The organism is Streptomyces sp. 1114.5 (assembly GCF_003635085.1).
Lineage (GTDB): Bacteria > Actinomycetota > Actinomycetes > Streptomycetales > Streptomycetaceae > Kitasatospora.
Genome location: NZ_RBXE01000004.1, coordinates 227,000 through 282,624, shown reverse-complemented (window position 1 = coordinate 282,624; position 55,625 = coordinate 227,000). Strand labels below are relative to the sequence as shown.

Below are 55,625 nucleotides of genomic sequence, written 5' to 3'. Positions count from 1 at the left end.
GTCGGGCGCATGGACGAGAGAGCGGCCGAGCGGCCGGGGGCGGTGCCCGAGGGGTGGATGACGGAGCAGGACGCCGAGCGGTTCCGGCAGTTGCTGGCGGGGTTGGAGCAGTCGCTGGCGGCGGACCGGGAGGCGGCACGGCGTGATGCCTGAGGTCGCCGGGTGGCGCCCGGTGGCGGTCCTGCCGCTCTGGCGGCGCGGCGAGCACGAGGAGCGGGAGAACGCGGACCGACCCGGGGTGCTGCGGGGGCACTCCGGGCCGGCGGAGGTCGATCAGTGGCAGGAGGTCGCGGGACCGGCGCTGCCGCCGGAGCTGCCGATGGCCTGATGCCTGGTCAGCTGCAATCGCACCCGCAGTCACAGCAATCGCAGCCGTCACAGCAGTCACAGCAGTCGCCGCAGCCGTCGCAACCGCTGCAGCAGTCGCAGTCGCAGCAGTCGTGCCGGTCGCAGAAGCCCTTGCGGCGCTCGCGGCTGAACGGGTCGTTGTGCTCGCAGCAGAGCAGCTGGCAGGTGCAGGCCATCAGCGCCCACACCGCGCACCCGGCGAGCAGGTTGCGGGGGTGCGGCGGCTTCGAGCCTGGCGGGGTGAAGCCGGGCCCCTGCGGCACCCACGGCGGGGCGGGCGCGCCCGGGTCCTCACCGGGCGGCGCCTGGTGCGGCGGTGCCTGGTTCGGGTGCCCGGCCGAGACGCCCGCGGTCGCGCCGTGCCCCGCACCGCCCTTGGTGCGGCAGGTCGCCGCGTGCCGGGCCCCGAAGACCCGCTCGACAGCGCGCTCGGTCTCGTGCGCGAGCAGCACGTGGACGAGCGCGCGGTCGGTCAGCTCCACCTCGCGCAGCGCGAGCCGGATGCCGTGGACGGCGTCGCGGCAGAGCCGTTCGGCCTCGGCGCGGTCGGTGCCGGTGGCGGTCAGCGGGTTCCAGGCGCCCGAGGCGGCGTCGGCGGCCTGGTCCTCGGCGGCGTCGAGGAGGTGGGCGAGCCGGCCGAACAGCCGGCCGGCCTCGGCGAGCGGGGCGGCGTTGCCCGGGCGGCCGGCGATCACGGCGGTGTGCGCGAAGGCGGCCGAGGTGGCGGTCTCGGTGGGCTCGGTGACCAGCAGGACGGATCCGCCGGGCCGCAGCGAGCGCTCCAACTCGCCCTGCCGGGACGCTGCTTCGAGCAGCACGCCGGTGTCGAAGCCGACCGTCGAGGCGCTGCCGGCGCTCTGCCGGTCCCAGCGCCGGGTGACCGCCCGGGCCCCGACCGCGACCGGGCGGCGGGCGAAGACGCCGTCGCGGTCCTCGACGTGGTCGCGGATCTTCACCGAGGCGAGCGCGAGCGAGACGGCGGCGGCGAGCCGGGCGCCCTCACCCTTGGCGACGGACGCGGTGCGCATGCCGCGCAGTGGGCAGGGCCCGGCGGTGCGCCGCCAGGAGAAGTCCTCCCGGGCGGCCTGGGCCTCGACCAGGACGGAGATGATCAGACCGTCGTAGTTGGTGGCGGTCCGGGCGAGTTGCCCGTGGTCGTCGCGCAGCGCGAGGCAGAGCCCGCACAGGTGCGCCATCCACGAGCTCTGGAGCCGCTCCGACAGCCGGTGCCTGCACGGTCTGATGATGCCGAACACGATCGTCCCCCCCTCGCCGTTCGGGCCGCTGACCGGCCACGATTCGCCGCACATCATATGAGCGGCGGCGCCCTGGACCGAGTCCGCGACGGGCAGTGAAGCCACGCTCCCACCGCCCGGAGCGGTCCGGACCGGTGCCCGCGGAAACCCGGTGAGTGGATCTCATATCCGGGATAGCATCGCGAATATGGGAACCGAAGCGGCCGCCGACGAGCGGCTGGCACAGCGACTCGCCGAGCTGAGACTCGAACGCGGGTGGACCTTGGAGGAGTTGGCCCGGCTGGCGGACGTCAGCCGCTCGACGCTGTCGCGGGTGGAGCGGGCGGAGGTCAGCCCGACGGCCGCGCTGCTCGGGCGGCTGTGCGCCGTGTACGGGCGCACGATGTCGCGGCTGCTCGCCGAGGTGGAGGCGGGCCCGGCACGGCTGGTGCGGGCCGCGGAGCAGCAGGTGTGGCGGGACGGGACGACGGGCTTCGTGCGCCGGTCCGTCTCGCCGCCGCACGGCTCGCTGCGGGCGGAGATCATCGAGGGCCGGCTGCCGGCCGGCGCCGACATCGACTACGACCGCGCCTGCCTGCCCGGCCGGGAGCACCACCTCTGGCTGTTCGAGGGCCGGTTGGAGCTGACCGTGGACGGCGAGGCGCAGCTGCTCGCCCCCGGCGACTGTCTGCGCTACGTCTCCGGGAGCACCCGCTTCCGCAGCCTCGGCCCGGGCGAGGCCCGCTACGCGCTGGTGGTGGTCGACCAATGAGCGCCACCACCGGCCCGATAGCGAAGGAACGCTTCGACGCCGCCGGGCGCCGCGTCCTGCTGGTCTGCGTCGCGGGCGGGTTCACCACCCTGCTCGACCAGTCCGTGCTCAACACCTCCATCCCGGCCCTGCGCGAGACCCTGCACGCCGCCCCCGCCGACCTCCAGTGGATCGTGGCCGGCTACTCGCTCGCCTTCGGCCTCGCCCTGATCCCCGGCGGCCGGCTCGGCGACGTCAAGGGTCGCAAGTGGTTCTTCGTCGCCGGGCTCGCCCTGTTCACCCTGGTCAGCCTGGTCTCCGCGACCGCCACCGAGCCCTGGGTGCTGATCGCCGCCCGGCTGGTCCAGGGAGCGGGCGCGGGCCTGGTCAACTCCCAGATGATCGGCACCCTCCAGGACGTCTTCGACGGCCAACTGCGGGCCCGCGCCCTGGGGATGTACGCCGTCACCGGCGGCCTCGCCTTCGCTCTCGGCCCGCCCGTCGGCGGCGCGGTGCTCGCGGCGGCCGGCCCCGAGCACGGCTGGCGGATCACCTTCCTGCTCAACGTCCCCTTCGGCCTGGCCACCGTCGTCCTGGCCGCCCGCCACCTGCCCAGGCCCCGCCCCAGCGCCCGGCAGACCAACCTCGACCTGGTCGGCCTGCTGCTGGTCGGCGCGCTCACCCTCGTGCTGATGCTGCCCTTCGTCCGGCCGCCCGGCTGGACCGGCTGGCTCGCCTTCGCGGCCGCCGCCCTCCTGCTGCTCGGCGCACTCGCCTGGTGGCAGCGCCGCTACGCCCGCAGCGGCGGCAGGCCGCTGATCCACCCCGCACTCACCCGCTCCGCCCCGTACGCGCTCGGCACGGCGACGGCGATGGCCCAGTTCGGCTCCTCGCTCGCCGCCTCGCTGGTCCTGACCATGTTCCTCCAGGACGGCCTCGGGCTCTCCCCGATGGGCGCCGCGCTCGTCTCCCTGCCCTCGGCCGTCGCGATGGGCGTCGCCTCCGCACTGGCCTGGCGGGTGGTGCAGCGCTTCGGCCGGCGCACCGTCACCGTCGGCATGGTGGGTTCCGCCCTGACCATCCTCACCGGCGGACTCCTCGCGCACGGCACGCCCGCCGCCGTGCTGCCCTGGCTGCTGGCGGTGCTCCAACTCCTCGGCGGCGCCTCGATCGGCCTGATGGGCTCCACCAACCAGGCCTACGTGCTGCGCCACGCGCCCGCCGAGGCGGCCGGGGTGAGCGGGGCGATCCTGCAGATGGCCCAGCGGATCGCGGCCGCCGTCGCGATCTCGGCACTGTCCGGCGTCTACCTGCGGGAGACCGCCGCGGGCGGCGGCCACCGCTCCGCCTTCCTCGCCGCGAGCGTGGTCTGCGCGGCGGTGGCCGGGCTCGCGGTGCTGGCCTCGGTGTTGGCCGGCCGCGCCGCGGCCCGGGAGCAGCACGAGGCCGACTCGGTCGCGCTGAGCCGAGGGCGAACGCCCGTCCGATGACAGCGCCCGAGGCCGTACGGTGATCGCCATGATCACCGTACGAACCGTGGACCTGCCCGAGGTGACGCTCGCCTACCGCGAGAGCGGCCGCGCCGACGGCCCGCCGCTGGTGCTGCTGCACGCGCTCGGCGAGCGCGCCTCCGACTGGGACGTCGTGCTGCCCGACCTCGCCCCCGGCCACCACGTGTACGCCCTCGACCTGCGCGGCCACGGGGACAGCGGCCGAGCCGGGACCTACAGCCTGGAGGCGATGCGGGACGACGTGCTGGCCTTCCTGGACGCGCTCGGGCTGGACCGCGTCGACCTGGTCGGCCACTCGATGGGCGGCGCCGTCGCCCAGCTCCTCGCCCAGGCCGCGCCGCAGCGGATCGGCCGGCTGGTCCTGGAGGAGATCCCGGCGCTGTACCCGCGCCCCGCCGGCGCGGTGCCGGAGGACCCGGACCAGGACGTCCACTTCGACTGGGCGATGGTCCGAGCCGTCAAGGCCCAGCTGGACAGCCCCGACCCGGCCTGGCGGGAGGGGCTGGCGCGGATCACCGCCCCGACCCTGGCGGTCGCCGGTGGAGCGGCCAGTACCGTCCCCCAGGAGCGGATCGCCGAGCTCACCCGGCGGATCCCGGACTGCCGCCTGGTCACCGTCGAGGCCGGGCACCTGGTGCACGGTGCCCGGCCCGCGGAATTCGTCGCCGTGGTGGCGCCGTTCCTGGCCCTCTGATCCTGGCCCGATCCTGGCGCTCTGATCCTGTCCCGCTGAGGATCAGACGCCCTGCTCGGCGGGCAGCCGCCCGCTGCGCACGGCCGCCAGCAGATCGGCGTGGTCGGCCTCGGTGCGGTCCGCGTAGGAGACGGCGAAGGCCGCCACCGCCTCGTCCAGCGCCTCGCTCTTGCCGCAGTACCCGGCCAGCAGGCCCGGGTCGGCGGTGTGCGCGTGCGCCCGGGCCAGCAGCGCGCCGGTGATCCGGGCGTAGTCGTCCAACTGCGCCGGCAGCAGCGCCGCCGGGTCCACGCTGCCCTTGCGGTTGCGGAACTGCCGTACCTGGTAGGGGAGTCCGTCGACCGTCGTCCAGCCGAGCAGGGTGTCGCTGACCACCTGCATGTGCTTCTGGCCGAGGACCACCCGGCGGCCCTCGTGCCCGTCCTGCCCGCCCCGCGGGAGGTGGGGCAGCAGCGCGGACGGACGGGCCTCCTTCACCTGCAGCACCAGCGGCTGGTCCCGGTGGTCGGTGAGCAGCACCACGTACGAGCGGGTGCCCACACTGCCGGTGCCCACCACCCGGAACGCCACGTCCTGCACCCGGTACCGGGACAGCAGCGTGCGCACCTCGGCGGGCACCGTCTCCACGTACGGGCCCAGCGCGTGGGCGACGGCCCGGGCGGTCGCGTCGGTCACCTCGGTCAGCACCGGGGGAGCCGCGGTGAAACGCCAACCGCCGTCCGCCGTACGGGTGGTGCTGCGGGCGGCGAACTTCGCGCTGGTGTTGCCGAGCGCCTTGGCGCCGACCTTGCGCAACACGTCCGCGAGGTCGTGCGCGTCGGCGAAGGAGACCAACTGCTCGTCCGCGACGGCGTTCCAGGCGTCCAGCGCGGGCAGCTTGGCCAGCGTGCGCAGGGTCCGGCGGTAGGCGGCCGACACGTGTGCGGCGGCCTCCCGCGCGGTGCTCTCACTCGCCCCGGTCTCCCGGCCGGCCAGCACCAGGCTGGCGGCGAGCCGCTTGAGGTCCCACTCCCAGGGGCCCGGCACGGTCTCGTCGAAGTCGTTGATGTCCATGACCAGTTGGCCGCGCGCATCGCCGTACAGGCCGAAGTTGGCCGCGTGCGCGTCGCCGCACAGCTGCGCCTCGACCCCGGTCACGGGGGTGGACGCCAGGTCGGCGGCCATCAGCCCGGCCGAACCGCGCAGGAACGCGAACGGGCTCGCGGCCATCCGGCCCACCCGGATCGGCACCAGCTCGGCGATCCGGCCTGCGTTCGACGCCTCGATCGCCTCCACGGCCGTCGGCCGCCCGGCGGCCGGGGCGAACTCCGCGTGCCGCTCCCGGGGCACCCGCGCCCGCAGCTCCTTCCCCCGCTCCCGGGCCCGCCCGTCCTGCGCGGAGGCGAACCCGGCCACCGCGAACCCGCGCCGCGCCTGCGTGGGCGCGCCCTCCGCGCCGCGCTGCGCCACGACCGCCGTCCCGCCCCGGCCCTCCGCCGCTCTCGGCTCCGCCCCGTCCACTGCCTCGGTTCTCCGCGCCACCGCGCCCCGCCCGTCCCTTCCGGTCCTCACCCGCCCGCGACCTGCGCGGATGGTTCATCGGGGGGAGTGACGTACGGGGCCGCGCGGTGGTTCCTGAGCGGCGTGGGGTGCGTGGGAGGCGTGGGGTGCGTGGGAGGCGGAGAGCGGCGCGAGCCGGGGTCGCGTGAGCGTATTGCCTGACGAACCGTCAGAGCGGCAGCAGCTCCGGCCGCTTGGGCTCGACGTGGTCGCCCGAGGACTCGCCGCGCAGCCGCCGTCCGACCCAGGGCAGCAGGTGCTCGCGGGCCCACTGGATGTTCTCGCGCCGCTGGTCGGCGGGGGTGAGCACGCGGGCGTCCGGCCAGGGGGCCTCCGGGTCCTGCTCGGTGGCCAGGCCCAGCGAGCGGGCGGCCAGCAGGGCGACCCGCTGGTGGCCCTCGGGGGAGAGGTGCAGCCGGTCCTCGCTCCACGCGCGGCGGTCCTGCACCGAGCGCAGCGACCACAGGTCGGCGACCTTGCAGCCGTTGCGGTCGGCGACGGCCCGCATGTGGCCGTTGTAGGTGGCGATCTTGCCGCGCAGGTGCTTGAGCAGCGGCACGTCGCGGGTGTCGAAGCCGGTGCAGATCAGCACCGTCCCGGCGGATTCGGCGAGTCGGGCGACGGCCGCCTCGAAGCGCTCGGCCACCTCGTCCGGGTCGGCGCCCGGCCGCAGGATGTCGTTGCCGCCGGCGCAGAAGGTGACCAGGTCGGGCTGGAGCCGGCGGACCTCCGGCACCTGCTCGGCCGCGATCTGGTCGAGCAGACGGCCGCGCACCGCCAGGTTGGCGTAGCGGAAGGCGCCCGGCGGTCGGCCGTCGGCGAGCATCCCGGCGAGGCGGTCGGCCCACCCGGCGTACCTGCCGCCGACCCCGGGGTCGTTCAGGCCTTCGGTGAAGCTGTCCCCGAGGGCGACGTACGAACTGAGGTCAAGGGTCTCCTGGAGGTTCGGCATGAAAGAGATAGTTCACCCCATCAAGTGACCTACGCCACCGTAGGTGACCGTGGCGGCACGTGAGATGGACCACGTACCCTCTCGGACCCCGCTTGGACCCCTCCTCGATCCGTCGTCGGCCCGCCGCGCAGCCCAGAGCGCCCTGCGCCGGAAACCACAAGATCCGTCCCCCCTTCCGCTTTCGGGTCCGCCCGGCCGATGCTCGAAGGGAGCGGCCGCCCCGGCCGCCGTCCTCCCGGGGGAAGGCATCCATGGCCACGACCACGCGTTCCGACGGACCCGAGACCTGGTCCATCGACGACCGCTGCACCAACTGTGACGTCGCCCGGCAGCTCGCGCCGGGCCTGATCCGCGAGCAGGACGGCCGCTCCGCGCTGATCCGCCAGCCGCGCGACGGGGCCGAGCGCCGGCAGCTGCGGGCCGCCGCCCACGCCTGCCCGACCCGCTCCATCCGCCCCGACAGCGGCCCGCTCGACCCGGCCACCGACCCGTTCCCGCTCGCCCTCACCGAGGAGGTGCTGCTGCTCGGGCACAACTCCCGGATGACCGCGGGCGCCAACTCCTACCTCTGCCGCCGCCCCACCGGCTGGGTGATGATCGACACGCCCCGCTACAGCACGGCCCTCGCCGACCGCTACGCGGCGCTCGGCCCGGTCACCGACGTCCTGCTGACGCACCGTGACCACGCCCGGCACGGCCGGGATTACGCCGACCGGCTGGGCGCCCGGCTCTGGATCCACGAGGGCGACCTGGACGCCGCCCCCGACGCCGACCGGGTGCTGCGCGGCACCGAGCCCGTGGAGATCGCCCCCGGTCTGGTCGCCCACCCCTTCCCCGGCCACACCCTCGGCAGCGTGCTCTACGTCGCCGAGGAGCGGTACTGCTTCAGCGGCGACAGCCTGTACTGGTCCCGCACCACCGGGGACGTCGAGGTGCAGGAGGCCGTCACCTGGTACTCGATCGAGGAGCAGGCCGCCTCGCTGGCGCGCAGCCTGGGCGTGCTCCGCTTCGAATGGCTGCTGCCGGGCCACGGGGAGCGGCACCGGATGCCCGTCGAGGAGGCGGACCGCCGACTGCGTGCCCTCGCCGCCCGCTGCGCCCAACTGCGGCCCGGGCCGGTGGACTTCGGCGCGGTCCGTTGGTAGCGGGCCCAGCCTCGGGTGCCGACCCCGGGTAGGGAGGCAGCCGCCGAACGCATGTGCGCCGGGTGCGCGGGGGCGTGCGCCCAGCGGGGGCGCCCGCGCGGGTGTGCGAACGGTGGAGCCGGGGCAGCCGCCTGGGGGACGGAGCGGGGGCCGCAGCGACGGCACCCCGTAAGACCCGTAAGCCCCGTAGGACCGTAAGCCCCGTACGACCGGAAGACCGGGACGACGACCCGGATGACCCGGACGACCCCGAACTCCCCGCGATCCAAGGACGGACGAGCCATGCCCCCGCAGACCCCGGAGCGCACCGCCACGCCGCGGCGCTACCTGATGTGCCGGCCGACGCACTTCACGGTGGACTACGCGATCAACCCGTGGATGGACCCGGCCCAGCCCACCGACACCGCCCTGGCCCTGCGCCAGTGGGAGCGGCTCCACCGCACCTACCGCCGTCTCGGCCACACCGTCGAGCTGATCGACCCGGTGCCCGGCCTGCCCGACATGGTCTACGCCGCCAACGGCGCGACCGTGCTGGACGGCCGGGCCCTGGTGGCGACCTTCCGCTATCCGGAGCGGGCGGCCGAGTCGGATGCCTACCAGGCCTGGTTCCGCGAGCGCGGCTACCGGGAGGTGCGCCGTGCGGGCCACGTGAACGAGGGCGAGGGCGACCACCTGGTGGTGGGTCGCCGGGTGCTCGCCGGGACGGGCTTCCGCACCTCCCGCGCCGCGCACGCCGAGGCGGGCGAGCTGTTCGGTGTTCCGGTGGTCAGCCTGACCCTGGTCGACCCGCGCTTCTACCACCTGGACACTGCGCTGGCGGTCCTCGCCGACGACCACGTCATGTATTACCCGGAGGCCTTCGACGCCGACAGCCGGGCCCTGCTGCGGCGGCTCTACCCCGACGCGATCCTCGCCGACCGCGCCGACGCCGAGGTGTTCGGGCTCAACGCGGTCTCGGACGGCCGGCGGGTGCTGCTCCCGGAGACGGCCAAGAACCTGGCGGGCCGGCTGGTCGAGCACGGCTACCAGCCGATCCCGGTGGACGTCTCCGAGCTGCTGAAGGGCGGCGGCGGAGCCAAGTGCTGCACCCTGGAGCTCAGGCCTTCCTGAACTCCACTGTCACCGGCGGAAGTTCCACGGCGCGCGGGAGCCGGGCCGGGGCTGAGCTACGGGCGGATCCGCCGGGCGGCGCCGTCGGGCAGTTCGGTGCGAACGGAGCCGTACTGGCCGGCCCGGCCCGGCCCGGCCCGGCCCGGCCCGGCCCGGCTCGGTGCGAGGGGAAGGCCATCACGGCGAATCGGTCGAATCTGAACAGTTGGCGACATTAACGGTCAGCTCCTGACGGCTGGTCAGGCAGGCTTCTACGCTTCCCCCGGCTCTGAGCCCGTACGGCCGACCCCCGACGTACCGACGTCCCCGCTGGAGAGATCCGTGAGAACACGCCGAGCACCCCGTCGCACCGTGACGGCCGTGACCGCGATAACCGCGGCCACGGCCGCACTGCTGTCCCAGCCGGCCACCGCCGCGGCCGCCGCGCCGCCGCCGACCGTCACGGCCCAGGTGCCGGTGGCGCCCTACCCGGCGGGCGTGGCCCTGGCGCCGGACGGCGGCCGCGCCTACGTGACCAGCCAGAGCACCGGCACCGTCAGCGTCGTGGACACCGCGAGCAACACCGTCACCGGCAGCTTCACCGCCGGCACCGGCTCGTACGCGGTCGCCCTCTCGCCCGACGGGCACCGCGCCTACCTGACGCACCACCTGGACAACACGGTCAGCGTCGTGGACACCGCGACCGACACCGTCACCGCGACCGTCCCGGTCGGCTCCCAGCCCTGGGGCCTCGTCCTCTCGCCGGACGGCTCGCGCGCCTACGTGAGCAACGCCGCCGCCAACACCGTGAGCGTGCTGGACACCTCGTCCAACGCGGTGACCGCGACCGTCCCGGTCGGCGCCGAGCCGCACGGCCTGGCCGTCTCGCCGGACGGCAGGCGGCTGTACGTGGCGGCCTCCGGCGACAAGGCGGTGAACGTGATCGACACCGTGGGCGGCGCGGTGGCCGCCACCGTTCCCGTCGGCCACAGCGCCTTCGGCCTCGCGCTCAGCCCGGACGGCGGCAGTCTCTGGGCGGCCGACGCCGACGACAGCACCGCCGCCGTGATCGACACCGCCGCGAACGCGGTCCTCGGCACCGTCCCGGTCGGCTCCGGTCCGTACGCCGTCACGGTGGCCCCGGACGGCACCGCCGCGTACGTGTCCAACTACGCCGACAACACGCTGAGCGTCGTGGACACCGCGAGCCGGACCGTCACCGCCACCGTCCCGGTGGGCGCGAGCCCGTACACCCTGGCGCTGACCGCCGACGGGCGGCACGGCTACCTCGCGGACTTCACCGGCGGCGCCGTCCAGGTGCTGAACTTCCCGCTGCCGGTGCCGGCCGTGACCGCGGTCAGCCCGAACGGCGGCTCCGGGGCGGGCGGCACCACGGTGACGGTCACCGGCACCGACCTCAACGGCGCCACCGCCGTGACCTTCGGCGCGGCCGGCCCCGCCACCGCGTTCAGCTGCACCAGGACCAGCTGCACCGCCACCGCGCCCGCCACCACCGTGACCGGAGCGGTGGACGTCCGGGTCACCACGCCGGGCGGTACCAGCGCGGCCGTCGCCGCGGACCGCTTCACCTACACGGCGCCGAGCGCCCACCTGGCCGTCGCGCTCACCGCGACCCCGGTCACCCAGCTGCTCGCGAGCCGCGTCGACTACACGGTCACCCTCACCAACCAGGGCCCTGACCAACTGACCTCGGCCACCGTCGCCGCGGCCCTGCCCAGCGGGCTGACCGCCACCTCCACCGACTGCTCGATCGCCGCCGGCAAGCTCACCTGCACGCTGGCCGCACCGCTCGCCAAGGGTGCGAGCACCACCCGGCACTTCTCGATCAACGTCGGTCTGCTCTCCCTGATCCGCAGCTGGGACGTCACCGTGGCCCGCACCGCCGGGGTGCCCGCCGACCCCTCGCCGGCCACCAGCAAGGACACCCGCAGCTGCTCCTCCGTCCTGGGGCTGGTCATCACCTGCACATAGCCGCCCGACCGTCCCGAGGACGAGCGCGCCGAGGACGAGCGCGCCGAGCATGAGCACACCGAGGACGGGCGGCGCGCCGAGGCCCCGCCGGAACCCGAGACGTTCCGGCGGGGCCTCTCCCGTCGGCGGTGCTGGACGAAACGTCCGAACCGGACGTACAGTCCAGGCATGCCTCCGGACACCTCCGCCCCGCCTTCGGACGCCCCCGACCCGCGGGTGCGGACCTTCTCCCCGGTCTGCCGCGCGGTGGCCCTGCTGCTCGGCCCCTACGCCGAGGTGGTGCTGCACGACCCCACCACCGACCGGGTGCTGGCCATCTGGAACCCGATGACCCCCCGGGCCCCCGGCGACCCGTCGCTGCTCGGCGAACTGGACGAGATCGACCCCTCCGCCCCCGACGTCTACGGCCCGTACGAGAAGCTGCTGCCCGACGGGCGCCGGCTCTCCTCGGTCAGCGCCGTGCTGCGCGACGACGCCGACCGGCCCGCGGCGGTGCTCTGCGTCAACCTCGACCGCGGGCCGTTGGAACAGGCCGCCGCCCTGCTGGCCGGCTTCGCCGCCCCCACCGCTCCGCGCCCCGAACCGCTCTTCGAACGCGACTGGACGGAGCGGATGAACGACGTCATCGGCGGCCACGTCCGCGCGCAGGGCCGCCCGCTGGAGCGCTTCACCCGCGAGGACCGGCTCGCCGTGCTGCGCGAACTGGACGAGGCCGGGGTGTTCGCCGTCCGCCGCGCCGTGCCCGCCGTCGCCACCGCACTGCGGATCTCCCGCTCCACCGCCTACAGCCTGCTCGCCGAGGTCAAGCACCCCGCCGGCCCCGCGCTCGCCGCGGGCCCCGCAAGCCCCGCAAGCCCCGCAAGCCCCGCAGGCTCCGCACGTCCGGCAGGCTCCGCAGGTCCCAGGAAGGACAGGAAGGAATAGCCCCCATGCCCCAGCTCCCCGACTTCCGGCTCGAAACCCACTTCTCGCGCTGGGAGTTCACCGCCCGCCACCACCTCACCGCCTCCGACGCGCAGACCATGACCATGGCCGAACTGCTCGCCCTGGCCGGCCCCGAGGACCGCGAGGCCTGGGACACCCTCGCCCTCGGCTACACCGAGACCTTCGGCGACCCCGGGCTGCGCCGGGCGATCGCCGGGATGTACGAGCGGATCGACGCGGACGACGTGATCTGCTTCGGCGGCGCCCAGGAGGGGATCGACCTCGCCATGCGGGTGCTGCTCGAACCGGGCGACCACGCGGTCGTGCTGACCCCGAACTACCAGTCCGCCGAGACCATCCCGCTCTCCCTGTGCGAGGTCACCGGCGTCGCCCTCGACGAGCGGCGGGACTGGGCGCTCGACCTCGACGCGGTCGAGGCGGCGCTGCGCCCGAACACCAAGGTGCTGTCGGTCAACTTCCCCAACAACCCGACCGGCGCGGTGATCGACGCCGCCGACTTCGTCCGGCTCGCCGAACTCTGCGACGAGCGCGGCATCCGGCTGTTCTCGGACGAGGTCTACCGCGGCCTGGAACGCGACCCGGCCCGCACCCTGCCGCAGGCGGCCGACCTCTCCGAACGCGCCCTCTCGCTCAACGTCACCTCCAAGTCGCTCGGCCTTCCCGGCCTGCGGATCGGCTGGATCGCTTGCCGGGACCGGGAGTTGCGCTCCCGGCTGGAGCGGGCCAAGCACTACGCCACGATCTGCAACTCGGCGCCGAGCGAGGTGCTGGCCCGGATCGCGATCACCGCCCGGGAGCGGATCCTGGAGCGCAACCGCGGCATCATCGCGGAGAACCTGCCGCAGTTCGACGCCTTCTTCGCCGAGTTCGCCGACCTCTTCGAGTGGCGCGCCCCGGACGGCGGCTGCGTCGCCTACCCGCGCTACCTCGGGGCGGACGGCGTGGAGGAGTTCTGCACGGCGCTGATCGAACAGGCGGGCGTCCTCCTGCTGCCCGCGAGCATCTTCCGGTCCGAGCTGACCCCCACCCCGACCGACCGCTTCCGGATCGGCGTCGGCCGCCGCGACCCGGCCCCGGCCCTGGACGCGCTCGCCGACTGGCTCCGCAAGCGCTGACCCGCCGGACCGCCGGCTGGTGGACGCAGCCGACCGTGGTGCCCGAACACCGGGGCGCCGGCCCACCGACCTCCTCGGTGGACCGGCGCCCCGGTCGTCACGGCTGCCGTGGCAGCTCGTGGGCGCTCAGAGCTTCTGCCAGGTCGGCTTGGCCGCGTAGGTGTCGCGGAAGTAGTCGGCGAGCTTGAGGCGGGAGGCGGCGGCCTCGTCGACCACCACGGTGGCGTGCGGGTGGAGCTGGAGGGCCGAGGCGGGGACGGCGGCGGACAGCGGGCCCTCGACGGAGAGGGCGACGGCCTCGGCCTTGGCCTCGCCGGTGGCCAGCAGGACCAGGTGGCGGGCCTCCAGGATGGTGCCGATGCCCTGGGTGATGACGTGGTGCGGGACCTCGTCGATGCTGTCGAAGAAGCGGGCGTTGTCCTCGCGGGTCTGCCGGGTCAGGGTCTTGATCCGGGTCCGGGAGGCGAGCGAGGAGCAGGGCTCGTTGAAGCCGATGTGGCCGTCCGTGCCGATGCCGAGCAGCTGGAGGTCGACGCCGCCGGCCTCGGCCAGTGCGCGGTCGTAGGCGGTGGCCGCGGCGGCGATGTCGGTCGCGTTGCCGTCCGGGCCCAGGAAGGAGTCCCCGGTCAGGCCGAGCGGTTCCACGACCTCGCGCAGCACCACCGAGCGGTAGGACTCCGGGTGGCCGGCGGGCAGGCCGACGTACTCGTCCAGCTGGCAGATCCGGGCCCGGGAGGCGTCCAGCCGGCCGTCGCGGACCCGCGCGGCGAGGGCCTGGTAGATCGGCAGCGGGGTCGAGCCGGTCGCCACGCCGAGCAGGGCGTCCGGCTTGTCGGTCAGCAGATCGGTGATCGCCGCGGCGATGAGTTCGCCGGCCGCAGGGGCGTCAGGGACGATCACGATTTCCATACTGGGTCCACCGTTCTGAGGCGAGGCTGAGGTCTAGACCTCCGAGGTCTAGACCAGTTTGCCGCGAACAGGTGCCCCAGGTCCACCCGGGCCAGGTCAACGGCGCTCCGAGGGGCTGGGGAGCGGTCGGGTCGGCCGCCGGGAACGGGGGTCCCGGCGGCCGACCCTGGGGGAGGCGCCACTGTTCGGTCGTTCAGCGCGCGGCTCGTCCGTTCAGTGCGCGGCTCAGTTGATCAGCGCCCGGTGGTGCGGGTTCAGAAGGGGCCGGTACACGTGGTGACCTGCTTGGCCGTGTCCAGAGCCGGGCCGGCGGTGGCGCAGATCATCCGCAGGTCGGTGGTGGTGACGCGCGGGGTGACGGCCTTGGCCGAGCCGAGCCGTACGGTGACGGCCGAGGCGGCGGTCTCCCACGGGCTGCCCCAGGCGGCCTGGGTGCGGACCTCGACCCGCACGATCGTCAACTGGGCCGGGTCGGCGACGACCTGGGCGACGCCGACGATGCCCTCGCCGTCGACCTGCGGCGAGACGCAGGGGCGGTTGAGGACCGTGGTGCAGGCCGTGGTGCCGGGCTCGGATGTGGCCGTGGCGGCCATGGCCGGGGCGGCCGTCAGGCCGGTGATCCCTGCCACCGTCATCATCACAGCTGCGATCCGAGTGCGCATGATTTGAACCTCCTTGGAAATTAAGGTGATCTCACTCCTTGAGATGAGTCTTGCACACAATGTGAACATCCGATGGTGTGCGTTACGTCACACTGATGGTGACCGTTCAACTACATACTGCAACATTCGCCGACTGTTCGACATCCGGCCAACTCGCGGCCTGACGGATGATCAGTTCGGGCGGCAGCACCATCCGCGACGGCAACTCAGGTGCGGCCCGGCCGGGTTGGCGGTGCCCCGTCACTCGTCCGGGTGGCGGTGTGCCACCCGGACGAATCGGGCGGATACCATCGACCCGATCCCACGGAGGTGGCTGCGTGGACACGGTCATCGTGCAACTCCCCGGTTCGGGGCCCGAGATGGCGCCCAGTGGGGCACCCGGCCTGCTGCGGATGGGCCCCGGCGAGGCCGCGCCGTTCGGGCGCGGCGAGCCCGGCCGGCCGCTCCCCATCCCGCTGCCCGACCAGGGCGTCTCCCGCCGTGCGGGCGAGGTCGTCGCGGCCGAGGACTACTGGCGGCTGTCCAACTTCAGCGCCTCCGCCACCTACGTCGTGGAGAACCTGGAGGGCGCCGGGGAGCACATCAAGGTGGCGCCCGGCCGGCTGGGCGCGCCGGTGCCGTTCGAACTCTCCCGGGTGCTGCTGCCCGCCCTCGGCGAACCCGCCTCCTTCAAGGTCTTCGCCCCCCAGCACGCCTACCTGGACGGCCGGCCGGGCGGGGCCGACGGCGAACACACCGTCAGCCCCTTCGCCCTCGACCCGACCGCCAAGTACTTCCTGGTGCTGCTGGCGCTCTGCGAACCCCGGCTGCGGTCCCCCTCCGCCGCCGCCGTCCCCGGCGCGACCGAGGTGCTGGCCCGGCTGCGCGCCCTGCCCTCCTGCCGCGGGCTGACCCGCTCGGCGGTGAACTACCACATCGACTACCTGGTGGAGACGAAGCTGCGGCTGCGCGAGCCGTACGAGGAGGGGCCGGGCGGCGGCAAGCGCGAGGAACTCGTCTCCCTGGCACTGCGGTTCGACCTCGTCCGGGAGGAGCACCTGCCGCTGCTCCCGCCCCGGCGCCCGGTCGCCCGGCCGTGACGCCCGCCCGGCCCGACCCGCCGCACCCCGGCAAGCAGCCCCCGGACCGGCGCCCGGATCCCACGAACGACCCCGCCGGCCCGGAGCCCCCCGAAGGCCTCGACCTCCCCGCCGGCTACCCGATCGCCGGCTACCGCACCGGCGCTTTCCTCGGCGCGGGCGCCTGGGGCAGCGTCCACGCCGCCGAGGGCCCGGACGGCACCCCGGCCGCCGTCAAGATCCTCGGCGCCGCCCGGTTCAGCCCCGGCCAGCGCCGGACCGTGGTCCGGATGGCCCGCAGCGAGCAGCGCTTCAGCCGCCTCGCCGACCACCCCCACCTGATCCGCACCCTCGCCGTGGTCACCGTCGAGGACCCGGACCACCCCGATCTGGACGGCGCCGTCGCCCTGGTGATGGAGCGCGCCGCCCGCAGCCTGCAGGACGTCCTGGCCGAAGCCCGCCCCGGTACGGCGGTGCCCGGCGCCGAGCGGATCCTCGCCGAGGTGTGCGCCGGGCTGACCCACATGCACCGGGCCGGCTGGGTACACGGGGACCTGAAACCGGCCAACATCCTCCTGATGCCCGACGGCACCGCCAAGATCGCCGACTTCGGCCTCACCGCCGAACTGGAGGGCACCCACGCCTACGCCCCGCCGCTGGGCTCGCCCGACCACGTCCCGCCCGAATGGTGGTCCCAGCGCACCGGCGCGCGCGGCATCGCCGTGCGCCCCAGCGCGGACATCTGGGCGTTCGGCGTGATCGCCCACCAGCTGCTCACCGGTGGCCTGCACCCCTTCCTCGGCGCCACCGCCCGGGCCCGTTCGCTGGCCGCCCAGGCGTACGCCCGCGGCGCGGCCCCGCTGCGGACGGACGAGGCGCTGCCGCCGCGCTGGCGGGCCGTGGTCGCCACCTGCCTGGCCCCCGGACGCGAGGAGCGCGCCCGTACCGACCTCGCCGCGCTGGTCGCCCGCGCCACCGCCCGCCCGGCCCGCAGCCGCCGCACCGTCGTACGGGCCGGGGCGGGCCTGCTCGCCGCAGCCCTCGCCGTCCTCGCGCTGGCCGGGGCGCCCGAGCCTGCCGGGCCGCCGCGCCACCGCGCCCCGCCGCCGCTGACCGGCGCGATCCCGGCCGGCTCGGACGTCCCACCCGCCTACCGGGGCATGATCGAGGTCGCCGCCCGGCGCTGCCCCGAACCGGAGGTCACCCCGGCGCTGCTGGCCGCGATGCTCAAGGCCGAGAGCGGCTTCGACCCGAACGCCGCCCGCCCGGAGACCGGCGAGTACGGCATCGCCATGTGGACGCCCGCGGTGTTCGAGGCCTGGGCCAAGGCGGCCACTCACGCCGGCCCGAAGTCCTACTTGGACCCGGGGGACGCGATCGCCGCCATGGGCAACTACGTCTGCTGGCTCGACCAGCAGCTCAAGCACGACGGCTTCACCCGCGACCTGCCCGCCCTGGTCACCGCCGCCTACCGGACCAGCGACAAGACCGTGACGGCGGCCGGCGGCGTGCCGGAACGGGTGCGGCCGCATGTCGAGCGGGTGCTCCGCTACCTCGCCGACTACGGCGGATGAGTGCACCTTCCGGGACGAGTCGGGCCACATCCACCCGGAGCACGGCGCGGGCGCCCGGGTGACGGCGACCCCGTCTGGGATCCTCTGCCGCATGATCACGAAGCTCCGCGCGGGTGCCGCGCAATGGACCGTCGTCGTTCCGGTGGTGTCGTTCGTCGTCCTCGCCCTGACCTGGCACGAGGACCTGCCCGGCTGGGTGGTGGGAGTGGTCGCCTGCTTCCTGGTGGCCGCCGTGCTGTCCGCCGTGCACCACGCCGAGGTCATCGCGCACTGGTCGGGGGAGCCGTTCGGATCACTGGTGCTCGCGGTGGCGGTCACCGTGATCGAGGTCGCCCTGATCGTGACGCTGATGGCCGACGGCGGGGCGAAGTCCTCGACCCTGGCCCGGGACACCGTCTTCGCCGCCGTGATGATCACCTGCAACGGCATCCTCGGCCTCTCCATCCTGGTCGCCGCGGTCAAGTACCGCACCGCCGTCTTCAACGCCGAGGGCACCGGCGCCGCGCTCGCCTGCATCGCCGCCCTGGCGACCCTCAGCCTGGTGCTGCCGACCTTCACCACCAGCTCCCCGGGCCCGCAGTTCTCGACCACCCAGCTGACCTACGCGGCCACCGCCTCGCTCGTCGTCTACGGGATGTTCGTGGCCACCCAGACCGTCCGGCACCGCGACTACTTCCTCGCCGTCAACACCGAGGGCCGGGTGCTGGACGAGGAGGAGCACGCCACCCCGCCCACCCTCCGGGCCGCCGGGGTCAGCCTGTTGCTGCTCGGTGTCGCACTGGTCTCGGTCGTCGGCCTGGCCAAGGGCGTCTCGCCGACCATCGAGAAGGCGGTGGAGGACGCCGGCCTCCCGCACGCCGTCGTCGGCGTGGTGATCGCCATGATGGTGCTCCTGCCGGAGACCATCGCGGCGCTGCGCGCGGCCGTCCGCAACCGGGTGCAGACCAGCCTCAACCTGGCCCTGGGCTCGGCGCTCGCCAGCATCGGCCTCACCATCCCGGCGGTCGCGATCGCCTCCAGCTGGCCGCCCGGCCCGCTCGTGCTCGGCCTGGACCCGGCCCACATGGTGCTGCTCACCCTGACGGTCGTGCTGGGCATCCTCACCGTCATCCCGCGCCGGGCGACACCGCTGCAGGGGGCGGTGCACCTGGCGGTGCTGGCGGGGTACGTGGTGCTGGCGGTGAACCCGTGACGGCGGGTCGTCCGTAGTCCCGGATGGAAGCCCCTGGCCCGTTCCCCCGTGCGGCCAGGGGCTTCCGGCGTCCCCGGACCGTCCCGCGTCCCGGACCGGGGCGGGAAAGCGTGAACCGATCGGGCCGGCCGGCCGTGGAACGGGGAGAGAGCACCTGGTCCGCCCCCGTGGCCGGGGGCCCTCGTCGTCCCGGCGCCGTCGGCAGCGCCCTCGGTCGTGAAGCCCCGAGGGCGCAGGCGCCTCCGGACGAGCCGGAGCCCCTGACCCCGCAGCTGCTCGCGGAGTCAGGGGCTCGGGCCTGCCCTGTGACAGGTCGGCGCCTCAGGAGGGCCGATGGCTCAGGGCCGATGGCTCAGGGCCGGTGCCTCAGCGCCGGTATCTCAGCGCCGAGAGGCCGGTGCCTCAGGAGGAGGTGCGGCGACGGCGGGTGTAGACCACTGCGCCCGCGCCGCCGAGCAGCAGGACCGTACCGGCGCCCGCGTACAGCAGGGTGCCGTCGCTACCGGTGCTGGCCAGGTTCTTGCCGTCCGAGGTGGCGCCCGGAATCGGGGTCGGGACGCTGACCTTGGCGGGCAGCTGCAGCGGCGCATCCGGGCTGACCTGGGTGTCCGTGGTCGGCGTGTGGACCGGCACGGTGGCGGTCGGCGGGGTCGACGGGCCCGGGTTCGGGGCGTCGGTCGGCTCGTCGGTGGCCGGGGCCGTGGGCGCAGGGGTGACGGGAGCCGAGGTGGTCGGCGCCGGGGTGGTCGGCGTGACGCTCGGGGTCTCCGACGGCTTCGTGGTGGGGGTGGCGGTCGCGGGCGCGCTCGGCGAGGCCGGAGCCGACGGGGTGTGCGACGGCGTGGTCGGCACGGTGGTCGGGCCGGACGACGGGGTCTTGGTCGGGGTCGGCTTCACGGTCGGCGAGGGCTTGCCGGTCGGGGCCGGGGTCTCACCGCCGCAGTCGACCTTGAAGACCTTGTGCTTGGGGTTGTTGAGCTGCGGGTCCTTCGGCAGCTCGCCGCCGACCAGCTCGACGGACTGCCAGTACAGCTTGTAGTGGCCGTCCGGCAGGTGGATGTCCTCGGTGCGGACGTGGCCCTTGCCGTCCACCGGGAGGTCGCCGTACGCGACGAGCTTCTCCTTGGGGCCGCCGCCGACGGTGGTGATCGCCCAGATCACGTCCTGGTTGGCGTCGAAACCGAAGGAGTCCAGGTAGAAGGTGCAGACCTTGGGCTCGTTGCGGACGTCCTCCTGGCCGGTGGCGGCGTCGTGGATCTTGACGGTGCCGTTGTTGCCGGGGGCTCCGCCCTTTCCACCGCCGCCCGCGGCGGCGTGGGCGGCGGGGGCGAGCAGCATGAGGGCGGCGGCGGTCGGGACGGCCACCAGGGTGCGTGCGGTGGTGGAGCGGATGCGCATCGGCGTTCCATCGGGTACGGCAGGCCGGGGACGAGCCTGCGCAGCGGGAGGGAGCCCCCGGTCGGACGGCCGGCGGGGGCCGGAGCCGTACGAGGGAGGGCACAAAAGTTCCCGCAGCGGGAAACGTGACGCAAGGGCGGTTTGGCCGAAATGCATCGCTGTGCACGGTTGGTCCGATGAGTTCGTTACAACGATCCGATCACCCGGTTGTCATGGATTTGTGCACGGTCCGACCCCCGGAGGCCGGTGCCGCGGTCAACTCCGCACCCCGGTCCGGCGGGTGAATCCGCGGAGCCGCGGTGGCCGGTATTGACCGGTCCCGGCGAGCGGCCTGCGTGTCGGGGCGGCGGGCGGGCACCGGGGTTCTCTATCGTCCGTCTGGAACCGCCCAGTCCGCCCAGTCCGCCGATCCCGTTGCGCATGCGACCGATCCGACCCGTGGGAGAGTGCGATGCCCGGCCCAGAGCAGACCGCCGAGGAGAGCGCCGACGTCATCGTGGTCGGGGCCGGCCCGGCCGGCTCCACCGCTGCCGCCCACCTCGCCCGGACCGGCCTGGACGTCCTCCTGCTGGAGAAGTCCGCCTTCCCGCGCGAAAAGGTCTGCGGGGACGGCCTCACCCCGCGCGTCGTCAAGCAGTTGACCGACCTCGGCATCGACGTCTCCGAGGAGGCCGGCTGGCTGCACAACCGCGGCCTGCGGCTGATCGCCGGGCGGCGCTCGCTGGAGTTCGACTGGCCCGAGCTCTCCGCCTTCCCCGGGTACGGACTCGTCCGCCGCCGCGCCGACTTCGACCAGCTGCTCGCCCGCAAGGCCGCCTCCCTTGGCGCCCGCCTCGTCGAACGCGCCAACGTGGCGGGCCCGTTGGTGGACGAGCGGACCGGACGGATCACCGGGGTCACCGCCAGACTGGGCGAGGAACGCCGGCCGGTCGCCTACCGGGCCCCGATCGTCGTCGCTGCCGACGGCAACTCCACCCGGCTGTCCGTCGCCATGAAGCGCTACCGCCGCACCGACCGGGCGATGGGCGTCGCCTACCGCACCTACTTCACCACCCCGCGCCACGCGGACCGCTACCTGGAGGCCTGGCTCGACCTGCGCGACCCCGCCGACCCGGCCGGCCGCGTCCTGCCCGGCTACGCCTGGGTGTTCGGCATGGGCGACGGCACCGCCAACGTCGGCCTCGGCGTCCTCGACACCGCGAACACCGACGTCGACTGGCGCGAGCTGCTGCGCCGCTGGTGCGACCGTCTGCCGCCCGCGTACGGCTACACCCCCGACGCCGTCACCGAACCGATCCGCGGCGCCGCCCTTCCCATGGGCCTCAACCGCCAACCCCACTACGGCGACGGCCTGTTGCTCGTCGGCGACGCCGGCGGCACGGTCAGCCCGGGCACCGGCGAGGGCATCGCCTACGCGATGGAATCCGGCCGCTACGCCGCCGAGACCATCGTCCAGGCCCTCGCCCGCCGCACCGACCGCGGCCGCGAACTCGCCCTGCACGGCTACCCGCAGGCGCTGCGCTCCGCCTACGCCGGCTACTTCGCGCTCGGCCGGCTCGCCGCCGGCCTGCTCGGCCGCCCCAAGCTGCTCGGCACCGCCGGGGCCGCCGGACTCGGCCACCCGGCGCTGCTGAAGGTGGCGTTCCGGCTGATGGTCAACCTGACCGAGCCCAACTCCAAGGACGCCCTCGACCGGGTGCTCCACCTGGTCGGACGGGTCGCGCCGGGGCGCTGACGGGGCGCTGACGGGACGCTGACGGGGCCGCCGGGGCCGTTCAGCCATCCGGATGACTCGGATCACTCGGATGATGCGGATGATGCGGATGACCGGCCCCGGCGCCCCCGGGCTGGCCGAAACCGGGGATTCCGGTCGGTGCACCGCCACGTCGTGTTGACGAATGATCAGCAGATCCGCTTGCCTGGTGCCGAACCAGCCACGGAGGGTGAGCACCACCCGCCTCCGTGGCTCCTTCTCCACCACCCTCCCACCGCCGACCCGTCCGACGGAGACACCGTGCGCCTTCGCCTTCGCCTGCTTGCCGCACCCCTCGTGGCAGCCGCCGCCGTGCTCGCCCCGAGCCTCCCGGCCGCCGCTGCCGCCCCGGCCACCACCGCCGCACAGGCGGCCACCCCGTCCGACCAGTGCTCCGCAGCCTTCCACGACGGCGACGCCCGCCTCGGCCCGCAGGACCTCCCCACCACCGGCCCGGTCGGCCGTCAGCTCCTCGGCTACCAGCGCACCGGCGGCGCGAGCGACCAGGACTTCCTCGCGAAGTACTACGATCCGGCCGCCAACGGCGGCAAGGGCGGCTGGATCTACCCGCCGTCCGACGGCTACGTCACCCTGCCGGACGGCAGCCCGATCGAGTTCGACCTCACGCTCTACCCGAACCAGAACATCGACCGCTACGGCAGCGAGTACGGCGCCTTCCTCGCCCCCGAGGGCCTGCCGTACGCCAGCCGCGCCATCCCGCCGCAGAGCCTGGACGGCAACCCGCCGGCCGGCTGCAACTACCACGACTACAAGGTGGTCAAGGCGTTCACGGTGCACGCCGGCCCGATCGCGCCGTGGTTCAACCAGCCCGGCTGGGGCCTGCAGTACCAGCTCGACGCGGCCCTGGTGCCCGGCGGCCCGGCCAAGCTGAACGTCCTCTGGCTGGTGGACAACGGGTACCTGGCCCGGATCTGACCCCCGCCGCCGCTCGACGACAGGCCCCGGCGGCGGCCTCCGGTGCCCGGCCCGCCCGGCCGGGTACCGGATCGTTCGCGTTATTCGCTGGCAGCCGTGGGAGGGCGGGGGATAGGAAGGCCGGGTGACCACCAGCGACCCCGCCGCGACGCCCGCCGACCGGCGCGTCTTCCGTCCCACCGTCCTCGACCTCGGCGACGTCCGGCTGAGCCCCTGGGGCCGCGCCCTCGACCTCGCCGGCGGCACCGTCCCCGCGCTCGTCGCCGCGGCGGCCGACCCCGAGATCGCCCACTGGAACCCGCTGCACACCGCCGATCCGGCCGCCGCCGAGGCCTACCTGGACCGCTGCGACGCCCGCTGGGCCGACGGCAGCTCGGCCGCCTTCGCGATCACCGACGCGGCCGACGCCACCCTGCTCGGCAACGCCTACCTGGAGTGGACCGACCCGGGCAACGGAGTCGTCATGGTCGGCTACTGGCTGCTCGCCGCCGCCCGCGGCCGCGGCCTCGCCACCCGCGCCACCACCGCCGTCACCCGCTGGGCCGTCGAAGCCGCCGGCGCCCGCCGCATCGAGCTCTACCACTTCGTCGACAACGGCGCCTCCTGCCGGGTCGCCGTCCGCGCCGGCTTCCCGTACGAGGGCACCCTGCGGGCCTCCTACCGGCGCGCCGGGGGAGAGTACGCGGACGAGCACCTGCACGCCCGCCTGGCCACCGACCCCTTCACCGACACTCACCGGGGTGACCTCACCGGGGTTGACCCCCGCCGGGGTTGACCCTCACGCAACGGAAGGCCCTAGCGTCCTGGTCATGAAGATCATCGTTCATGACACGGCGAGCGCAATGCTCGACCTGCTCAGCCGCCCCGTAGCCGAACGGACCGACGCCCTCAGGGAGTTGTACCGCCCCCTGGAGGGCGTGCTGTCCGCGGTGCTGGGCCAGGCCGACCTGGTGGCGATGCACCGGATGGGCAGCGGCTTCCGGCTCGACCGCGAGGACGAGCGGTACCTGCCCGCCGTGCGGCAGATGCAGGAGGCGGCCGTCTGGCAGCGGGTCGAGCAGTCGCTCGAAGCCGCGTGGGAGCGGATCGACGGCGCGGTGCCCGGCGTCGCGCACGCCGATACCGTGCACGTCGTGCTGGTGCTCGGCGACCCGGACGACGAGCACCTGGTCGTCCGCAACGGCGGCTACTTCGGCATGGGCGGCTTCCCTGGCGCGATCCAACTGCTGATGTGGCCCACCGAGACCGCCCTGGCCAAGATCGGCCACGCCGCCGCCCACGAGCTCCACCACAACGTCCGCTACGCCAACGTGACCTGGAACCCGGCGACCGTCACCGTCGGCGAGCAGGTCGTCGCCGAGGGACTGGCCGAGGCCTTCGTGCGGGAACTGGCCGGGGAACAGGCCCTGGGCCCGTGGGCCACCTCGCTGACCGGGGCCGAGCTGGACCACGCCTACCGGAAGGTCACCGCCGGGATCGACGTCTCCGGGATGCAGAACCTGCCCCCGTACGTCTACGGCGACCCGACCGCGCGGCTGATGGGCTGCGAGCCGGTGGGCCTGCCGCACGCCGCCGGGTACGCGGCCGGCCTGCGGATCGCGGACGCCCACCTCGCCGCCACCGGCCTGACCGCCGCCGCGAGCGTCGCGCTGCCCGCCCGCGAGGTCCTGGCCAACGCGGGGGTGCCGACCGACGCGTGACCGGCGTGCCGACCGGGTAGGGCGTCGTCGCTGCCCGGGCGCCCGCCGTCGGCAGGCAGCGCGCGGGGCGGGGGAGCGGCCTAACCTGGAAGGGCGCGTACGGTGCTCGGCCGGTACGGACGGGAAACGGTGGCCATGACGGTGATCTCGGCGGCACTCTTCGGCAGCGACTGGCGGCCCGGGCTTCCCGGCGGTGCCGAGCTGCTGCGCGAGTGCGCCGCCCGGGGCTGGACCGTGGTGCTGACCGGGCCCGGGCCCGTCGGGGTGCCGGCGCTGACCGTGGCCGAACCCGGGGGCGACCCGGTGCGGGCCGCGCTGGAGCTGGTGGACGGCGTCCCCTCGCACGCCGTGGCCGTCGCCGGCAGTGTGCGCGAGGTGCGGGCGGCGCGGCGGGTCGGGGTGCCGTGCGTCGCCCTGGAGGCCGGCGGGGACGCCGGTCCGGAGCTGCTGGCGGCGGGTGCGGCCGAGGTCCACCGCGACGCCGCCGGCCTGCTGCGCGTCCTGGACGACAGCCTGCTCGCCCGCCCCCGGGCCTTCGGACCCGTGGGCGCGGGAGCGGGCGGCGCCGGGAGCGGTTAGCGCCAGTCCGTACCGGGCAACCGCCCGGGTGTGAGCACGTCACCGGAAGTGTCGGAGGTGACCGAGATGGACGGACCCGCTTTGAGCGGATGGGAGCGGCGGCTCCTCGAAGAGATCGAGTCCGATCTGCGCCAGGACACACGGCTCGACCGGAAACTGAGCACGATGGGCGCCAAGCGGCCCGGCCGGGTCCGGGGCGCGCTCCGCGCGGTCGGGCGCCGGATCTCGGCGGGGGTCGCGCTGACCGCCCTCGTGATGACGGCGATCTGCCTCGGCGTGGGCGTACGGACCCCGACCACGGCCGTACTGACCGCGCTCGGGGTGGTCTGGGCGGCCTCGGTGGCGGCCGCGGTCGCCGCCTCGGAGCTGTTGCGCCGCCGCAGCGCCGCCCGCGAGGGCCGGAGCGACACCGTCCGGCCCGAGGAGAGCCGCGAGCGCCGCGAACGGCGGCCCTGGGATCGACCGGAGGCGTGAGCGCATGAGCACCGACCTGTGGGAGTACCGCCCGGGCGCCCATCCTGCCGCCGACTTGGGCCTGTTCGGGTACGAGGTGCTGGCCACCGACGGCCCGGTCGGGCGGGTCGAACAGGACACCGGGGACCATCTGTTGGTCGAAGCCGGGCCCTGGGTGCCGGGCACCCGGGTGCTCGTCCCGGTCGGCCTGGTCGCCCGCGTCGACCACCTGATGCTGGCCGTCCACCTCGACTGCCCGCGGGCCAGGCTCAGCTCAGCCCCGCCCGCCGCCGTCGACCTGGCCGCGCCCGGTCCGCGCTGAGCCCGGCCCGGGGCGCCGTCGAAACTCGCCGTCGAACCACCGAATCACCGAGGTACTGAGCCATGGGCTGGTCGTCCACCACGCTCACCGGCCGCACGATCGCCTTCCTGGTCGCGCCGTACGGCGTCGAGCAGGTCGAACTGACCTCCCCCTGGCAGGCGGTCGCCGAGGCCGGCGGCACCCCGCGCCTGCTGTCCACCGCGCCGGGGCGGGTCCAGGCCGTCCGGCACCGCGCCCAGGCCGACACCTTCGCCGTGGACGCCCTGGTCGCCGAGGCGGACCCGGCCGACTACGACGGCCTGGTGCTGCCCGGCGGCGTCGCCAACCCCGACCACCTGCGCCTGGACCGGGCCGCCGTCGCCTTCGTGCACGCCCACTGCGCCGCCGGCCGCCCGACCGCGGCGATCTGCCACGCCCCGTGGACCCTGATCGAGGCCGACGCCGTGCGCGGCCGCACCCTCACCTCCTGGCCCAGCCTGCGCACCGACCTGGTCAACGCCGGTGCCCACTGGGTGGACGAGGCGGTCCACGTCTGCCAGGACGGCCCCGGCTTCCTCGTCACCAGCCGCAAACCGGGCGACCTGCCGCTCTTCGAGGACGCGTTCGTCACGGAGTTCGCCCACGCGACGGCGAAGCGGCGGGCCTGAGGGGGCGAGGCAGCGGGCCTGACGGCAGGCCCGGAAGCCGCACCGGTGAGCCGGTGGTGAGCCGTTGAGCCGGGATCAGTCGCCCCGGAGACGGACGAAGGTGGCGGTGGGCGGGCGCCCGGTGAGGGTGAGTTCGGCGCGCAGCGGGGCCGTGAGGGGGTGGACCGGGCCGTGGTCGGGGTCGGTGGCGGCCGGACCGAGCAGGGGGCCGGCGAGCTCGGCGACCGCGCGGGACTGCACGGGGGTGAGCCGGGGGGTGGTGAGGAAGACGCGGCCGTCGTCGAGCTGGAGGATCAGCGCGTGCGGGTGGGCGGCCGGGCCGGTGAGGGCGCGGACGGTGGCGTCGAGGGTGTCGCTGCGACGGTACTTGACCCAGGTGCGGCCGGCCCCGCGCGGGCGGTAGGGGGAGCCGGCGGCCTTGCAGACCAGGCCCTCCACCCCGGTGTCCGCGAGCTGTTCCACCCACTCCAGCGCCTCCGCCCGGTCCGTGGTCGCCATCACCGGCTGGATCGGCGGCGGGACGTCGGCCAGGGCGGCGAGCAGCAGGCGGCGGCGGTCGGTGAGCGGCAGCCGGCGGACGTCGCGGCCGGGCAGCGCCAGCACGTCGAAAGCGATCAGGCCGAGCGCGACCTCCGGGGCGGCGGCCCGGGCCTGCCGGGTGCGCAGCAGTTCGCCGAAGGCGAACCGGCCGCCGCGCCAGGCGACCAGCTCGGCGTCGAGTACCAGCCCCTCGGGCAGCCGGGCGACGGCGGCGGCGATCGGCGGGAACTCGGGGGCGAGGTCGCGGCCGGTGCGGGACTGCAGGAACGGCGGGCCGTCGCCGCGGGCGAAGGCGACGCAGCGGAAGCCGTCCAGCTTCAGCTCGTACTGCACGCCCGCGCCGCCCAGGCCGTCGGCGGGCGGTACGGCGGTGACGGCGGCGGGGCGCATCACCTCGACGGGCGGGTGCAGCACCTGGCGCGCCCGGCGCGGCCGGCCGGGCGAAGGCGCGGGCGGGCCCGGGGGTTCGGGCGAGGCCGCCGACGGAGGTACGGGCGGGGCTGCCGCCGACGGGGCGGCGGGCAGCGGGCGGGCCTGCCCGGGGTCCAGCAGCGGGGCGAACAGGTCGCCGTGGGCGGCCAGTCGGTCCGGCACCTCGGCCAGGGTGAAGGCCAGTTCCTCCTCGCCGCCGGCCCGCTCCAGCTCGGCCCAGGACACCGGGGTGGAGACCGTCGGCCGCGGTCGGGCCCGCAGGGTGTACGGCGCGGCGGTGGTCTTCTTGGCGTTGTTCTGCGACCAGTCGACCAGCACCCGGCCCCGGCGCCGGGCCTTGGCCATGGTGTGCACCACCAGCTCCGGGTGCTCGGCCTCCAGGGCGGCGGCCAGCGCCTTCGCGTAGCCGGAGACCCGGGCGCTGGGCGTGGGCTCGATCGGCACCAGCAGGTGCAGCCCTTTGGAACCGGAGGTCTTCACCCAGGAGGCGAGGCCGTCGGCCGCGAGCCGTTCGCGCAGCAGCAGCGCGACGGCCCGGCAGGTGAGCAGGTCCGCGCCCTCGCCGGGGTCGAGGTCCAGGACCAGCCGGTCGGCGAGGGCGGGCGCGGCCGCGTGCCACTGCGGGACGTGCAGCTCCAGGCAGCCCAGGTTGGCGAGCGCGAGCAGCGCCGCGCCGTCCTCCAGCACCACCTGGCGCAGCTCGCCGGTGTTGCTCGGCACCTCGACGCTGCGCACCCAGTCCGGGGTGCCGGGCGGAGGGTTCTTGGCGACGAACACCTCCGCCTCCACGCCGTCCGGGCAGCGCAGGAAGGAGACCGGACGGTCGCGCAGGTGTGGGAGCAGGGCGGTGTGCACGGCGGCGTAGTAGCGCAGTACCTCGCCCTTGAGGGTGCCGGTGCGCGGGTAGTACACCTTGTCGAGGTGGGAGAGGGCGAGGGTGCGCCCGTCCACCGTCATCTGCGGCACGGTCCGCCTCCGAAGCCTCCGGCAGGGTGGCCCCCGCAGCCAGTCTGCCCCGGTTCGGCGGCTGCCGCCCCGGCGGCCGAACCAAGCGGCGGGCTCAGCCCGCGGCGGGCCGGGGCGCGCCCGGGTAGGTGCCGAAGTACCAGTGGTTGCCCTCCGGGTCGGCGGCGGCGAAGTCCCGGGAGCCGTAGTCCGTCTCGTGCAGCGCGATGGTGATCCGGGCGCCGGCCGCGATCGCGCGGGCGTGTACGGCGTCCGGGTCGGCGGTGACCACGTACGCGGTGAAGGTGCCCGGGCGGCCCGGCCAGGGCTCGGCACCCTCGGCGGTCTCGCGGTCGGAGCCGAGCATCACCCCGCCGCCCTCGGGCCAGGCGAGTTCGGCGTGGGCGACGACCTCGCCCTCACCGTAGGTGACCACCTCCCGGAAGCCGAAGGCCTCCACCAGGAAGCGGATCAGAGCCCGGGCGTCGGTGGCACGCAGGGTGGGCCAGACCTGCGGGGCGGGGGTCTCGGTGGCATCCATGGCTGTCTCCTCGGGAGCGGCTGGGGAGGGTGCGGGATTCCGCTACGGCTCCCACTCTGCGACCGTCCCGGCGGCCGCGCCTCGGACGTTTCGGAACTTCGCCGTCCGCGGCCCCTCCGCCGCCGGCCAGACACCGGGCGCCACCCCGGCCGGCGCCCGGAACTCGCGGGCCAGGTGCGCCTGGTCGAAGTAGCCGCAGCGCACGGCCAGTTCCGCCGGCCTGGGTCGGCCGGGCCGAACGGGCCGAGTCGGCGAGCAGGAGCCGGGGCCGGTCGAAGCGCATCACCCGGGCGGCGGACTTCGAGGTCAGCCCGCTATCCCGGCGGAACCGTTCCTGCAGGTACCGGGCGCTGCCCGGCGCGGTCGCGGGCGGGCGCGGTGTTGCTTATGGTGAGGGCGCGGTCACCCCGTTCGCGCCGTGTCGGGCGCCGGGGGAGCACCGTCTTGGGGGGATGTGCCGGGGGGAACCACCGACGAAGGAGTCCCCGTGACCACTGCCCGAGACATCATGCACACCGGCGCCCAGTGCATCGGCGCCCACCAGACGCTGGCCGAGGCCGCGATGATGATGCGCGACAAGAACGTGGGCGCGCTGCCGATCTGCGGCGACGACCAGAAGCTGAAGGGCATCATCACCGACCGCGACATCGTGCTGCGATGTGTGGCCGAGGGCAAGGACCCGGCCTCGATGACGGCCATGGATCTGGCCGGGCACCTGCACTGCGTGCGTGCCGACGACAGCATGGAGTCGGTGCTGCGCAAGATGGAGCAGCACCAGATCCGGCGCATCCCGGTGATCGACGGGGAGCGGCTGGTGGGCATGATCAGCGAGGCCGATCTGGCGATGGGTCACCGAGACGGCCAGCGGCTGACCGACCAGCAGATCATCGACTTCATGGACGGCGTCTACATGATGCGTTGACCCGGCCCGGTCGGCAGCCGACCGGAGCCGCGGCCAAGACACGCCCCAGGCCCCGCCCGTGCACCTCGAAGGTGCCGGACGGGGCCCGCCCGCGTGGTGGCCCGCCGACCGTCTCATGGGCTGGATTTTCCTTTCTTGCCAGCCGAGATGCGGGCAGAATCGCGCTCATGGGAAAGCAGTACGAAAGCATCGACGGCCGGCTGCGCCGGTTCATCGAGAGCCAGCCGGTCTACTTCGTCGCGACGGCCCCGCTGGCCGCCGACGGGCACGTGAACCTCTCGCCCAAGGGGCGCTCCGGCACGCTCGCCGTGATCGACGAACTCACCCTCGCCTACCTGGACTTCGGCGGCTCGCAGGCCGAGACCGTCGCCCACCTGCGGGAGAACGGCCGGATCACCCTGATGTGGTGCGCCTTCGACGGGCCGCCGACCGTGGTGCGCGTGCACGGCCGGGGCGAGCCGGTCTTCCGTGACGACCCGCGGTTCGCCGACCTGCTCGGCCACTTCGACCCGACGGCCGATGGCTCGGGGCTGCGGGCGATCGTGCTGGTCAGGGCCGAGCGGGTCAGCGACTCCTGCGGGTACGCGGTGCCGTTCATGGACTACCGCTCCGACCGCGACCTGCACGCCCAGTACTTCGACCGCAAGGACGAGGAGGAGTTCGGCGCGTACTGCGAGCGCAAGCCGCTGGTCGGTACCAGCATCGACGGGCTGCCCGCGGTCCCGCTGCCGCTTCCGTCCCGGCCGGCCTGACGGGCGGCCTTCGGCTGTTCGGCCGACCGGTTCGTCGGGGACGGCGGTTCGTCGGGACGGCGGTTCGTCGGGACGGCGGTTCGTCGGGAGCAGCCGGTTCGGGGCACGACGAAGCCGCCGCACCCGGCAGGGGGTGCGGCGGCTTCGAGGAGTCTTACTTGGTCAGACCGGCCTTGACGGAGCAGATCGGCCAGGCGCCCGGGCCCTGGGCCGCGAGGACCTTCTCGCCGACGGAGATCTGCTGGTCCTTGGTGGCCAGGTCGGCGCGCGGGGCGAAGGAGGTGCCGCCGAAGGCCGCCCAGGTGCTGGAGGTGAACTGCAGGCCGCCGTAGAAGCCGTTGCCGGAGTTGATCGCCCAGTTGCCGGTGGCCTCGCAGGAGGCGACCTTGTCCCAGACGGAGGCCGGCGCGGCGGAGGCGCTGGTGGCCGTGACGAGGCCGGCCACCGGCAGGGCGGTGACCGCCCCGGCCATCAGAGCCATCCGGACGCGGTTGCGGCGCTTCGGGGTGGCAGTGGTGGTGGCAGCGGTGGTCTCGTTACGGAAGGTCATGAATTTCCTTTCGGAGGGGGTTGCGAGCGCGCGGAACCAGGCCCTCGGAAGGCCGTCGGTTTCGGGGACACGTCACTCGCGTGGTCCGGCACCGTCCTGCTCGGGGGCTGTGGGCCCGGCCGGAGCGATCGCTCGGTGCAACGGGTTCGAAGTTACGGGGGCGGTCGTGGCCGATTCAAGCATTCGAAGGTTTAGGCACGTCAGAGGACTGTTACCGGGCGTAAGGATCAAGGAATTGTGGCAATTTCGCCCGATTTCCACCCATTTCCATGATCAAATCACTGGGGAAAGCGGCCTGGGTCACACCGAAAGCCGTGTGAGCCCGCGCACATCGTCGACAGTGCGTGACGGTCGGCCAGCCGCCGGTGCCGGATCCGCGGCGTCCGCCGCCGCTCCGGGTGGCCCGCACCACAGGCCTCACCCGGAGTGCCCCCTGCCCTCACTCACGGTGCCGGGCATAGCCTCGGCGCCATGAGCAACGAGAGCGAGACAGCAGGCCCGGCGGACGCGGGAGCGCCCGGGGGCGGGGAGCAGCACGAGGCCGCCGTCGCGCCCGCCGGCTTCGAGCTGGGGACCGACGGGCCCAAGGTGATCCTGGCGGGGCTGGACGGCTCCGACTCCTCCTGGCGCGCCACCGCCTACGCCGCCGGACTGGCCCGCCGGCAGGGCGCCGTCCTTGCGGTGGCCTATGTCCAGCCGATCCTCGGCGCCGCGACCGCCCTCGCCGGAGCCGCCGTGGAGGAGACCACCCACGAGATCGCCGAGGAACTGCTGGCCGCCCTGCGCGAGGCCGAGGAGCGGCTGCGCGACGTGTGGAAGGTGGAGTGGCGCTTCCTGACCCTGCGCGGCGACCCCTACACCGGGCTGGCCAAGCTCGCGGACGAGCTGCGCGCCGACGCCGTGGTGGTCGGCGTCTCCGAGCAGGCCGGGCACAAGGTGATCGGATCGGTGGCCGTCCGGCTGGTGAAGGCGGGCCGCTGGCCGGTGACCGTCGTCCCGTAGGCGACCGTCGTCCCTTGCCAAGAGGAGCCCGAGAGTCCTTGGCAAGAGGAGCCCGAGGGTGAGACGAGCCCGGGCCGACCGCCCGCGGGGTACCGGTGGGTCGACGGGTAGGGTGCGTGACCATGACGGACACGTGGGGCACGCACCCCTCCGAGCCCGCCCACCCGACCGGCAACGACCTGCACCTCGACCTCCCCGCCACCGGAGGCCGCCGCGCCGCGCTGATGGCAGCCCTGCGCGAGGCGATCCGCAGCGGCCGCCTCGCCCCTGGCACCCGGCTACCGCCCTACCGCGCCCTCGCCGCCGACCTCGGCCTGGCCCGCAACACCGCCGCCGAGGCCTACGCCGAACTCGTCGCCGAGGGCTGGCTCACCGCCCGCCAGGGCTCCGGCACCACCGTCGCCGAACGCGCCGAACCCGTCCCACCCACCCGGGCCCGCCGACCCTCGCCCCGCCCCGGCCCCCGGCACGACCTGCGCCAGGGACAGCCCGACGCCGCCTCCTTCCCCCGCACCGCCTGGCTGGCCGCCGCCCGCCGGGCCCTCACCGCCGCGCCCAACGAGGCCTTCGGGCCCGGCGATCCGCAGGGCCGGCGCGAACTGCGCACCGTCCTCGCCGACTACCTGGCCCGCGCCCGCGGCGTGCGCACCGACCCGGACCGGATCGTGATCTGCTCCGGCTTCGCCCACGCGCTGCGACTGCTCTTCGACGGCGCCAGGCCGGTCCTGCCGCCCGCGGAGCACGGGCCGCTGGCCGTCGAGGCGTACGGCCTGGGCTTCCACCGCGCCCTGCTGGCCGCCGCGGGCGTCACCGGCGTTCCACTGCCGATCGACGAACAGGGCGCCCGCGTCGAGGAGTTGGCGCACCACGAGAAGGCCCGTACGGTCCTCCTCACCCCCGCCCACCAGTTCCCGACCGGCGGCCCGCTGCACCCGGGCCGCCGCGCCGCCGTGGTCGACTGGGCGCGCGGCCGGGGCGGGCTGATCCTGGAGGACGACTACGACGGCGAGTTCCGCTACGACCGACAGCCGGTCGGCGCCGTCCAGGGCCTCGACCCCGAGCGGGTGGTCTACCTCGGCAGCACCAGCAAGAGCCTCACCCCCGCGCTGCGCCTCGGCTGGATGGTGCTGCCGGACCACCTGGTCGACCGGGTGCTCGCCGCCAAGGGCGAACGCGAGGGCTGGGCCAGCGCACTGGACCAGCTGACCCTGGCCGAGTTCATCGACTCCGGTGGCTACGACCGGCACCTGCGCCGGATGCGCCGCCGCTACCGGGACCGCCGCGACCAGCTGGTGGCCGCGCTCGCGGCGAGCGCCCCGCACATCGAGGTGTCCGGCATCGCGGCCGGCCTGCACGCGGTGCTGCGGCTGGAGCCGGGCACCGAGGGCTCGGTGCTGAAGGCCGCCGCCTACCGGGGTCTGGCGGTGGAAGGCCTCGCCGACTACCGGCACCCGGCGATCGCCCCGGAGGCCATGCCCGCCGTGGACGGCCTGGTGGTCGGCTACGCCACGCCGCCCGACCACGCCTACCCGGCGGCGCTCGCGGCGCTGTGCGACGTCCTGCTGTCCGCGGCGTGACGGCGGGGGCGGTCGCGGGGGAGTGACGGCGGGAAGGGGTGGCGGAAGGCGCGGCGAAGCATAGGCCTCCCGGTGCCGCGCCGGGGCCGGAACGGGACCGGCCGGTCCACCGCGTCCGCTCACCGCTCCTGCGTCGGTACGGGATCGGGCCGAGGCGGGCAACCCCGGCGGAACCCCGGCCTACGCTCCTTGGTCATGCGCAGAACACATCCGATCCGCGCCGCGCTCGTCGCGTGCCCGGCCCTCGTCGTCGGTCTGCTCCTCTCCGCCGCTCCCGCGCGGGCCGACGCCCCGCTGCCCCTCACGGCCGTCTCCGACAAGCAGACGACCGTCCGGGGCGGCGAGTTCACGCTCACCCTGACGCTGACCAATCCGTACGACACCCCGATCCAGTTCGTCTACCAGAGCGTCCAGGAGACCTACCAGACCAGCCTGCAGACCGGCCTCAAGTTCACCGCGACGGCCTGCGGCACCCAGACCAACGGCTGCAGCGACAACGTCCACGGCGGCATCGCGCGGTACAACGTGCCGCTCGCCCCCGGCGCCAGCAGCACCTTCACGGTGACCTACGCCATCGCCCCCGACTCGGCCTGCGGCGACGCCGCCCGGATCGACTTCTACTCCTACCTGTACTACGAGTACAACGGAGGTCTGAACAACAACTCCGGCATCATCGGCGTCCCCGGCACCCAGGTCGCCTGCGCCTGACGTCCGCCTGATGTCCGTCTGATGCCCGGCAGGTTCGCTCGGTCCGCCGCCACCCGCCGCCCGTCGGACGCCGGTTGCCCCCGTACCGGTGCCTGGCGGGCGGTTCGCGTGCGCCAGGCGCGCCGGTCAAGCGCGCCTGGCGTGCCGAACCACCGCTCCGGTGTGCCGGGTTGACGCCGGGCGTGGCCTGCGGGGTCGTTCGGATGCGACCGGGAGGGTGCCGGACGAGCTGGGAAAACCGTCGGTGCCACGGAGGCCGCAGGTGCGAACGGATGTTCCTCCGGTCGGCGGCGCCACGGGGGCGGACCGCGCAAGATTCACCCTATCGGGGGGTACTGGGCCTTCGTACGGGCCTGGTCGGGTGCTGGTGATCTAGGGTTCCGGGTGGGTCGCCGCGAGACGGTGGCCATCTTTGCGACACTTCGCCAACACCCCCACCAGTCTACGGATCTGATGATCCGTCACGGCATGCGCCAGGGCGGTCCGTATGGCCCTGGCCGCGTGACCCGACCACAGGAATGGAGACCCTGCCGATGCCCGTGGACACGACCCCGGAGACAGAGCAGGTCAAGCAGCAGAGCCTTGCGACGGCCGCTGCCCGCAACCTTGCGACCACGACCAAGTCCGCCCCGCAGATGCAGGAGATCACCTCCCGCTGGCTGCTCAAGGTGCTCCCCTGGGTGCAGGCCGCCGGTGCGGCGTACCGGGTCAACCGACGGCTCACCTACACCGTGGGCAACGGTGTGGTGGAGTTCATCAAGACCGGCTCCCAGGTCCGCGTGATCCCGGCCGAGCTGGGCGAGTTGGCCCTGCTGCGCGGTTACGAGGACGAGGAGGTGCTGACCGCCCTGGCCGACCGCTGCCAGCAGCGCGACTTCGGCCCCGGCGAGGTGCTCACCACCCAGGGTGAGGCCGCCGACCGGATCTTCCTGATCGCGCACGGCAAGGTCAACCAGATCGGCACCGGCAAGTACGGCGACGAGACCGTGGTCGGCGTGGCCGGTGACGGCGACCGCTTCGGCGACGACGCCCTGCTGAACCCGGACGCCGTCTGGGACTTCACCGCCAAGACCGCCACCGCCGGTGTCGCGCTCACCCTGAGCCGCGCGGACTTCGCCGCCATCCGGGACAACGCGCCCAGCCTGCAGGAGCACCTGCAGGCCTTCCTGGCCCTGCCGCTGCAGGCCCAGAACGAGCGCGGCGAGGCCGAGATCGCCATGTCGGCCGGCCACCACGGCGAGTTCGAGCTGCCCGGCGCCTTCGTGGACTACGAGCTCAAGCCCCGCGAGTACGAGCTGAGCGTCGCGCAGACCGTCCTCAAGATCCACACCCGGGTTGCGGACCTCTACAACGAGCCGATGAACCAGACCGAGCACCAGCTCCGGCTGACCATCGAGGCCCTGCGCGAGCGCCAGGAGCACGAGCTCATCAACAACCCGGAGTTCGGGCTGCTCAACAACGCCGACTTCGACCAGCGGATCCAGACCCACTCCGGCCCGCCCACCCCGGACGACCTGGACGAGCTGCTCAACCGCCGCCGCGACCCCGACTACCTGCTGGCCCACCCGCGGACCATCGCCGCGATCGGCCGCGAGTTCAACGCCCGGGGCCTCTACCCGACCCACGTCGACCTCGGCGGGCAGCAGGTGCCGGCGTGGCGCGGGGTGCCGATCCTGCCGTGCAGCAAGATCCCGATCACCAAGGAGAACACGAGCTCGATCCTCGTGATCCGTACCGGTGAGGACAACCAGGGCGTCATCGGCCTGCACCAGACCGGGATCCCGGACGAGTACCAGCCCTCGCTCTCGGTCCGCTTCATGGGGATCGACGAGAAGGCGATCATCTCCTACCTGGTCAGCGCCTACTACTCGGCGGCCATCCTGGTGCCGGACGCGGTCGGCGTCCTGGAGAACGTGGAGATCGCGCACCGCCGCCACTGAACCCGCGGAAAGCCGAGCCCGGGCCGTAACCGGTCGGCTCGATGATCGTTTGACCTGATGACGGACGGCCCGCTCCCGGAGGCGGGCCGTCCGCCTGATCATGTCCGATCACTTTTGGTCGCGCGCGATCGACTTGGGGGTGGGGGGCGACCATTCCTGGTCGGTCTGTCGATCCCTTGGTGGACCGGCGCTCGGTGCTCGGCGCCTTCGAGCCGAGTTCTTCCGTCCCTCCTGTTCCTTCCGTTCCTTCCGTTCCGTTCTGATGCGACCCGAGAGGTGTGTGGAGCCCATGTCCCAGCGTCGGCAGTTACGACGGATACCGCTGCACGCCGGTGGGACCGCGGCCTCCGGTCGGCGGGTACGGCTGATCGGCGCGGCGGTCGGCGTGGTCGCGATATGCGCGCTGGTCACCGGCGCGACCGCGTCCGGGGCCGAGCACGGTGGCGGGCACGCGCACGGCCCGGTGGTGGACATCTGCGTCTGCACGGAGACCGACGTGTCGGTGTCGGTGGGGCCGGGCGGGAGCGTGGACGTCGGAGTCGACGTCGACGTCCAGGTCGGAGTCAGCGTCGCCCCGAACGCCGACGGCAGCAAGCACGGCCGCAAGCCCCCGCACGGGTACCACCCGTGCCGCACGCCCAGGGCCGCCCCGGCGCCGCTCGCGCCCTCCTCCTCGCCCTCGGCCGGGCTCAGGCCGGCACCCGGGCGGCCGGACGAGGAGCACGACGAGCACGCCGATCACGACGGGGACGGCTGGCACCACTGGCCGCACCACCACCATCACCACCCGCACCCCTGCCCGAGTCCGACGCCCACACCGACTCCGTCGCCGACGCACACCCCGACTCCGACCCCGACGCACACGCCCAGTCCGACGCCCACACCCACCCGGACTCCGAGTCCCACGCCGTCGCCGACGCCGCCACCCGCGCCCAGCCCGACGCCGCCGCCTCCGTCGCCCGCACCGACGCCGCCTCCGCCACCCCCGGCGCCCGCTCCGGCTGTGCCCGCGCCACCCCCGCCCGCGGCCCCGTTGCCGGACCCGCCCGGACCCGATCCGGCGGTGCCGACCCCCACGGTGTCGATCCCGGCGCCGCCGAGCCCGCTGTGGCCGACCCCGTCCGCGCGGCCGGTGTTCCACGTTCCGGCGTCGAAGCCGATGCCCCTGCCGCAGCGCCACCAGGCCGCCCCGATGACCACCACGATCCTGATGATCATGGTCCCCGGCGTGCTGGCGGCGGCCGCCCTGCGCCCGGGCCGCGGTCGAGGCCGCTCGGGCCGGTCCTGATCGGACCCCACCCCCGGACCGGCCCCGAACCCGGGCCGTCCGCGAGCTTTCCGTTCCGTCACGAGCCAAGCCAGAGAAGGGAGTTCCCATGTCCGAATGGGTGGCATTGACCATCGCCATGGCGTCGGCCTGTGCCGTCGTGGTGGCGGTGGTGCTGCTGAGGCACCGCCGGGTGGGCGGTGCCGAGGTGAACACCGACGAGACCCCGGACGTCATCGAATACATCACGATGATGATCGGGGTGGTCTACGCGATCGTCCTCGGTCTCGCCATCGCGGGTGTCTGGGAGGCGCGCGGCGCCGCCCAGGACGACCTGTTCCGCGAGGCGCAGTCACTGCGCGAGGTGAGCGACCGGGCGGTGGTCTACCCGGTCGAGTTCCGCGACCAGGTCCGCGCCGACGTGGACGCCTACGTCACCTATGTGGTGAACGTCGAGTGGGACTACATGAAGGAGAACGGCGAGATCAGCGCCAAGGGCGACCAGCTGCTGCAGAAGCTGCAGACCGACGTCGCCACCCGGCCGCCGGCCTCCGACCTGGAGTCCCAGGCCTACCAGCCGATCATGGACCGGATCGGCCAGGCCTCGGACGCCCGCGACGCGCGCGGCCAGAACGCCGGGCCGACCATGCCCGGGATCGTGTGGTTCGGGCTGATCGGCGGCGCGGTGGTGACCGTCGGCATGCTGTTCGCCCTGCAGATCCGGCGCACACCAAGGGAGTTGGTGTTGGCACTGTGCTTCAGTGCGCTGATCGCCTTCCTGCTGTTCATGATCTGGGACTTCGACGACCCGTTCTCGCGAAGCGTCTCGGTGACCACCCAGCCGTTCGTGGACCTGTTCCCCTCGCTCAACCTCAACGACTGAGCCGGTCGGCGGACGTCCCGGTCGGCGGACGGCCCGCGCGGAGCTCCGCGCGGGCCGTCGCTGTTGCACCGGCCGACACCTGCGGCGGGCCGGTCCGGCCACGTCACAACTGAACAGATTGGACTGGACCAATAGGGGTCGTCAAGGGTGTCCGTCCGCTGGACCGTTCCCGGCCCCGACCGCGGCGGCCCGGTAGGTTGACCGGAACGGGCAGGCCCGAGGAAGCCGCACCGAAGGAACGGAGGAGGCGCGATGGACAGCCAGGACTGGGACGACCGCTACGCCGCGAGCGAGCTGGTGTGGGGCGCGGCGCCGAACCGGTGGGTGGTCCGCGAACTGGCCGACGCCGCCCCCGGCCACGCCCTGGACCTCGCCGCCGGTGAGGGCCGCAACGCCATCTGGCTGGCCGACCGGGGTTGGGAGGTCACCGGGCTGGACTTCTCCGCCGTCGCCCTGGAACGCGCCGAACGCCTCACCGCCGAACTGCCCGACGAGGTCGCCGACCGCCTCACCTGGCGCCACGGCGACGCCCGTACCTTTGATGCGCCGGCCGCCGGCTACGACCTCGTCCTGGTGGCCTACCTCCAGCTGCCGGCTGCCGACCGCTGGACCGTGCTGCGCCGCGCGGCCGAGGCGTTGGCCCCCGGCGGCACCCTGCTGGTCGTCGGGCACGACCTGAGCAACCTCACCGAGGGCGTCGGCGGGCCGCAGGATCCGGCGGTGCTGTTCACCCCGGAGGACGTCCTGGCCGACCTCGACGGACTCGGCCTGCACGCCGTCTGCGCCGAGCGGGTGCACCGCACGGTCGGCGGCGAGCCCGGGCACCGGGGTGTCGCCGCCGGGTCCTCCGGCGTGGCGGTGGACGCGCTGGTCCGGCTGGAACGGGCCGTCGCATGACCGGCCGCCGGACAACGGACCCCAGCCGGCGGGCGCTGCTGGCCGGGCTGGCGGGCGTCGCCCCGCTGGTGGTGGCCGGGTGCTCTTCGGGCAAGCAGGACAAGCCGGGAAAGGCCGGGAAGTCCGAGGCGGCGGCGCGGGCGAACGATCCGGGCGGTGCGGCCGTCGTGATGATCATCCGGCACGGCGAGAAGCCCGACGGCGGCCACCCGGGCCTGGACGAGAACGGCAAGCAGGACGGCAAGTCCCTGACCGAGCGCGGCTGGGCCCGCGCCAGGGCGCTGCCCTCGCTGTTCTCCCCGCCCGCGCCCGGCCTGCGCACCCCGGCCCGGATCTTCGCCGCTGCCGACCAGGGCCCGCTGGCCGGCGCGCACCGGATGCGCCAGACCGTCACCCCGTTGGCCGCGGCGCTCGGGCTGACGGTGGACACCGGGTACGCCGAGTCCCAGGAGTCCGCGCTGGCCGGTGCCGCGCTGGCCGGGGCGCAGCCGGTGCTGATCTGCTGGGAGCACTCGCGGATCCCGCGGATCGTCGAGGCGCTGGGGGCCGTCGGCAGCGGCGCGCCCGCCGCCTGGCCGGACCGGTTCGACCTGGTCTGGGTGTTCTCCCGGCCGGCCGGCGGGGCGTGGTCCTTCCAGGAGGTGCGGCAGCACCTGCTGGACGGCGACAGCTGATCCCGGCCGACTCCGGATCTAGGATCTGCGGCATGGCAACACGACTCGTACAGATCAACATGAAGGCCCAGGACGACGCCGCGCTCGGCCGGTTCTGGGCCGAGGCACTCGGTTGGGGGGTCGACAGCGAGGGCCCCGGCGTGACCAACCTCGAACCGGTCGGCTTCGCCTACCCCGACCCCGCGGCCGTCTGCATCGATCTCGTCGCCCGCCCGGAAGCCAAGACGGCGAAGAACCGGGTGCACCTCGACCTGGCCACCACCTCGACCGCCCATCAGGCGGAGCTGGTCCCGCGCCTGAAGGACCTCGGCGCGACGCTCGCCGACGTGGGGCAGGGCGACGTCCCCTGGACGGTCATGGCCGACCCGGAGGGCAACGAGTTCTGCGTCCTGGAGCCCCGGGAGATCTACCGGGACACCGGGCCGATCGCCGCGGTGGTGGTCGACTGCACCGACCCGCGGGCGATGGCCCGGTTCTGGGGCGAGGCCATGGACTGGACGGTGCACGAGGTCGACGACGACCACGCGACCATGCGTTCCTCCCACGGCGTCGGCCCCTACCTGGAGTTCATCCGCACCCCCGACACCAAGAGCGGGTGGAACCGCGTCCACCTGGACATCAGGCCCTACCGCGGCGACGACCCGGCAGCCGAGGAGGCCAGGCTGCGCGCCCTGGGCGCCTCCGACCCGGGCATCGACCAGTCCGCCATCTCGTGGCGGATCCTGACCGACCCGGAGGGCAACGAGTTCTGCCTGCTCAGCCCCCTGTAGCCCGCGGGCCCGCTCGGGCGGCGAGGCCGACCCCGCCACCCGCCGGCGGATCCCCGCGCCGATCCGCTAGCCGGCCGTGATCGTCACCACCGAGTACTGGGCGACGGTCAGCGGCACGCTCACCGTCCCGCCGGTGACGGTGTACGGGACGGGCTTGGGCGCCGGGTCGGTGCCGTCCGGGCTGGCGACGGTGACGGCGGTGACGGCGGCCCCGGCCGGGAGGGCGTAGGAGAGCGTGCAGTTGGCGGGGGTGGTGCGGAAGTCCGCCGGGGTGTCGCCGAAGTTGGTGAAGTTCACCAGGTGGACGACGGTGTCGCCGCCGAGCCGCCGGGCGTCCAGGAAGATCCGCCGGTCCCCGGCCAGGGTCACCGCCGGTGGCGCGGACTGCCGTACGGCGGTGAGCAGTTGGTCGGCGGAGGCCTGGTCGGTCCTGGTCAGGTAGCTGAGCCCGGCCCGGGCCTTGACGTACCAACAGGTGCCGCTGCCGTAGGAGTTCTGCCCGGTGGCGGGCAGCGGGTCGGCCCGGCGCAGGCCGAGCACGTCGGAGAGGGCGAACTCGGCGCGCTGGGCGCCGAGTTCGTCCAGTGCGGTGGGCGCCGGGCCGGTGATGACGACCGTCCCGCCGCCGGCGACGAAGGCGCGCAGCACCGCCGCCTCGGCGTCGGAGACCGCCTGCAGGTCGGGCAGCAGCAGGACCTTGAACCGGGCCAGGTCGTCGGCGGTCAGGCCGGGGCTGGACACCGTGTCGAAGGGGACGTGGGCGTAGACCAGGGCCTTCACGGTGCCCCGGAACTCGCCCAGCCAGGGGACCTGTGCGCAGCTCATCTGCGGGTCGTCGCCGCCCCACCAGTCGGTGATCCCGGCCGGGGCGATGGCGTTGACGTACATCCCGTTGCCCTCGCCGGGGGCCACGTAGTCCCGGGACGGCGCCGAGTGGTAGACGCCGACCTGGGCGATCGAGGTCGCGTCGTACAGCTTCTGCTGGTTGGTGCGGACGAAGCGGTACATCCGGGTGCGCATCGCGCCGTCCACGGTGTCGTTCTTGAACGGGGTCTTCACCTCGTACGGGTTGCAGCCGGCCGCGATCAGTTGGGACATCACCAGCGAGGCGTCGTCGGGCTGCCAGCCGTAGGAGAACGCCCAGGCGGGCTTGGTGCCGCTGGCGGCGCGGGCGTACTTGTACATCGAGATCAGGCAGACCCAGTCGGAGGCGGTGGCGTGCCGCATGCCGTCGTAGTTGCCGAGGACGTCCACCTCCCAGACCTGGCTCACCGCGCCGGGCGCCTGGCGCAGGTAGCCGCCGTCCAGGCCGATCGAGGTGGCGTAGCGGTAGTCCATCGAGACGGTCTCGACGAAGGTGACCAGGTCGGGGTTGACCGAGCGGCCCGCGGCGGCGATGTCGAGCTGGAACCGGAGCAGGTTGCGGTGGCGCCACTCGACGTAGCGGCGGAAGGCCGGGTCGGCGAAGTTCGCGGCCTTGGGCAGGGCGAGGCCGGTGTCGGCCCGGAAGGCGGCCGCGCCCCAGGTGGAGGCGTCGCACCAGGAGAGCACGCCGTCGAAGTAGATCGGCACGTCCGGCCAGATGCCGTCCACGCCGGTGGCTGCCACGCCCTTGATCCGCTTGAGGTAGTAGTCCCGCCAGGGCGAGTTGGGGCTGAGCCAGACGCTCTCGTCGCCGGGGTCGACCCAGACCACCACGCTGCCGTAGAACACGTTGGGCTTTCCGGCGAGGTCGCGCTGGACCCAGTTCTTGCCCTGGTCGTTCTTGTAGAAGGACCGGCCCTTCTCGCCGCCGGGGGAGATCAGCTCCAGCGACGGGTAGTACATGACGACCTTCATCCCGGCGGCGTGGGCCAGGCCGGTGAAGGTCTTCACCTCGGCCATGTGGGCGGTGAACTCGGCGTAGGTGAGCCAGTTGGAGAGCAGGGTGTCCAGCTCGATGACGCTGACCTCCTGCGCCTTCAGGGCGTCGACGGCGCTCTGCATGTCGGCGGGCTCGTTGAAGGTGCCGTCGGCGATCCGGGCGTAGCGGGCCCAGTCGGGCCAGGACGGTGCGACGGCGTCGCGGGCGGTTCCGGCGGCAGGTCCGGGCGCGGGTACGGCCGCGGGTGCGGGCAGGGTCGGCGGTAAGGGCGCGGGCGACGGGGCGGTGGCCCAGGCCCGGCCGCCGGGCAGCAGACGGACGGCGGCCAGGGCGCCGCCCGCGCCGAGGCCGGCCCGGAGCAGGCGCCGGCGGCCGAGCCGGGAGGCGGTGGCGGCGCTGACGGGTGGTGGCGCGGTGTGCTGCTCGCTTCTCTCGAACGGCGCGGTTACCCGCTGCTGTTCGGTTCCCTGCTGCTGTTCGGTTCCTTCGTGCTGCTCGGGCATGGTGGTCCCCCCATTGCGAGTCGGCATGACCGGGTGACGGTCGTGAGTGGAACGAACGGTGCGCGGGCGTCCTGCCGTGGCGACCGGCGGCGCCTCGGGGCCGACCCTAGACGGTGCGCCGCCCCGGCCGTTCGGTCCCGGTCGGCCTCTACGTCAGACGCCGGACCGCCGGTTCCCTCAGGGTGCGGACCGTCGTCGGGGGTGAGGCCCGGGGCGGCGCGGGGTAGGGGGTGCCCGCAGGGCGTCGTCGGATGATCACAAACTTTCTACAGTGATGTAGATTCGCGGCACGCGGCGATGGCAGACGGTGGCAGAACGAGGAGGACGCGATGAGCGTTTCGCTGGCCAAGGGGCAGAAGATCAGCCTGGAGAAGCCGGGCGGTGGACAGTTGAGCCTGGTCCGGATGGGCCTCGGCTGGAGGGCGGCGGAGCGCAAGGGCTTCCTGGCCAAGCTGCTCGCCGCCGGCCGGGAGATCGACCTGGACGCCTCGGCCGTGCTGTTCGCCCAGGGACGGCCGGTGGACGTGGTCTTCTTCCAGCACCTGACCAGCAACGACGGGTCGGTGCGGCACAGCGGGGACAACCTGGTCGGCGGCGCCGGTGACGCGACCGACGACGAGTCGATCACGGTCGACCTGACCACGGTGTCGGCGGAGGTCGACCAGATCCTCTTCACCGTCAACTCCTTCACCGGCCAGACCTTCCAGGAGGTCGAGGCGGCCTTCTGCCGGCTCGTGGACGAGACCACCGGCGCCGAGCTGGCCCGCTACACGCTCACCGGCGGCGGCCCGTACACCGCGCAGATCATGGCCAAGGTGCAGCGCATGGGCACCGGTTGGCAGATGACCGCGATCGGCCAGCCGGCCAGCGGGCGGACCTTCCAGGACCTGATGCCGGAGCTGGTCAAGCACCTCTGAGCCCGGTCACGGCGGCGCCGCCGGTCCCGGTCCGGGGCGGCAGGTGTCCATCCACACGCACGCACACACGCACCAGGGGCGCGGTTCCTCCTACGGAACCGCGCCCCCGGTGATTTTGGATCTGCCCGGTCAGCCCTTCGGGGTGGCCGCAGGCGAGAACGAGGCGCTGGGGGTGGTGCTGGGCGCTGCGCTCGGGGCTCCCGGGGTGCTCGTCGCCGTCGGGGTGGGCGTCGGACAACCGGGGATGCCGGTGGGCGTGGCCGTGGGCGTCGCCGTCGGGGTGCCGGTGGGGGTTGCCGTGGCGCTGGGCGACGGGGAGCCCGTCGGGGTGGGCGTTCCGGTCGGGGTGCCGGTGGGCGTGGCCGTGGCCGACGGGTCCGGGCAGGCCGTGGGCGTCGCCGTCGGGGTACCGGTGGGCGTCGGGGTCGTGGTCGGCGTCCCGGTCGGGGTGGCGCTCGGCGACGGTGAACCGGTGGGCGTGGGCGTCGTGGTGGGGCTCGGGGTGGTCGTCGGCTGTGCGGTCGGCGACGGGGCCGGGGCGGGGGTGACCGGCGCGGTCGGGTCCGGCGTGGGAGCCGGAGCGGGCGTCGTGCCGGTGCTGCCGGTGCCCGTGGTGGTGCCGCCGGCGACCGGGAGGAAGGGCGAGGGCAGCGAGATGGGCGGCAGTGGGGAGCCCGGGCGGTTCGGGACGGTGGCCACCGTGCCGCTGCCGAAGTGGGCCATCCAGTTGCGGACCGTCCGCAGGTACTCGCCCGAGTTGTTGTAGCTGAGCACCGCCCGGTCGAGCTGCGCCGGGTCGGCGAGGTCCCGGCCGCCCGCGCACAGGTAGCGCCCGGCGGCCTCGGCGGCGTCGAAGACGTTGTTCGGGTCGGCCTTGCCGTCGCCGTTGGCGTCCGCGCCCCAGGCTTCCCAGGTGGACGGGATGAACTGCATCGGGCCGACGGCGCGGTCCCAGCGGGCGTCACCGTCGTAGCGGCCGCCGTCGGTGTCGGGTATCGCGGCGAAGCCGTTGCCGTCCAGGGCCGGGCCGAGGATCGGCTGCAGGAGCGTGCCCGAGGCGTCCACCTGGCCGCCGTTGGCCTGGCCGGACTCGACCTGGCCGATCCCCGCGAGCAGCTGCCAGGGCAGGTGGCAGCCGGGGGAGCGCTGCGCCAGCGAGGCCTCGGCCTGGCGGTAGGCGGCGAAGACCGTGGTGGGCAGCGCGGGCCCGGTGGCCGCGAACGGGCCGGCGGCGGGTGCGCCGGGCAGCGTGCCGGGCGGCTGCGGGAGCTGGACGGTGCCGCCGCCGTCGGCCGGGACGCCGGTGCCGAAGGTGCCGGGTATGCCGGGCGAGGAGCTGCCGAGCGGGGAGCCGGCGGACTGGGTGGCGGCACCGTTCGTCGGGCCGGTGTCGGCGACCGCGACCGGCGCGAGTCCGAGGCCCGTCACCTGAGAGCCGGTCAGCGCCGCCAGCGCGGCGAAGGCCGCGGCCGTCCCCGTGACCCGCTTGCCGACCCGGAGCTTGCGCCCGCCCTGGGTACTGCCGAACCTCGCCGTCATCCGTGTCCCCTCCCCGTCGCCGCCCGGATTGTCCCGGAACGGTTGAGTTGTCGTCATCGTGCCGGTCCACCTGATGACGGCACCCGCCACCGGACGATTAGTATCACGACGATCTGACAGGGACAGGGTGACCGGGAGGCGGCCCGAGCCCCACCGCGGAGTCAACGTGCACCTCAGCGGGGGGTACGCGCGGCCCCGGAGGTTCCCGCTCGGGCTCGCGACCTGCGCCGTCTCCGCCCGTAGCCAGCGTCATCTCCCCACAGCACAGCGGAAGTCGGCCAACGCCCCAACGGCAGTGGGCCGGTGGGCGGCCCGGCGCCCCGGGGCCCGGACCGGCGGTTCGGAGCGCAGGGGTGGTACGTGCGCGGCGTTTCGGGCTCCCCGGCGGCGCCCGGGGTCGACCGGCCTGACCTGCCGGAACATGAGGAGCGGAAGTCGGACAGGCCCTAGCAGGACGGCCCTGCCGGCGCCAGGGTGCGTCCCCAACTCGCCCCTGGACGGGTGACGTTCTGGTGAAAGTGGGCATGCCAGGAATCACCGCCCGGCATGCTGTGCCGCGTGATGATGCGGATGGAGGTCCGGACCGTGAGCGCGAACCTGCCGGAGACCGTCGCCGAGGGAGCGGTCCTCCTGCCGGCACCCCCTCGGGTCGTGGACGACCTGGCCCGAGACCTGACCCAGGCCGCCGCCGCCGTCCGGGCGGTGTCGCGCAGCGGCCGTTCCGGCGGCGGGGACGTCGCGGTCGCCGCCTACACCGCCGTGGTGTGCACCGGCCGGTCGGCGGCACGCGCCCTGGACGAGGCCGCCGCCTGGTGCCGGCAGGCCCCCGAGGCCGAGGTGCACTCGGTGGCCTGGGCCCGGGTGCCCGGGCATCGGGAGGACGTCCACGAGTACCGGGTGACCCTGGCCGTCAGCTTCCCCGACGAGGAGACCGGCGAGCACCTCGGGGACACCCACCACGGCTGCCGCTGAGGTCGTATGATCCCTCCACGGATGAGGGGGGTACGAACGACATGGTGGACGACGCGGCCGTCGGCAAGGACGGCGGTACGGAGAGCGGTAAGGACGGCGCTACGGAGGGCGGTCCGCAGGAGCTCTCGCGGGCTGCCGCCGTCACGGCCACCGTCCTGGCCGCGCTCTTCGCCTCGGCGGCGCTGCTGGCCTCGCTCCACTGGCTGGGGTGGACCGTCCCGGGGATCGGCTGGATCGTCGCCAAGGCGGGGATCAAGCTCACCGTCGGCGGCTTCGTCGTGCTGGCTCTCGCCCTCGACCGGCTCCGGGACCGGCTGAAGGCGCGGTCCCGGAGCTGACCGGGCCGGGGCCCGACCTCCGGGCCGTGGCCCCGAAGTCGCTCCGTGAGCCCCGGAGTCGGCAGCCTGCTTCGTCAACTCGTCTGCGGCGTGGCGCAGGTGAGGTCGTGGGCGGGTGCCTCACCGTCCAGCAGGTAGCGCTCCACGACATCGGTGACGCAGGGGTTGGACCCGGGGTACTGGCCGTGGTCCCCGCTCCCGGTGACGGTGACCAGCCGCGAGCCGCGCAGCGCGCGGTGGGCACCGAGCGCCGCCTCGTAGTACGTCGCCGGGTCGTGCACCGAGTTGAGCATCAGCGTGGCCGGCAGGTGGGCGCCCGTGACCTTCACCTTGGGCGCCGGGGCGACCGGCCAGGACGCGCAGACCGCGCCGAAGGCGAGCGACCGGGCGCCCACCAGCGGCCAGCGGGCGGTGTTCTCGGCGCCGCGTTGCACCCAGCTGTCCAGGTCCCTGGTCCACGGGGTGTCGTTGCAGGTGACCGAGAAGTACTCGGCGAGGAAGTCCGGGCTGAGGTAGCCGCTGAAGGCCTTGGCGGCGGCCGTCCTGGTGGTGGGGTCGGCGCTCTGCCAGTTGTCGACGGTGGTCAGGAGCCGGGCGAGGACGGGGAAGTTCTCGGCCTCGTAGATCGCCGAGATGGCCACGTTGTCCCACTGGTTGGGGCCGATCGTCACCGAACCCTCGACGATGGGCGCGTCGTGCAGGGCGGCCCGCCGCTGTTCCCAGTGCGTCCGCACCTGCTCCGGCGTCGTCCCCCAGTGGTAGGTGGCGTCCTGGGCCGCGAGCCAGGGCAGGAAGTCCTCGTCGAAGCGGCGCTGGAAGCTCATCGGCTGGCCGAGCTGGAACTTCTCCCAGGTGCCCTCGAAGCCGATGTTGCTGTCCAGCACCATCCGGTCGACCCGGTGCGGGAAGAGCGCCCCGTAGTAGGCGCCGATCATCGAGGCGTAGGACGGTCCGTCGTAGCTGAGCTTGCGCTCGCCGAGCAGGCCGCGGAACAGGTCGATGTCGCGGGCGGTCTGCTCGGTGTTCAGGTAGGGGATCAGGTCGCCGCTGTGCTCCTGGCAACTGGCAGCCAGCTTCTTGGAGTTGGTGATGACGCGGTCGATCGCGGCGGGGGACTGGTCGCGGTAGTCGCCGGCCAGGAAGTCATCGAACTCCGCCTGGCTCTGGCAGACCGCCTTGGTGCTCTCGCCGACGCCGCGCTGGTCGAAGCCCACGATGTCGTACGCGGCGCCGACGGCCGGGGCGGAGTTCGCCAGCCCGGCCGGGCGCAGCAGGCCCGAGGCGCCGGGGCCGCCGGCCGCGAGCAGCAGGGTGCCCCTGCGTGCGGCCGGGTCGGTGGCGCGGTGCCGGGAGACGGCGATGGTGAGGTCGGCCCCGACGCCGGGGTGGTGCCAGTCCCGCGGGGTGGTCATGGTGGCGCAGTCCAGGGCGGGCTGCTTGGCGCAGGGCTGCCAGTCCAGGGTCTGGTGGGTGTAGCGGGCGGGGGCCGGGTCGGCGTCGCCCGGGTCGCGGGCGCTGTCGGCGGTGGCGGTGGTGGCCGGCAGGGCGAGACCGGCGAGCACGGCAGCGGCCACGGCCAGCGCGGCGCGCCGGGTCCGGGAGGCGGTGGCCGCCGTTGCGGGGTTCGTCGTTGCGGGGCTCGCCGCCGTGGCGGTCGTTGCGGTCGTTGCGGGCGTTGCGGTGTTCGTCACGGGAACGATCCTGTCCGTCGGCGCCCTGACGATCGATCACCCCTGCTTCCGTCTTCGGGGTGGTGCTGGGTACACCCCCGCCCGGGGGCGTACCCGATCCCCGGGCGACGGCCGTCAGTAGGCGACGGTGAACCGGGCCCGGCGGTGGGCGGGCCGTTCGACCTCGTCGAGGAGGGCGACGGCCAGGTCCTCCATGGAGATCGCCGAGTTGCCCTCGGTGTCGACCAGCAGCTCGTCGCGCCCGAGGCGGAAGCGGCCGGTGCGCACGCCGGGTTCGAGCAGCGCGGCCGGGCTCAGGTACGTCCAGTCGACGTCCTCGCCGGCGGCGCGGTAGAGGTCCAGCTGCTCGCCGCAGGCCAGGGCGATCGGCCGGACCTCGGCGGGGAAGCCGGGGGTCTCCACCAGGGTCGCCCCGTCGGCGCCGGGGACGATGAGGCTGCCGGCGCCGCCGACGGCCAGCAGCCGCACGCCCGTACCGGCGATGCCCGCGAGCAGACCCTTGGTGGTCACGGACAGTTCGTGCTCGCGGCCCGGCGACGGGCGGGTGGCGGTGAGCACCGCGTCCTGGTCGGCGGATATCCGGGTCACGTCCTCGGGGTTGCCGGCGTCGCCGACGGTGAGGGTGACCTCGGCCGGCAGGCCGTGCGGCTTGGCCGGGTCCCGGACGACGGCGGTGACCTCGTGGCCGCGGGCGAGGGCCTCGGTGACGATCCGGCTGCCGACGTTGCCGGTGGCGCCGAACACGGTGATGCGCATGGGGTGTTCTCCTGGGGTGTGGGTCGGGTCCGGAAAGGAGGGTCAGGCGTTCTCGCGTACGGGCGGCGTGGGCCGCACGGGCGGTGTGGCGGGCGCGGAGGCCTCCGAAGCATCCGATGCCTCCGGCGCCGACCGGGCGTCGGTGCGGGGCCGTCGGGTCTGGGCGACGACGAGCGAGCCGAGCACGACCAGCGCGCCGAGCGCCTGCAGCGGGCTGAGGTCCTGGCCGAGCGCCAGCCAGCCGAGCCCGGTGGCGACCACCGGGCTGAGCAGCCCGAGGAAGGAGACCGAGGTCGGCGGGAGCACCTTCAGCCCTCGGAACCACAGCGCGTAGGTGAAGGCCGCGCCGATCAGGCAGAGGTAGGCGTAGCCGAGCACGTTCCCGGTGCTGTAGTGGGACGGCGGTGCGCCTTCGGTGAGCAGCGTCACCGGCACCAACAGCAGCCCGCCGGTGGTGAGTTGCCACCCGGTGGTGGCGAGCAGCGGCGCGGGGGAGACCCAGCGCTTGGACAGCACGATGCCGGCGGCCATCACCACTGCACTGCCGACCGCGGCGGCCAGCCCGAGCGCGTCCAGCCGGGCGCCGGCCCGCAGGACCAGCAGACTCACGCCCGCCACGCCCGCGATGCCGGACAGCACGGTGCGCAGGGTGAGGCGGTCCCCGAGGACCGCGGCCGAGAGCCCGGCGGTGATCAGCGGCTGGACGGCGCCGACGGTGGCCGCGATGCCGCCGGGAAGGCGGTAGGCGGCGATGAAGAGCAGGGCCTGGAAGGCGCCGATGTTGAGTGCGCCGAGGACCAGTGAACGCCACCACCAGCTGCCCTGCGGAAGTCGGCGGGTGAGGGCGATCAGCAGCAGCCCGGCGGGTAAGCAGCGGATGACGGCGGCGAGGAGCGGGCGGTGGGGCGGCAGGAACTCGGTGGTGACGAAGTACGTCGTCCCCCAGACGGCGGGGGCGAGGGCCGTCATCAGGACGATGGCGAGGCGATGTCTTAGCACTAAACCAATGTATCTCAGCGCTAAGACACTCTTCATCGCCCTGCGGGGTGACGTGGCTCACAGTTACCTCATCGCTAAGGTATCTGCCCGGAATCACCCCTACCGGGCCTACCCTGGAGCCCGTGGCAGATCATGTGGACCGCGTAGTCGCGCAGTGGGCCGCCGAGCGCCCCGACCTGGACGTCTCCCCGATGGAGGTGTTCGGCCGGCTGAAGCGCCTCTACCGCCTGGTGGACGTGGCGCTCAACCGCACCTTCGCCGAGCACGGCCTGGACGCCGCCTCCTTCGACGTCCTCGCCACCCTCAAGCGCAACGGCCCGCCCTACCGCCTCACCCCGACCGGCCTGATGCAGTCCGCCATGGTCACCTCCGGTGCCATCACCCAGCGCCTGGACCGGCTGGAGGCCCGCGGACTGGTCACCCGGACCCGCAGCGACCAGGACGGCCGCAGCCGCGAGGTGGCCCTCACCCCCGAGGGCCACGCCCTGATCGATCGCGCCCTGCCCGACCACCTGGCCAACGAGTTCCGTCTCCTCGAAGGCCTCGACGACGAGCGCACCGCCGCCCTGGTCGACGCCATGCGCGCCCTGCTGGTGGCCCTCGGGGACAACTCGGATTGACTTCCGCTCCCCGGAGCCTCGGCCGACGTCCGGGCGGACGGCTCCGGCTGCGACCTCGCCTGGGACACCGGCGTGCGCTCCGCCGCCGTCCCCCGGCTCTCCACCGGCGACGGGCTGATCCACACCGTGCTGCGCAAGCCCGTCATCCCCGGCACCGACATCACCTCGATCCTCGACCCCTCCTACTACGCCGAGATCGACCCCCGCACCGGCGCCGTCACCCGCACCGGCTACCTCGGCGCGGGTTTCCTGTTCGACACGCTCCAGATGGTCGGCTCCATTGCCCCCGGCGGGGTGGTCTACCAGGGGACCACCACCGGCATCCTGCGGATCACGGCCGAATAGCCGGGCCCTGTGTCGGGGCGCCGCGCCGGGGTGTCGCGTCGGGGCCTCGTGCCTTCTGCCGGGGGTCGTCAGGGGTTGACCGCGACGGCCTTGAAGAAGGCGTAGTGGAACGTCCCGCCCGGCTCGGCGGCGCGGCGCAGCTCGGCGATGCCCCGGTCGAACTCCTCCGGGGTGGTCAGGCCGGCGGCCAGCGCCTCCGACCGGACGGCCTCGACCATGGCGACGAAGGTCCGCCGGGTGAAGCCCTCCACCAGGGCCGGGCGGGAGCCGTCGACGTAGACGGTCCTCGGGCGGACCGTCACGTCCGCGAAACCGGCCGCCGTCAGCAGCGGGTGGAGGCGGCGGCCGAGCAGGCCGTCGCCGCCCGCCCCGGCCTGGAGACGGACCAGGTGGTCGATCGTCCGGCGGGCCGCCGGGCTCTCCGGGTGGAAGAACGCCGAGCCGTGGTCGCCCTCGATCACCGTGATCGTCCCGCCCGGCCGCAGCACCCGCCGCAGCGACGCCAGCCCGGCCGCCGGATCGGGCAGGTGCTCCAGCACGAAGCAGAGGAAGACGTGGTCGAACGAGGCGTCCGGGAAGGGCAGTCGGTGCAGGTCGCCGTGGTGCCAGGCCACGTCCGCGCCGGGCACCTGCTCCGCCACCCGGGCGCGGGCCTGGGCCAGCGACTCCGCCGAGAGGTCCGCGGCGGTCAGCAGCACGCCGGGGCTGGCGGCCAGCAGGTGCACCGTCTGCGCCCCCACCCCGCAGCCCGCCTCCAACACCCGGCTGCCCGCCGGGTACGCCGTGCCCGTGTGCAGCAGCCAGGCGAGGGTGTCCGCCTGGTCGCCGAGGCGCTGCGCCTCGGTGTCCGAGTAGCCGTGGACGTAGTTCTTGCTTTCGTACCTGTCCTGCTTGTCGGGCAGTGCCGTTTCCGTGGTCATGGACCCCACCCTCGCGTCACTATGGTCCGGTGAACAGGTCCAAAGCCGCCGCATCGGACAGGTCCAAAGAGACCGGTGCCGACTTCCTCCAGCTCGACACCGCCGACGCCCCGCCCGGCGGCCTCACCGACTGGCTCGCCCGCCGGCTGCGCGAGGCGGTCGCCGACGGGCGGCTCCCGGCCGGCAGTCGACTGCCCGCCAGCCGGGTGCTGGCGGCCGAACTCGGCGTCTCCCGCGGGGTGGTGACCGACGCCTACCGGCGCCTCGCCGAGGAGGGGCAGGTCGCCGGGTACGGGCGGGGCGGCACCGTCGTGGTCGCGCGCCCGGCTCCTCCCGCCGTGCCGCCCGCTCCGCGCTCCGACGCCCCCGCCCTCTTCCGGGACCACCCCGGCCCCGCCGTGTGGGACCAGCTGCGCGCCGCCCCCGCCCGGATCGACCTCACCCCCGGCGTGCCCGACCTCGCGGCGTTCCCCCGCGCCGCCTGGCTGCGCGCCGAACGCGCCGTCCTCGACGGCCTCGCCGCCTCCGACCTGGGTTACGGCGACGTCCGCGGCACCCCCGCGCTGCGCGAGGCGGTCGCCCACTGGCTCGCCCGCAACCGGGGCATCCGCGCCGATCCCGAGGAGGTGCTGATCGTCGCCGGGACGGCCCAGGCGCTGGCCCTGCTCGGCCGCGCCCTCGGACAGGAGGGCATCACCGAGGTCGCGGTCGAGGACCCGGGCTCGCTCGGCGCGCGCCAGCACCTCGCCCACTGGCTCGCCGCCACCCCGTCCGTCCCGGTCGACGCCGAGGGCGTCCGGGTCGACGCCCTGCGCGCCACCGGCGCCCCGGCGGTCCTGCTCACCCCCGCCCACCAGTACCCGACCGGGGTCGTCCTCGGCGGCGACCGCCGGCGCGAACTGCTGCGCTGGGCGGCCGAGGGCGGTCTGGTGATCGAGGACGACTACGACGCCGAGCACCGCTACGACCGCCCGCCCGTGCCCGCGCTCCGGGCCGCCCTGCCGGACCGGGTCTGCTACGCGGGCAGCATCTCCAAGCTGCTCGCCCCCGCCCTGCGCACCGGCTGGCTGCTGGTGCCCGCCCGCCTGCGGGACGCCGTCCTCGACGCCAAGCGCTTCGCCGACCTCGGCAATCCGGCGCTGCCGCAGCTGGTCCTGGCCCGGCTGATGGAATCCGGTGAACTCGACCGCCACCTACGGCTGTTGCGCCGCCGCCACCGCCGTCGCCGGGATGCCGTGATCGCCGCCATCCGCACCCACCTCCCGGGCGCCACGGTCCACGGCGCGGCCGCCGGTCTCCACCTGATGCTGACCCTGCCGGAGGACATCGGCTGCACGGACGCCGAGTTGGCCGCCGCCGCACTGGCCCGGGGCGTCAAGGTCCAGCCCCTGTCCTGGCACGCCCGCCTCCCGTACCCGCCGGGTCTGGTCCTCGGCTACGCGGCGGGCTCGCCGCCGGAGACGGCCGAAGGCATCGCCGTCCTGGGGGAGTTGGTCCGGCTCGCGGGGTGATGGGGGGCAAGCCTCACGAGGGCTCCTGCCGCCGGAGGTCGGCCTCGACGCGGGCGAGTTCGGCGTCGTACTGCTCCGCTTCGAAGTCGAACTCCGGCGGACGGGCCTGCAGGTACGGCACCTCCCAGTCGGCCCAGCGGACGACGGGGCCGAAGCGCTGCACGGTGGCGGAGAGGTAGCCGCAGCAGCCGCCGGTGCACTCCGGCTCGCCCAGTTCCACCCGGTGCGGCTTGCCGGTGGCGTGCAGCGGGCTCGGGCGGTCGTGCGGGAACAGCAGGGCGGCCCATCGGCCCAGACCGTCCGGGCCGGTGGTCTGGGCGACCAGGTCCTCGCCGTTGACCCAGAACCGCAGCTCGGCGGGGATGCGTGGCCCGGGCGGCAGGATCCTGATCTCCAGTCGGTCGAACATTCGGCCACTCTACGGTGCCGCCGTGAAGTGCCTATCGGATTATCGGATGAATCTGGTGCGGAACGGACTGGTGAGGACGCCCGCTGGGTACGCTGACGGGCCGAAGTCCGCTGCTGCCCCAGGAGGCGTGATGGCCCCGCTCCGGCGAGTCGCCCGGTTCGGGGTGATGCTCGCGGTCCTGGGGGTCTCCCTCGGGCCCGTTCCGCTCGGAACGGCCTCCGAGGTGCGCCCCACCCACACCGAGAGGACCGTCACCATGGCAGCCCAGGCCCCGGAGGACTCCCGCACCCTCGCCGGACGGCGGATCGTCCTCTCGTACGCAGGGCCGACCCCGCCGCCCGGAGTGCTGCAGACCATCCGGGAGGGCCGGGCGGCCGGGGTGATCCTCTTCGGCCAGAACATCACCGGCCCCGAACAGCTGGCCGAGGCCGTCGCCGAGCTCAAGCAGGCGGCGGCCGAGGCACCGCACCCGCACGCGCTGCTGCTGATGACCGACCAGGAGGGCGGCAAGGTCCGTCGGCTGCGCGGTGCCCCCGAACTCTCCGCCCGCCGCACCGGCCAGGCCCCGAACCCGGTGGCCGCCGCGGCGGAATCCGGCCTCGGCGCCGCCCGGACGCTCACCGACGCCGGGCTCAACCTCAACCTCGCCCCGGTGCTCGACGTCTTCGACACCCCGGACAACTTCATCGACCACTCCGAGCGCTCCTACAGTCAGGACCCGTCCGCGGTGGGCCAGTTGGGCACTGCCTTCCTCGCCGCCCAGCAGGGCCTCGGGGTCGCCGCGACCGCCAAGCACTTCCCGGGCCTCGGTGCCGCCGCCCGCGCCGAGAACACGGACGAGCGCCCGGTCACCCTCGACCTCCCGCTGGAGCGGATCCGGGACCGCGACGAGGCTCCCTACCGGGCCGCCATCGCGGCGGGCGTACGGCTGGTGATGGCCTCCTGGGCGGTCTACCCGGCACTGGACCCGGAGCGCCCGGCCGGCCTGTCGCCCGCCGTCATCAAGGGCGAACTCCGCGACCGGCTCGGCTTCGACGGCGTGACCGTCACCGACGCCATGGAGGCCGGCGCCCTCGTCCCCTTCGGTGACACCGGTGAGCGCGCGGTGGCCGCCGCCGAGGCGGGCATGGACCTGCTGCTCTGCTCCGCCCGCGACCCGCAGCAGGCCGAGGACGCCACCGAAGCCCTGGCCGCCGCCCTCGACTCCGGCCGCCTCGACCGCGCCGCCTTCACCACCGCCGTCGCCCGCATCGACGCCCTGCGCGCCTCCCTCGACTGACCCCGCCGCTTGCGGTGGCCGCGGGTTCACCCGTGGTCAACGTGGGTGTCGCCCGGGCGTGAG

The 55,625-nt window shown here is 74.2% G+C and carries 54 protein-coding genes and 1 pseudogene; 39 read left to right on the top strand and 16 right to left on the bottom strand.

Translation table 11 applies throughout. The features are described 5' to 3' along the window. Window positions 1-9 precede the first annotated feature (9 nt). Window positions 10-153, top strand: coding sequence for a hypothetical protein (locus BX285_RS37820; protein ID WP_179852649.1), 144 nt, complete (start codon window positions 10-12; stop codon window positions 151-153). Then, window positions 146-328 carry a hypothetical protein gene (locus BX285_RS36390; protein WP_121179727.1) on the top strand — a complete coding sequence of 61 codons (183 nt, stop codon included), beginning with the start codon at window positions 146-148 and terminating at the stop codon, window positions 326-328. Before BX285_RS37820 ends, BX285_RS36390 begins: the two co-directional genes overlap by 8 nt. 7 nt (window positions 329-335) lie before the next feature. Here BX285_RS36390 and BX285_RS36385 read toward each other — a convergent pair whose 3' ends face one another. Then, the gene (locus BX285_RS36385) at window positions 336-1,604 is read right to left on the bottom strand and encodes a DUF5685 family protein (protein ID WP_183107376.1); all 1,269 of its coding nucleotides are present in this window, start codon (window positions 1,602-1,604) and stop codon (window positions 336-338) included. 187 nt (window positions 1,605-1,791) lie between these two features. On the opposite strand from BX285_RS36385, the gene BX285_RS36380 reads away from it, so the two are divergent. The 3 genes from BX285_RS36380 to BX285_RS36370 are packed head-to-tail and all read left to right on the top strand — an operon-like array spanning window position 1,792 to window position 4,539. Continuing rightward, entirely contained in the window at window positions 1,792-2,355 is a 564-nt protein-coding gene (locus BX285_RS36380; protein ID WP_097234734.1) for a helix-turn-helix domain-containing protein, read from the top strand. Next, entirely contained in the window at window positions 2,352-3,824 is a 1,473-nt protein-coding gene (locus BX285_RS36375; protein WP_121179726.1) for an MFS transporter, read from the top strand. Before BX285_RS36380 ends, BX285_RS36375 begins: the two co-directional genes overlap by 4 nt. Before the next feature lie 28 nt (window positions 3,825-3,852). Beyond that, entirely contained in the window at window positions 3,853-4,539 is a 687-nt protein-coding gene (locus tag BX285_RS36370) for an alpha/beta fold hydrolase (RefSeq protein ID WP_121179798.1), read from the top strand. Window positions 4,540-4,581: 42 nt separating this feature from the next. Here the strand turns inward: BX285_RS36370 and BX285_RS36365 are convergent, their stop codons facing one another. Next, complete coding sequence (locus BX285_RS36365) at window positions 4,582-6,060, bottom strand: DUF2252 domain-containing protein (protein WP_398901955.1); 1,479 nt, start codon at window positions 6,058-6,060, stop codon at window positions 4,582-4,584. 187 nt (window positions 6,061-6,247) lie between these two features. After that, the gene (locus tag BX285_RS36360; protein ID WP_121179725.1) at window positions 6,248-7,030 is read right to left on the bottom strand and encodes an SGNH/GDSL hydrolase family protein; all 783 of its coding nucleotides are present in this window, start codon (window positions 7,028-7,030) and stop codon (window positions 6,248-6,250) included. 251 nt (window positions 7,031-7,281) lie between these two features. Between BX285_RS36360 and BX285_RS36355 the strand changes: the two genes are divergently transcribed. From BX285_RS36355 to BX285_RS36335, 5 genes are all read left to right on the top strand, one after another. Beyond that, on the top strand, window positions 7,282-8,175 hold the full coding sequence (locus BX285_RS36355) for an MBL fold metallo-hydrolase (protein WP_121179724.1): 894 nt from the start codon (window positions 7,282-7,284) through the stop codon (window positions 8,173-8,175). Window positions 8,176-8,457: 282 nt separating this feature from the next. Next, window positions 8,458-9,285 carry a dimethylargininase gene (gene ddaH / locus BX285_RS36350; RefSeq protein WP_097234730.1) on the top strand — a complete coding sequence of 276 codons (828 nt, stop codon included), beginning with the start codon at window positions 8,458-8,460 and terminating at the stop codon, window positions 9,283-9,285. Between the two features lie 360 nt (window positions 9,286-9,645). Next, window positions 9,646-11,256 carry a beta-propeller fold lactonase family protein gene (locus tag BX285_RS36345; RefSeq protein WP_147465309.1) on the top strand — a complete coding sequence of 537 codons (1,611 nt, stop codon included), beginning with the start codon at window positions 9,646-9,648 and terminating at the stop codon, window positions 11,254-11,256. A gap of 168 nt (window positions 11,257-11,424) precedes the next feature. Further along, complete coding sequence (locus BX285_RS36340; protein WP_121179722.1) at window positions 11,425-12,180, top strand: transcriptional regulator; 756 nt, start codon at window positions 11,425-11,427, stop codon at window positions 12,178-12,180. Window positions 12,181-12,185: 5 nt separating this feature from the next. Then, window positions 12,186-13,316, top strand: a complete 1,131-nt coding sequence (locus BX285_RS36335; protein ID WP_121179721.1) for an aminotransferase class I/II-fold pyridoxal phosphate-dependent enzyme — start codon at window positions 12,186-12,188, stop codon at window positions 13,314-13,316. A 126-nt stretch (window positions 13,317-13,442) separates the two neighbouring features. On the opposite strand, the gene nagB is transcribed toward BX285_RS36335, so the two are convergent. Beyond that, window positions 13,443-14,225, bottom strand: coding sequence for a glucosamine-6-phosphate deaminase (gene nagB / locus BX285_RS36330; RefSeq protein ID WP_097234726.1), 783 nt, complete (start codon window positions 14,223-14,225; stop codon window positions 13,443-13,445). A 254-nt stretch (window positions 14,226-14,479) separates the two neighbouring features. Next, the gene (locus BX285_RS36325) at window positions 14,480-14,887 is read right to left on the bottom strand and encodes a hypothetical protein (RefSeq protein WP_147465308.1); all 408 of its coding nucleotides are present in this window, start codon (window positions 14,885-14,887) and stop codon (window positions 14,480-14,482) included. A 317-nt stretch (window positions 14,888-15,204) separates the two neighbouring features. On the opposite strand from BX285_RS36325, the gene BX285_RS36320 reads away from it, so the two are divergent. The 3 genes from BX285_RS36320 (at window position 15,205) to BX285_RS36310 (ending at window position 18,711) form a co-directional block, all read left to right on the top strand. Continuing rightward, entirely contained in the window at window positions 15,205-15,966 is a 762-nt protein-coding gene (locus BX285_RS36320) for a serine/threonine protein kinase (protein ID WP_121179719.1), read from the top strand. After that, the gene (locus tag BX285_RS36315) at window positions 15,963-17,519 is read left to right on the top strand and encodes a serine/threonine-protein kinase (protein ID WP_121179718.1); all 1,557 of its coding nucleotides are present in this window, start codon (window positions 15,963-15,965) and stop codon (window positions 17,517-17,519) included. Before BX285_RS36320 ends, BX285_RS36315 begins: the two co-directional genes overlap by 4 nt. Before the next feature lie 91 nt (window positions 17,520-17,610). Next, complete coding sequence (locus BX285_RS36310; RefSeq protein ID WP_121179717.1) at window positions 17,611-18,711, top strand: calcium:proton antiporter; 1,101 nt, start codon at window positions 17,611-17,613, stop codon at window positions 18,709-18,711. Window positions 18,712-19,113: 402 nt separating this feature from the next. Here BX285_RS36310 and BX285_RS36305 read toward each other — a convergent pair whose 3' ends face one another. Beyond that, window positions 19,114-20,109, bottom strand: a complete 996-nt coding sequence (locus BX285_RS36305) for an LPXTG cell wall anchor domain-containing protein (protein ID WP_097234722.1) — start codon at window positions 20,107-20,109, stop codon at window positions 19,114-19,116. Window positions 20,110-20,560: 451 nt separating this feature from the next. Between BX285_RS36305 and BX285_RS36300 the strand changes: the two genes are divergently transcribed. From BX285_RS36300 to BX285_RS36265, 8 genes are all read left to right on the top strand, one after another. After that, window positions 20,561-21,844: a geranylgeranyl reductase family protein gene (locus tag BX285_RS36300; RefSeq protein ID WP_121179716.1), complete on the top strand. Its 1,284-nt coding sequence runs from the start codon at window positions 20,561-20,563 to the stop codon at window positions 21,842-21,844. A gap of 279 nt (window positions 21,845-22,123) precedes the next feature. Then, the gene (locus BX285_RS36295; protein WP_257032227.1) at window positions 22,124-22,798 is read left to right on the top strand and encodes a TNT domain-containing protein; all 675 of its coding nucleotides are present in this window, start codon (window positions 22,124-22,126) and stop codon (window positions 22,796-22,798) included. 124 nt (window positions 22,799-22,922) lie between these two features. Further along, the gene (locus BX285_RS36290; protein WP_218893053.1) at window positions 22,923-23,573 is read left to right on the top strand and encodes a GNAT family N-acetyltransferase; all 651 of its coding nucleotides are present in this window, start codon (window positions 22,923-22,925) and stop codon (window positions 23,571-23,573) included. A 34-nt stretch (window positions 23,574-23,607) separates the two neighbouring features. Then, window positions 23,608-24,498 carry a DUF2268 domain-containing protein gene (locus BX285_RS36285; protein WP_097234719.1) on the top strand — a complete coding sequence of 297 codons (891 nt, stop codon included), beginning with the start codon at window positions 23,608-23,610 and terminating at the stop codon, window positions 24,496-24,498. A gap of 135 nt (window positions 24,499-24,633) precedes the next feature. Then, complete coding sequence (locus tag BX285_RS36280) at window positions 24,634-25,077, top strand: HAD family hydrolase (RefSeq protein ID WP_121179715.1); 444 nt, start codon at window positions 24,634-24,636, stop codon at window positions 25,075-25,077. 66 nt (window positions 25,078-25,143) lie between these two features. Beyond that, entirely contained in the window at window positions 25,144-25,551 is a 408-nt protein-coding gene (locus BX285_RS36275; RefSeq protein WP_147465307.1) for a DUF3040 domain-containing protein, read from the top strand. A 4-nt stretch (window positions 25,552-25,555) separates the two neighbouring features. Then, a complete protein-coding gene (locus BX285_RS36270; protein WP_121179713.1) occupies window positions 25,556-25,852 on the top strand; it encodes a PRC-barrel domain containing protein in 297 nt (98 codons plus the stop codon). A gap of 62 nt (window positions 25,853-25,914) precedes the next feature. Further along, window positions 25,915-26,499 carry a type 1 glutamine amidotransferase domain-containing protein gene (locus BX285_RS36265; protein WP_097234716.1) on the top strand — a complete coding sequence of 195 codons (585 nt, stop codon included), beginning with the start codon at window positions 25,915-25,917 and terminating at the stop codon, window positions 26,497-26,499. A gap of 75 nt (window positions 26,500-26,574) precedes the next feature. On the opposite strand, the gene ligD is transcribed toward BX285_RS36265, so the two are convergent. Together ligD and BX285_RS36255 are read right to left on the bottom strand one after the other, a co-directional pair. Next, the gene (gene ligD, locus BX285_RS39690; protein WP_121179712.1) at window positions 26,575-28,428 is read right to left on the bottom strand and encodes a non-homologous end-joining DNA ligase; all 1,854 of its coding nucleotides are present in this window, start codon (window positions 28,426-28,428) and stop codon (window positions 26,575-26,577) included. Between the two features lie 103 nt (window positions 28,429-28,531). Next, window positions 28,532-28,957, bottom strand: a complete 426-nt coding sequence (locus tag BX285_RS36255; RefSeq protein WP_121179711.1) for a VOC family protein — start codon at window positions 28,955-28,957, stop codon at window positions 28,532-28,534. A gap of 487 nt (window positions 28,958-29,444) precedes the next feature. Here BX285_RS36255 and BX285_RS36245 point away from each other — a divergent pair, with 487 nt between their 5' ends. Together BX285_RS36245 and BX285_RS36240 are read left to right on the top strand one after the other, a co-directional pair. Beyond that, window positions 29,445-29,879 carry a CBS domain-containing protein gene (locus BX285_RS36245; RefSeq protein WP_097234714.1) on the top strand — a complete coding sequence of 145 codons (435 nt, stop codon included), beginning with the start codon at window positions 29,445-29,447 and terminating at the stop codon, window positions 29,877-29,879. A gap of 167 nt (window positions 29,880-30,046) precedes the next feature. Then, complete coding sequence (locus tag BX285_RS36240) at window positions 30,047-30,631, top strand: pyridoxamine 5'-phosphate oxidase family protein (RefSeq protein WP_097234713.1); 585 nt, start codon at window positions 30,047-30,049, stop codon at window positions 30,629-30,631. A 154-nt stretch (window positions 30,632-30,785) separates the two neighbouring features. Here the strand turns inward: BX285_RS36240 and BX285_RS36235 are convergent, their stop codons facing one another. Then, window positions 30,786-31,181, bottom strand: coding sequence for a transglycosylase family protein (locus BX285_RS36235; RefSeq protein WP_121179709.1), 396 nt, complete (start codon window positions 31,179-31,181; stop codon window positions 30,786-30,788). Between the two features lie 471 nt (window positions 31,182-31,652). On the opposite strand from BX285_RS36235, the gene BX285_RS36230 reads away from it, so the two are divergent. From BX285_RS36230 to BX285_RS36190, 9 genes are all read left to right on the top strand, one after another. Further along, window positions 31,653-32,183, top strand: coding sequence for a universal stress protein (locus BX285_RS36230; protein WP_097234711.1), 531 nt, complete (start codon window positions 31,653-31,655; stop codon window positions 32,181-32,183). A gap of 122 nt (window positions 32,184-32,305) precedes the next feature. Beyond that, window positions 32,306-33,760, top strand: coding sequence for a PLP-dependent aminotransferase family protein (locus BX285_RS36225; protein ID WP_121179708.1), 1,455 nt, complete (start codon window positions 32,306-32,308; stop codon window positions 33,758-33,760). 195 nt (window positions 33,761-33,955) lie between these two features. After that, entirely contained in the window at window positions 33,956-34,468 is a 513-nt protein-coding gene (locus tag BX285_RS36220) for a hypothetical protein (RefSeq protein ID WP_121179707.1), read from the top strand. 533 nt (window positions 34,469-35,001) lie between these two features. After that, a complete protein-coding gene (locus BX285_RS36215; protein WP_097239761.1) occupies window positions 35,002-36,408 on the top strand; it encodes a family 2B encapsulin nanocompartment shell protein in 1,407 nt (468 codons plus the stop codon). Between the two features lie 289 nt (window positions 36,409-36,697). Next, a complete protein-coding gene (locus BX285_RS37020; RefSeq protein WP_147465305.1) occupies window positions 36,698-37,696 on the top strand; it encodes a hypothetical protein in 999 nt (332 codons plus the stop codon). Between the two features lie 88 nt (window positions 37,697-37,784). Then, window positions 37,785-38,558, top strand: coding sequence for a DUF4239 domain-containing protein (locus BX285_RS36205; RefSeq protein ID WP_121179706.1), 774 nt, complete (start codon window positions 37,785-37,787; stop codon window positions 38,556-38,558). A gap of 252 nt (window positions 38,559-38,810) precedes the next feature. Beyond that, a complete protein-coding gene (locus BX285_RS36200) occupies window positions 38,811-39,455 on the top strand; it encodes a bifunctional 2-polyprenyl-6-hydroxyphenol methylase/3-demethylubiquinol 3-O-methyltransferase UbiG (RefSeq protein WP_121179705.1) in 645 nt (214 codons plus the stop codon). Continuing rightward, window positions 39,452-40,129 (top strand): hypothetical protein, encoded by a 678-nt coding sequence (locus BX285_RS36195; RefSeq protein ID WP_121179704.1) that lies wholly within the window; start codon window positions 39,452-39,454, stop codon window positions 40,127-40,129. The genes BX285_RS36200 and BX285_RS36195 overlap by 4 nt, the downstream gene beginning before the upstream one ends. Window positions 40,130-40,161: 32 nt before the next feature. Further along, complete coding sequence (locus BX285_RS36190; RefSeq protein ID WP_121179703.1) at window positions 40,162-40,899, top strand: VOC family protein; 738 nt, start codon at window positions 40,162-40,164, stop codon at window positions 40,897-40,899. 66 nt (window positions 40,900-40,965) lie between these two features. Here the strand turns inward: BX285_RS36190 and BX285_RS36185 are convergent, their stop codons facing one another. After that, the gene (locus BX285_RS36185) at window positions 40,966-43,266 is read right to left on the bottom strand and encodes a hypothetical protein (RefSeq protein ID WP_259471023.1); all 2,301 of its coding nucleotides are present in this window, start codon (window positions 43,264-43,266) and stop codon (window positions 40,966-40,968) included. 329 nt (window positions 43,267-43,595) lie between these two features. Between BX285_RS36185 and BX285_RS36180 the strand changes: the two genes are divergently transcribed. Then, window positions 43,596-44,183, top strand: a complete 588-nt coding sequence (locus BX285_RS36180) for a TerD family protein (RefSeq protein WP_097234703.1) — start codon at window positions 43,596-43,598, stop codon at window positions 44,181-44,183. A 129-nt stretch (window positions 44,184-44,312) separates the two neighbouring features. Here BX285_RS36180 and BX285_RS36175 read toward each other — a convergent pair whose 3' ends face one another. After that, window positions 44,313-45,722 carry a lytic transglycosylase domain-containing protein gene (locus BX285_RS36175; protein WP_121179702.1) on the bottom strand — a complete coding sequence of 470 codons (1,410 nt, stop codon included), beginning with the start codon at window positions 45,720-45,722 and terminating at the stop codon, window positions 44,313-44,315. A gap of 585 nt (window positions 45,723-46,307) precedes the next feature. Between BX285_RS36175 and BX285_RS36170 the strand changes: the two genes are divergently transcribed. Both BX285_RS36170 and BX285_RS36165 read left to right on the top strand, forming a co-directional pair. Further along, window positions 46,308-46,694 (top strand): hypothetical protein, encoded by a 387-nt coding sequence (locus tag BX285_RS36170; RefSeq protein WP_143685610.1) that lies wholly within the window; start codon window positions 46,308-46,310, stop codon window positions 46,692-46,694. Window positions 46,695-46,735: 41 nt separating this feature from the next. Beyond that, complete coding sequence (locus BX285_RS36165; protein WP_097234700.1) at window positions 46,736-47,032, top strand: hypothetical protein; 297 nt, start codon at window positions 46,736-46,738, stop codon at window positions 47,030-47,032. Window positions 47,033-47,106: 74 nt separating this feature from the next. Here BX285_RS36165 and BX285_RS36160 read toward each other — a convergent pair whose 3' ends face one another. The 3 genes from BX285_RS36160 to BX285_RS36145 form a co-directional block, all read right to left on the bottom strand. Next, window positions 47,107-48,723 carry an alpha/beta hydrolase gene (locus BX285_RS36160; protein WP_257032225.1) on the bottom strand — a complete coding sequence of 539 codons (1,617 nt, stop codon included), beginning with the start codon at window positions 48,721-48,723 and terminating at the stop codon, window positions 47,107-47,109. Window positions 48,724-48,837: 114 nt separating this feature from the next. Further along, window positions 48,838-49,479 (bottom strand): NAD(P)-dependent oxidoreductase, encoded by a 642-nt coding sequence (locus BX285_RS36150; protein WP_097234698.1) that lies wholly within the window; start codon window positions 49,477-49,479, stop codon window positions 48,838-48,840. A 42-nt stretch (window positions 49,480-49,521) separates the two neighbouring features. Next, window positions 49,522-50,478 carry an EamA family transporter gene (locus BX285_RS36145; protein WP_218893052.1) on the bottom strand — a complete coding sequence of 319 codons (957 nt, stop codon included), beginning with the start codon at window positions 50,476-50,478 and terminating at the stop codon, window positions 49,522-49,524. A gap of 122 nt (window positions 50,479-50,600) precedes the next feature. Here BX285_RS36145 and BX285_RS36140 point away from each other — a divergent pair, with 122 nt between their 5' ends. Beyond that, window positions 50,601-51,098 carry a MarR family winged helix-turn-helix transcriptional regulator gene (locus tag BX285_RS36140; RefSeq protein WP_179852647.1) on the top strand — a complete coding sequence of 166 codons (498 nt, stop codon included), beginning with the start codon at window positions 50,601-50,603 and terminating at the stop codon, window positions 51,096-51,098. A 24-nt stretch (window positions 51,099-51,122) separates the two neighbouring features. Beyond that, window positions 51,123-51,443 (top strand): annotated as a pseudogene (locus BX285_RS36135) (hypothetical protein); the annotation flags it as partial. Between the two features lie 68 nt (window positions 51,444-51,511). Here BX285_RS36135 and BX285_RS36130 read toward each other — a convergent pair. Beyond that, window positions 51,512-52,363: a methyltransferase domain-containing protein gene (locus tag BX285_RS36130; protein ID WP_097234696.1), complete on the bottom strand. Its 852-nt coding sequence runs from the start codon at window positions 52,361-52,363 to the stop codon at window positions 51,512-51,514. 29 nt (window positions 52,364-52,392) lie between these two features. Here BX285_RS36130 and BX285_RS36125 point away from each other — a divergent pair, with 29 nt between their 5' ends. Then, entirely contained in the window at window positions 52,393-53,874 is a 1,482-nt protein-coding gene (locus tag BX285_RS36125; protein WP_097234695.1) for a PLP-dependent aminotransferase family protein, read from the top strand. Window positions 53,875-53,887: 13 nt separating this feature from the next. Here BX285_RS36125 and BX285_RS36120 read toward each other — a convergent pair whose 3' ends face one another. Next, window positions 53,888-54,283, bottom strand: a complete 396-nt coding sequence (locus tag BX285_RS36120) for a hypothetical protein (RefSeq protein WP_097234694.1) — start codon at window positions 54,281-54,283, stop codon at window positions 53,888-53,890. A gap of 130 nt (window positions 54,284-54,413) precedes the next feature. On the opposite strand from BX285_RS36120, the gene BX285_RS36115 reads away from it, so the two are divergent. Beyond that, the gene (locus BX285_RS36115) at window positions 54,414-55,562 is read left to right on the top strand and encodes a glycoside hydrolase family 3 N-terminal domain-containing protein (protein ID WP_257032224.1); all 1,149 of its coding nucleotides are present in this window, start codon (window positions 54,414-54,416) and stop codon (window positions 55,560-55,562) included. The last annotated feature ends 63 nt before the right edge of the window (window positions 55,563-55,625 follow it).

Coding starts and splice junctions, on each gene's coding strand:
- BX285_RS37820 (WP_179852649.1), top strand. CDS start 10: ATGGACGAGAGAGCGGCCGAGCGGCCGGGGGCGGTGCCCGAGGGGTGG.
- BX285_RS36390 (WP_121179727.1), top strand. CDS start 146: ATGCCTGAGGTCGCCGGGTGGCGCCCGGTGGCGGTCCTGCCGCTCTGG.
- BX285_RS36380 (WP_097234734.1), top strand. CDS start 1,792: ATGGGAACCGAAGCGGCCGCCGACGAGCGGCTGGCACAGCGACTCGCC.
- BX285_RS36375 (WP_121179726.1), top strand. CDS start 2,352: ATGAGCGCCACCACCGGCCCGATAGCGAAGGAACGCTTCGACGCCGCC.
- BX285_RS36370 (WP_121179798.1), top strand. CDS start 3,853: ATGATCACCGTACGAACCGTGGACCTGCCCGAGGTGACGCTCGCCTAC.
- BX285_RS36360 (WP_121179725.1), bottom strand. CDS start 7,030: ATGCCGAACCTCCAGGAGACCCTTGACCTCAGTTCGTACGTCGCCCTC.
- BX285_RS36355 (WP_121179724.1), top strand. CDS start 7,282: ATGGCCACGACCACGCGTTCCGACGGACCCGAGACCTGGTCCATCGAC.
- ddaH (WP_097234730.1), top strand. CDS start 8,458: ATGCCCCCGCAGACCCCGGAGCGCACCGCCACGCCGCGGCGCTACCTG.
- BX285_RS36340 (WP_121179722.1), top strand. CDS start 11,425: ATGCCTCCGGACACCTCCGCCCCGCCTTCGGACGCCCCCGACCCGCGG.
- BX285_RS36335 (WP_121179721.1), top strand. CDS start 12,186: ATGCCCCAGCTCCCCGACTTCCGGCTCGAAACCCACTTCTCGCGCTGG.
- nagB (WP_097234726.1), bottom strand. CDS start 14,225: ATGGAAATCGTGATCGTCCCTGACGCCCCTGCGGCCGGCGAACTCATC.
- BX285_RS36325 (WP_147465308.1), bottom strand. CDS start 14,887: ATGCGCACTCGGATCGCAGCTGTGATGATGACGGTGGCAGGGATCACC.
- BX285_RS36310 (WP_121179717.1), top strand. CDS start 17,611: ATGATCACGAAGCTCCGCGCGGGTGCCGCGCAATGGACCGTCGTCGTT.
- BX285_RS36305 (WP_097234722.1), bottom strand. CDS start 20,109: ATGCGCATCCGCTCCACCACCGCACGCACCCTGGTGGCCGTCCCGACC.
- BX285_RS36300 (WP_121179716.1), top strand. CDS start 20,561: ATGCCCGGCCCAGAGCAGACCGCCGAGGAGAGCGCCGACGTCATCGTG.
- BX285_RS36285 (WP_097234719.1), top strand. CDS start 23,608: ATGAAGATCATCGTTCATGACACGGCGAGCGCAATGCTCGACCTGCTC.
- BX285_RS36280 (WP_121179715.1), top strand. CDS start 24,634: ATGACGGTGATCTCGGCGGCACTCTTCGGCAGCGACTGGCGGCCCGGG.
- BX285_RS36275 (WP_147465307.1), top strand. CDS start 25,144: ATGGACGGACCCGCTTTGAGCGGATGGGAGCGGCGGCTCCTCGAAGAG.
- BX285_RS36270 (WP_121179713.1), top strand. CDS start 25,556: ATGAGCACCGACCTGTGGGAGTACCGCCCGGGCGCCCATCCTGCCGCC.
- BX285_RS36265 (WP_097234716.1), top strand. CDS start 25,915: ATGGGCTGGTCGTCCACCACGCTCACCGGCCGCACGATCGCCTTCCTG.
- ligD (WP_121179712.1), bottom strand. CDS start 28,428: ATGACGGTGGACGGGCGCACCCTCGCCCTCTCCCACCTCGACAAGGTG.
- BX285_RS36255 (WP_121179711.1), bottom strand. CDS start 28,957: ATGGATGCCACCGAGACCCCCGCCCCGCAGGTCTGGCCCACCCTGCGT.
- BX285_RS36240 (WP_097234713.1), top strand. CDS start 30,047: ATGGGAAAGCAGTACGAAAGCATCGACGGCCGGCTGCGCCGGTTCATC.
- BX285_RS36235 (WP_121179709.1), bottom strand. CDS start 31,181: ATGACCTTCCGTAACGAGACCACCGCTGCCACCACCACTGCCACCCCG.
- BX285_RS36230 (WP_097234711.1), top strand. CDS start 31,653: ATGAGCAACGAGAGCGAGACAGCAGGCCCGGCGGACGCGGGAGCGCCC.
- BX285_RS36225 (WP_121179708.1), top strand. CDS start 32,306: ATGACGGACACGTGGGGCACGCACCCCTCCGAGCCCGCCCACCCGACC.
- BX285_RS36220 (WP_121179707.1), top strand. CDS start 33,956: ATGCGCAGAACACATCCGATCCGCGCCGCGCTCGTCGCGTGCCCGGCC.
- BX285_RS36215 (WP_097239761.1), top strand. CDS start 35,002: ATGCCCGTGGACACGACCCCGGAGACAGAGCAGGTCAAGCAGCAGAGC.
- BX285_RS37020 (WP_147465305.1), top strand. CDS start 36,698: ATGTCCCAGCGTCGGCAGTTACGACGGATACCGCTGCACGCCGGTGGG.
- BX285_RS36205 (WP_121179706.1), top strand. CDS start 37,785: ATGTCCGAATGGGTGGCATTGACCATCGCCATGGCGTCGGCCTGTGCC.
- BX285_RS36200 (WP_121179705.1), top strand. CDS start 38,811: ATGGACAGCCAGGACTGGGACGACCGCTACGCCGCGAGCGAGCTGGTG.
- BX285_RS36195 (WP_121179704.1), top strand. CDS start 39,452: ATGACCGGCCGCCGGACAACGGACCCCAGCCGGCGGGCGCTGCTGGCC.
- BX285_RS36190 (WP_121179703.1), top strand. CDS start 40,162: ATGGCAACACGACTCGTACAGATCAACATGAAGGCCCAGGACGACGCC.
- BX285_RS36185 (WP_259471023.1), bottom strand. CDS start 43,266: ATGCCCGAGCAGCACGAAGGAACCGAACAGCAGCAGGGAACCGAACAG.
- BX285_RS36180 (WP_097234703.1), top strand. CDS start 43,596: ATGAGCGTTTCGCTGGCCAAGGGGCAGAAGATCAGCCTGGAGAAGCCG.
- BX285_RS36175 (WP_121179702.1), bottom strand. CDS start 45,722: ATGACGGCGAGGTTCGGCAGTACCCAGGGCGGGCGCAAGCTCCGGGTC.
- BX285_RS36165 (WP_097234700.1), top strand. CDS start 46,736: ATGGTGGACGACGCGGCCGTCGGCAAGGACGGCGGTACGGAGAGCGGT.
- BX285_RS36150 (WP_097234698.1), bottom strand. CDS start 49,479: ATGCGCATCACCGTGTTCGGCGCCACCGGCAACGTCGGCAGCCGGATC.
- BX285_RS36130 (WP_097234696.1), bottom strand. CDS start 52,363: ATGACCACGGAAACGGCACTGCCCGACAAGCAGGACAGGTACGAAAGC.
- BX285_RS36120 (WP_097234694.1), bottom strand. CDS start 54,283: ATGTTCGACCGACTGGAGATCAGGATCCTGCCGCCCGGGCCACGCATC.
- BX285_RS36115 (WP_257032224.1), top strand. CDS start 54,414: ATGGCCCCGCTCCGGCGAGTCGCCCGGTTCGGGGTGATGCTCGCGGTC.